Annotated in this window: 45 protein-coding genes and 6 pseudogenes (1 of these 51 running past the window's edge); 33 read left to right on the top strand and 18 right to left on the bottom strand. The window is 68.7% G+C overall.

Going from position 1 to position 57539, the window contains the following annotated elements:
• The first annotated feature begins 35 nt into the window (after positions 1-35).
• Complete coding sequence (locus OG607_RS09205; RefSeq protein WP_405721064.1) at positions 36-611, top strand: PadR family transcriptional regulator; 576 nt, start codon at positions 36-38, stop codon at positions 609-611.
• A gap of 90 nt (positions 612-701) precedes the next feature.
• Here OG607_RS09205 and OG607_RS09200 read toward each other — a convergent pair whose 3' ends face one another.
• Both OG607_RS09200 and OG607_RS09195 read right to left on the bottom strand, forming a co-directional pair.
• Positions 702-2000: a DUF3533 domain-containing protein gene (locus tag OG607_RS09200; RefSeq protein WP_405721062.1), complete on the bottom strand. Its 1299-nt coding sequence runs from the start codon at positions 1998-2000 to the stop codon at positions 702-704.
• A 68-nt stretch (positions 2001-2068) separates the two neighbouring features.
• Positions 2069-2875, bottom strand: coding sequence for an SGNH/GDSL hydrolase family protein (locus tag OG607_RS09195; protein ID WP_405721059.1), 807 nt, complete (start codon positions 2873-2875; stop codon positions 2069-2071).
• A gap of 1481 nt (positions 2876-4356) precedes the next feature.
• Between OG607_RS09195 and OG607_RS09190 the strand changes: the two genes are divergently transcribed.
• From OG607_RS09190 to OG607_RS09175, 4 genes are all read left to right on the top strand, one after another.
• Positions 4357-5457 carry an IS110 family transposase gene (locus OG607_RS09190; RefSeq protein ID WP_405721056.1) on the top strand — a complete coding sequence of 367 codons (1101 nt, stop codon included), beginning with the start codon at positions 4357-4359 and terminating at the stop codon, positions 5455-5457.
• Positions 5458-6601: 1144 nt separating this feature from the next.
• On the top strand, positions 6602-6880 hold the full coding sequence (locus OG607_RS09185; RefSeq protein ID WP_405721054.1) for a polyprenyl synthetase: 279 nt from the start codon (positions 6602-6604) through the stop codon (positions 6878-6880).
• A complete protein-coding gene (locus OG607_RS09180; RefSeq protein ID WP_405721052.1) occupies positions 6867-7925 on the top strand; it encodes a polyprenyl synthetase family protein in 1059 nt (352 codons plus the stop codon). The genes OG607_RS09185 and OG607_RS09180 overlap by 14 nt, the downstream gene beginning before the upstream one ends.
• A gap of 78 nt (positions 7926-8003) precedes the next feature.
• A complete protein-coding gene (locus OG607_RS09175; RefSeq protein ID WP_405721050.1) occupies positions 8004-9164 on the top strand; it encodes an oxygenase MpaB family protein in 1161 nt (386 codons plus the stop codon).
• A 463-nt stretch (positions 9165-9627) separates the two neighbouring features.
• Here the strand turns inward: OG607_RS09175 and OG607_RS09170 are convergent, their stop codons facing one another.
• Positions 9628-10707, bottom strand: a complete 1080-nt coding sequence (locus tag OG607_RS09170) for a Rieske 2Fe-2S domain-containing protein (protein ID WP_405721047.1) — start codon at positions 10705-10707, stop codon at positions 9628-9630.
• Positions 10704-12230: a flavin-containing monooxygenase gene (locus OG607_RS09165; protein WP_405721045.1), complete on the bottom strand. Its 1527-nt coding sequence runs from the start codon at positions 12228-12230 to the stop codon at positions 10704-10706. Before OG607_RS09165 ends, OG607_RS09170 begins: the two co-directional genes overlap by 4 nt.
• Before the next feature lie 481 nt (positions 12231-12711).
• Here OG607_RS09165 and OG607_RS09160 point away from each other — a divergent pair.
• From OG607_RS09160 to istA, 8 genes and pseudogenes are all read left to right on the top strand, one after another.
• Positions 12712-13008: pseudogene (locus OG607_RS09160) on the top strand (urease subunit gamma); the annotation flags it as partial.
• Positions 12985-13488, top strand: coding sequence for an urease subunit beta (locus OG607_RS09155; protein ID WP_405736639.1), 504 nt, complete (start codon positions 12985-12987; stop codon positions 13486-13488). The pseudogene OG607_RS09160 and the gene OG607_RS09155, both read left to right, overlap by 24 nt.
• Positions 13485-15482 (top strand): urease subunit alpha, encoded by a 1998-nt coding sequence (gene ureC, locus OG607_RS09150; RefSeq protein WP_405721042.1) that lies wholly within the window; start codon positions 13485-13487, stop codon positions 15480-15482. Before OG607_RS09155 ends, ureC begins: the two co-directional genes overlap by 4 nt.
• 116 nt (positions 15483-15598) lie before the next feature.
• On the top strand, positions 15599-16273 hold the full coding sequence (locus OG607_RS09145; RefSeq protein ID WP_405721039.1) for an urease accessory protein UreF: 675 nt from the start codon (positions 15599-15601) through the stop codon (positions 16271-16273).
• Between the two features lie 38 nt (positions 16274-16311).
• Positions 16312-17001 (top strand): urease accessory protein UreG, encoded by a 690-nt coding sequence (gene ureG, locus OG607_RS09140; RefSeq protein WP_405721036.1) that lies wholly within the window; start codon positions 16312-16314, stop codon positions 16999-17001.
• A complete protein-coding gene (locus OG607_RS09135; protein ID WP_405721034.1) occupies positions 16998-17852 on the top strand; it encodes an urease accessory protein UreD in 855 nt (284 codons plus the stop codon). The genes ureG and OG607_RS09135 overlap by 4 nt, the downstream gene beginning before the upstream one ends.
• A 304-nt stretch (positions 17853-18156) precedes the next feature.
• On the top strand, positions 18157-18315 hold the full coding sequence (locus OG607_RS09130) for a hypothetical protein (protein ID WP_405721031.1): 159 nt from the start codon (positions 18157-18159) through the stop codon (positions 18313-18315).
• 137 nt (positions 18316-18452) lie between these two features.
• Positions 18453-20092: pseudogene (istA, locus tag OG607_RS09125) on the top strand (IS21 family transposase).
• 126 nt (positions 20093-20218) lie between these two features.
• On the opposite strand, the gene OG607_RS09120 reads toward istA, so the two are convergent.
• Entirely contained in the window at positions 20219-21397 is a 1179-nt protein-coding gene (locus tag OG607_RS09120) for an ISAs1 family transposase (RefSeq protein WP_405721028.1), read from the bottom strand.
• A gap of 251 nt (positions 21398-21648) precedes the next feature.
• Between OG607_RS09120 and OG607_RS09115 the strand changes: the two genes are divergently transcribed.
• From OG607_RS09115 to istB, 4 genes are all read left to right on the top strand, one after another.
• The gene (locus OG607_RS09115) at positions 21649-25047 is read left to right on the top strand and encodes a trypsin-like peptidase domain-containing protein (protein ID WP_405721025.1); all 3399 of its coding nucleotides are present in this window, start codon (positions 21649-21651) and stop codon (positions 25045-25047) included.
• Positions 25048-25083: 36 nt separating this feature from the next.
• Positions 25084-25470 carry a CU044_2847 family protein gene (locus tag OG607_RS09110; protein WP_405721022.1) on the top strand — a complete coding sequence of 129 codons (387 nt, stop codon included), beginning with the start codon at positions 25084-25086 and terminating at the stop codon, positions 25468-25470.
• A gap of 235 nt (positions 25471-25705) precedes the next feature.
• Positions 25706-26401, top strand: coding sequence for an ISAs1 family transposase (locus tag OG607_RS09105; protein WP_405721020.1), 696 nt, complete (start codon positions 25706-25708; stop codon positions 26399-26401).
• A complete protein-coding gene (gene istB / locus OG607_RS09100) occupies positions 26395-27138 on the top strand; it encodes an IS21-like element helper ATPase IstB (protein ID WP_405736637.1) in 744 nt (247 codons plus the stop codon). Before OG607_RS09105 ends, istB begins: the two co-directional genes overlap by 7 nt.
• 282 nt (positions 27139-27420) lie before the next feature.
• Here istB and OG607_RS09095 read toward each other — a convergent pair whose 3' ends face one another.
• Complete coding sequence (locus OG607_RS09095) at positions 27421-28212, bottom strand: carbon-nitrogen hydrolase family protein (protein WP_405721017.1); 792 nt, start codon at positions 28210-28212, stop codon at positions 27421-27423.
• A 421-nt stretch (positions 28213-28633) separates the two neighbouring features.
• On the opposite strand from OG607_RS09095, the gene OG607_RS09090 reads away from it, so the two are divergent.
• Entirely contained in the window at positions 28634-29278 is a 645-nt protein-coding gene (locus tag OG607_RS09090) for a hypothetical protein (RefSeq protein WP_405721014.1), read from the top strand.
• A 27-nt stretch (positions 29279-29305) separates the two neighbouring features.
• Here OG607_RS09090 and OG607_RS09085 read toward each other — a convergent pair whose 3' ends face one another.
• Entirely contained in the window at positions 29306-30073 is a 768-nt protein-coding gene (locus OG607_RS09085; protein WP_405721011.1) for a transposase, read from the bottom strand.
• A 512-nt stretch (positions 30074-30585) separates the two neighbouring features.
• Here OG607_RS09085 and OG607_RS09080 point away from each other — a divergent pair.
• Positions 30586-32256, top strand: a complete 1671-nt coding sequence (locus tag OG607_RS09080) for an ISL3 family transposase (protein ID WP_405721008.1) — start codon at positions 30586-30588, stop codon at positions 32254-32256.
• Here OG607_RS09080 and OG607_RS09075 read toward each other — a convergent pair.
• Both OG607_RS09075 and OG607_RS09070 read right to left on the bottom strand, forming a co-directional pair.
• Entirely contained in the window at positions 32208-32705 is a 498-nt protein-coding gene (locus tag OG607_RS09075; RefSeq protein ID WP_405721005.1) for a hypothetical protein, read from the bottom strand. The genes OG607_RS09080 and OG607_RS09075 overlap by 49 nt on opposite strands.
• Positions 32706-32779: 74 nt before the next feature.
• Positions 32780-33514 (bottom strand): hypothetical protein, encoded by a 735-nt coding sequence (locus OG607_RS09070; RefSeq protein ID WP_405721002.1) that lies wholly within the window; start codon positions 33512-33514, stop codon positions 32780-32782.
• 474 nt (positions 33515-33988) lie between these two features.
• Between OG607_RS09070 and OG607_RS09065 the strand changes: the two genes are divergently transcribed.
• The 3 genes from OG607_RS09065 (at position 33989) to OG607_RS09055 (ending at position 37683) form a co-directional block, all read left to right on the top strand.
• Positions 33989-34582: an isochorismatase family protein gene (locus OG607_RS09065; RefSeq protein WP_405720999.1), complete on the top strand. Its 594-nt coding sequence runs from the start codon at positions 33989-33991 to the stop codon at positions 34580-34582.
• Between the two features lie 458 nt (positions 34583-35040).
• Positions 35041-35928 carry a terpene synthase family protein gene (locus OG607_RS09060; RefSeq protein ID WP_405720996.1) on the top strand — a complete coding sequence of 296 codons (888 nt, stop codon included), beginning with the start codon at positions 35041-35043 and terminating at the stop codon, positions 35926-35928.
• Between the two features lie 165 nt (positions 35929-36093).
• Positions 36094-37683, top strand: coding sequence for a prenyltransferase/squalene oxidase repeat-containing protein (locus OG607_RS09055; RefSeq protein WP_405720992.1), 1590 nt, complete (start codon positions 36094-36096; stop codon positions 37681-37683).
• Here OG607_RS09055 and OG607_RS09050 read toward each other — a convergent pair.
• Positions 37661-38032 carry a methyltransferase domain-containing protein gene (locus OG607_RS09050; RefSeq protein ID WP_405720989.1) on the bottom strand — a complete coding sequence of 124 codons (372 nt, stop codon included), beginning with the start codon at positions 38030-38032 and terminating at the stop codon, positions 37661-37663. The two genes, OG607_RS09055 and OG607_RS09050, sit on opposite strands and share 23 nt — an antisense overlap.
• A gap of 82 nt (positions 38033-38114) precedes the next feature.
• Here OG607_RS09050 and OG607_RS09045 point away from each other — a divergent pair, with 82 nt between their 5' ends.
• Positions 38115-39518 (top strand): cytochrome P450, encoded by a 1404-nt coding sequence (locus OG607_RS09045; RefSeq protein WP_405720986.1) that lies wholly within the window; start codon positions 38115-38117, stop codon positions 39516-39518.
• A 223-nt stretch (positions 39519-39741) separates the two neighbouring features.
• On the opposite strand, the pseudogene OG607_RS09040 reads toward OG607_RS09045, so the two are convergent.
• Positions 39742-40099, bottom strand: a pseudogene (locus tag OG607_RS09040) (IS110 family transposase); the annotation flags it as partial.
• A gap of 741 nt (positions 40100-40840) precedes the next feature.
• Entirely contained in the window at positions 40841-41299 is a 459-nt protein-coding gene (locus tag OG607_RS09035) for a hypothetical protein (protein ID WP_405720983.1), read from the bottom strand.
• A 348-nt stretch (positions 41300-41647) separates the two neighbouring features.
• Here OG607_RS09035 and OG607_RS09030 point away from each other — a divergent pair.
• The 4 genes and pseudogenes from OG607_RS09030 (at position 41648) to OG607_RS09015 (ending at position 47720) form a co-directional block, all read left to right on the top strand.
• Positions 41648-42460 (top strand): annotated as a pseudogene (locus OG607_RS09030) (IS5 family transposase).
• A 74-nt stretch (positions 42461-42534) separates the two neighbouring features.
• Positions 42535-43134: an SMI1/KNR4 family protein gene (locus OG607_RS09025; protein WP_405720980.1), complete on the top strand. Its 600-nt coding sequence runs from the start codon at positions 42535-42537 to the stop codon at positions 43132-43134.
• A gap of 696 nt (positions 43135-43830) precedes the next feature.
• Positions 43831-46617 carry a protein kinase domain-containing protein gene (locus tag OG607_RS09020; RefSeq protein ID WP_405720977.1) on the top strand — a complete coding sequence of 929 codons (2787 nt, stop codon included), beginning with the start codon at positions 43831-43833 and terminating at the stop codon, positions 46615-46617.
• A gap of 272 nt (positions 46618-46889) precedes the next feature.
• Entirely contained in the window at positions 46890-47720 is an 831-nt protein-coding gene (locus tag OG607_RS09015; protein WP_405720976.1) for an IS5 family transposase, read from the top strand.
• Here OG607_RS09015 and OG607_RS09010 read toward each other — a convergent pair.
• From OG607_RS09010 to OG607_RS09000, 3 genes and pseudogenes are all read right to left on the bottom strand, one after another.
• Positions 47638-48204, bottom strand: coding sequence for a hypothetical protein (locus tag OG607_RS09010; protein ID WP_246340783.1), 567 nt, complete (start codon positions 48202-48204; stop codon positions 47638-47640). The two genes, OG607_RS09015 and OG607_RS09010, sit on opposite strands and share 83 nt — an antisense overlap.
• Positions 48205-49094: 890 nt before the next feature.
• On the bottom strand, positions 49095-50114 hold the full coding sequence (locus OG607_RS09005) for a DNA-directed RNA polymerase subunit alpha (protein WP_405720973.1): 1020 nt from the start codon (positions 50112-50114) through the stop codon (positions 49095-49097).
• Positions 50115-50505: 391 nt separating this feature from the next.
• Positions 50506-50685: pseudogene (locus OG607_RS09000) on the bottom strand (arsenate reductase ArsC); the annotation flags it as partial.
• A gap of 403 nt (positions 50686-51088) precedes the next feature.
• Here OG607_RS09000 and OG607_RS08995 point away from each other — a divergent pair.
• Entirely contained in the window at positions 51089-51577 is a 489-nt protein-coding gene (locus tag OG607_RS08995) for a GNAT family N-acetyltransferase (RefSeq protein ID WP_405720970.1), read from the top strand.
• 234 nt (positions 51578-51811) lie between these two features.
• Here the strand turns inward: OG607_RS08995 and OG607_RS08990 are convergent, their stop codons facing one another.
• Both OG607_RS08990 and OG607_RS08985 read right to left on the bottom strand, forming a co-directional pair.
• Entirely contained in the window at positions 51812-52306 is a 495-nt protein-coding gene (locus OG607_RS08990) for a hypothetical protein (protein WP_405720967.1), read from the bottom strand.
• A gap of 30 nt (positions 52307-52336) precedes the next feature.
• A pseudogene (locus OG607_RS08985) lies at positions 52337-53249 on the bottom strand (metallophosphoesterase); the annotation flags it as partial.
• Positions 53250-53349: 100 nt separating this feature from the next.
• Between OG607_RS08985 and pcaC the strand changes: the two are divergent.
• The 3 genes from pcaC to OG607_RS08970 are packed head-to-tail and all read left to right on the top strand — an operon-like array spanning position 53350 to position 56108.
• A complete protein-coding gene (pcaC, locus tag OG607_RS08980) occupies positions 53350-54606 on the top strand; it encodes a 4-carboxymuconolactone decarboxylase (RefSeq protein WP_405720964.1) in 1257 nt (418 codons plus the stop codon).
• Positions 54607-54644: 38 nt separating this feature from the next.
• A complete protein-coding gene (locus OG607_RS08975; protein WP_405720961.1) occupies positions 54645-55292 on the top strand; it encodes an MBL fold metallo-hydrolase in 648 nt (215 codons plus the stop codon).
• Positions 55293-55328: 36 nt separating this feature from the next.
• Positions 55329-56108 carry an exodeoxyribonuclease III gene (locus tag OG607_RS08970; RefSeq protein ID WP_405720958.1) on the top strand — a complete coding sequence of 260 codons (780 nt, stop codon included), beginning with the start codon at positions 55329-55331 and terminating at the stop codon, positions 56106-56108.
• Here the strand turns inward: OG607_RS08970 and OG607_RS08965 are convergent.
• A complete protein-coding gene (locus tag OG607_RS08965; RefSeq protein WP_405720955.1) occupies positions 56075-56869 on the bottom strand; it encodes a hypothetical protein in 795 nt (264 codons plus the stop codon). The two genes, OG607_RS08970 and OG607_RS08965, sit on opposite strands and share 34 nt — an antisense overlap.
• A 112-nt stretch (positions 56870-56981) precedes the next feature.
• Here OG607_RS08965 and OG607_RS08960 point away from each other — a divergent pair, with 112 nt between their 5' ends.
• A complete protein-coding gene (locus tag OG607_RS08960; RefSeq protein ID WP_405720952.1) occupies positions 56982-57344 on the top strand; it encodes a cupin domain-containing protein in 363 nt (120 codons plus the stop codon).
• 19 nt (positions 57345-57363) lie between these two features.
• Positions 57364-57539 carry the 5' end (the start) of a DUF6278 family protein gene (locus tag OG607_RS08955; protein ID WP_405720949.1) on the top strand. 265 nt of this gene lie beyond the right edge of the window, so 176 of the gene's 441 nt are visible here — the first part of the coding sequence; the start codon lies at positions 57364-57366; its stop codon lies off the right edge, out of view.

The following is a 57539-nucleotide window of genomic DNA, read 5'->3' as shown; positions in this document are numbered from 1 at the left end:
AGTCACGTTGTTGATTAATCTGTTAGCGTTCATCCATGGCTTTGCGGAACGCGGTGATGGCCGCGCTGTTGAAGGGCGAGGCGTCCGGGTACGACCTCGCGAAGGCGTTCGACGCGACGGTAGCCAACTTCTGGATGTCGACGCCTCAGCAGCTCTACCGGGAGCTGGAGCGCATGGAGGCGGAAGGACTCGTCACGGCCCGCGTCGTCGAGCAGGAGCGCCGCCCCAACAAGCGGCTGTTCTCCTTGACGGAGGCCGGGCGGAAGGCCGTCCACGCCTACACCGCCGAACCCTTGGGCAAACCGGCGGTGGTCCGGGACGAGTTGCTTGTCAAGGTGCAGTGCCTGGACGCGGGCGACATGGAAGCGGTCCGGACTGCCATCGCGGAGCGCATGGAGTGGGCCACCGCCAAGCTGGCCCGCTACGAGCGGCTCCGGCAGCGCCTGCTCGACGGGCGCTCTGAGGAGGCGTACTTCGCCGAGGCCGAGCGCATCGGCCCGTATCTCACCCTGCTGCGTGGGATGTCGTTCGAGCGGGAGAACCTCCAGTGGGGGGACATGGCGCTGCGCAGGCTCGAACAGCGCACAGCCGCACTGCGGGCCGACGGCTGACCGCGACGACCTCGCCTACGCGATTGGTCAAAAAAGTGGCGGGTGGGACGGTCGTGCTCAGCCCCACCCACCACCTCACCGGGTGTCGGACTATGCCCGGGCGAGGATCGGCTGCGGTTCCTCGTCGGCGGGAATGCGATGGAGTCCCTTGCGGTCGTAGAACCGGGTCACGCCGAAGCCGAAGAGGCCGGCGACCGCGAGTCCCACGCCCAGCATCACCCAGCCCCGGGTCAGACCCGCGTCGGCCTGGGCGTCGTAGAAGAGGATGGAGCGGACGGCGCCCGTGATCTGGCGCAGGGGCTCGAACTCGCCGAGGACGCGGTAGAAACCGGGGAGGGCCTGGAGGGGGATCGTGGCGCCGGACGTCGGTACCGCCATGGCGATGTAGAAGACCGTGATGAACAGCATCCCCGGCGTGCCGAACACAGCGAGCAGGCCGAGCCCGCCGATGCCGACAACCGTGATCGTGCACACGGAGAAGAGCCACAGCAGGGGCAGGTGAGAGGCGTCCATGCCCATGATGCCCACCGCACCGGCCAGGACCAGGGTGCCCATGAGCAGGGACAGACCGATCATGAGCGTGCTACTGATGGCCAGGGTCTGGACGCGAGTCGCGCGCAGCAGCGGGTTGTGGACCCGCAGCGGGCCCATGTCGTTGTGGGTGTAGCCGAGGGCGTGGTCCACCTGGCCGCTGATGACGTTGGCGGCGAGCATGCCGCAGACGACGAGGACGAGGGAGTAGTAGAAGGCACTCAGGCCGAGGCCGCTGTGCGAGTCGAGCGGATGCCCGTCCTCGATCTGCACCACGGCCGGGTCGGCCAGCAGCAGGCGCGCGGCAGCGGGCAGCTGGGCCTGCGCGGCCTCGGCCTGAGCGGTCAGCTGTTCACCCACCTGCGCGGAGGCCGACTGCGCGGCCGTCGTCGTGGCCTGCCGCGCCATGCTCGACCCCACGCTGCCGGCGGACTGGTTGGTCAGCACGGTGAGTGTCGGGCGGACGGGCTTGCCGGCCACCCCGGGGCCGGTGAGGGCGGCGACAGTGGCGGTGAAGTCGCGGGGCACGACGAGCGCGCCGAACAGCTTGCCCTTGCCCAGTTCCTCCTTCATCTCCTCCTCGTCCATCAGCTTCCAGTCGATCCTGTCTCCGCCCTGGGACGACTTCTTGATCGACTGGGTGATCTGTGCACCGAGGTCGGTCTGCTTGCCACCGACCTTCGACCCCTCATCGGCGCTGACCAGGCCGACGGGCAGCTTGTGCAGGTGACCGGCAGGGTCGATGTTGGCGCCGACGTAGAACACCGTGAACAGCAGTGCCACGAAGCCCACGATGACGCCGTTGACGGTCCACAGACGCTTCGCGCGCAGGACGCGGAAGGGGTGGGCGTTACTCATTTCCAGCTCCGGTACGAGGAAGAGAGAAGTGCAGCAGGAGGGCCGCCGGCGTCGTCGCGGGCGGAGCCTCATACGGCTGAGGAGGTGTCCCCGGTGGACGCGGCCACCGGAAGCAGGGCCGGCCGCTTGGCCTGGCGGCCGTCGCCGGAGGAGCGGCCACGCAGGCGGCGGCCGACCCAGGGGCCGAGGAAGGTGCCGGCCCAGCGCAGTTCGGCACCCACGGTCCTCCAGCCGGAGATGCCTGTCCTCTCGGCCGGAAGGGGGAGGGTCCATGTGTCGTCGCTGTCCGGCAGACCGAGCGCATGGGCCACGGCAGCCGCGATGCGCGCGTGCCCCAGCGGGCCGGCGTGCAGCCGGTCAGCACTCCACAACCGCGGATCGGTCGCCGCCGCGTGCGCGGCCGTCTCCGCCACCACCACACCGTGGCGGTCGGCGGCCTCCCGGATGCGTGCGTTGAGTGCGAGAACACGGTGACCGATCGGGCGGGCCAACGGCGTGATACGCCCGACATCGGGAAACATGAGGGTCGCGACGGTGGCGCCCTGCGCGGTGAGGGCGGCGAACATCGCCTCGACATGGCCGGCCACCTCGTCGAGGTCGCAGCCCGGGCGCAACACGTCGTTGACCCCAGCCACCACGGTGGCGAGGTCGGGCCGCATCGCGAGAGCCGGAGCCAGTTGCTCGGCGCGCACCTGACCGGCCTTACGGCCGCGCACCGCGAGGTTGGCGTAGAGCAGGCCGGGGCTGTGGCGGGCGACCTGCTCGGCGAGCCGGTCCGCCCAGCCCCGAAGACCACGGACGTCGTCGCCGTCCCCGAGCCCCTCGGTGTGACTGTCGCCCAGGGCGACATAGCGCAGGTACCCACTGCTCGACACGGGCCGTCCGCCTCTCGTCAACGCTGCTGATGGAAGTGGCACACGGCCATCGCTAAACAACTAGGCACCTAGTCGCATTGTTGAGTATGAGCATAGCTGCGGCTCACCTTCCTGCAAAGTGACGCCGCTCAGGCAGGAGCTGAGGCCGTCGAGGGAGGTCCACCGCCGCAGTCCACCGCCTTGGTCCCGCGCCGACCTCACCGCCCATTCCCTCTTCGGACCTGAGCACCGACCAGTGCCGATGGCCCTCGGTCAGGAGTTCTCCGCATATGCCGTCATGATCGACGAGGACCGCAGCAGCCCTGAGGCGATTCCACGCCGTGCAGATGGCTGAGAGTCGGGCGGCCGGGGCACGGTACGAACCCAGCGGGTACGTCGCCGTGGACGAACTCGGCGGGGCGCTCAACGGACGGCAGCTGCGGGAACGGGCGTACAAGGTCATGCATGAGAACCCTCTGCGGCGAGTCCGCTTGTACGACGCTCGCGCGAGCTGTTTCACCTACCTCGCGAACAACGGCGTGCCGCCCCACCTCCTTGCTGGGTGGGCGGGGCACACCAAGGTGGAGACCACGCACCGCTGTTATGTGAAGCCCGATGTGGAGGATTTGCGCCCGGCGGCGGATGCGTGGGGAGGATTGGCCAGCGGTTCTGCCCCCGCTCACGACGAGAATGTGAGATATGGGAGCGTGAGCGGGTGAGCGAGACGACGGAAGAGACCCTGCCATACCGCTTTGACGGGCCGGAAGACGCACCGATCCTGGTCCTGGGCCCGGCTCTCGGCACCACATGGCACATGTCGTAGAAGCCGTCTTCAGGCGTCCACGTGGTCTACATCGATGCTGTTCATGCAGGTGGGGCCTTTGTGGTCCAGGCGCATCGATGGTGTTGGTGACAGCAACGTGACACGTGATGGGTCACTGAGGCCCCTGCCGGGCAGATGATGGCGGGGGCTTCAGCCTTCCTGAGCAGCGAGCGTCCGCTCCTCGATCCTGTTGCGGCGTCTGCGAACGCCTCCTTGAGGGCCGACAACGGGAGCCGCCGCGCGGCCACCCACTCGACCCGAACGCCAGCTCGTTGGTGCCCTGTCCTACAGCCGTCGAGAGGCGCCGCACTGGTGGTGAAGCAACCTGAACCAAGATGTCGGTCTCTGTGCCGCGGAATGATCGGCCGGTGTCAGATCCGGGGTGCTCCGGGAGCTGGCACTGAGCATGCTCTGTGTTTCTGGGGGAGGGGCTGTGACGGGCGGGAGAATGGGTGGGTGCTGTCCCGGGTCCGGGCCTGACTCCTGACATCTCTGACCATTGTGTCCCGGTTTCACAGTGTCGGCCGTTGGCTGGGGATGGTGCGTTGCGGTGCCGGGCCGGCGGGGCGTGTCCCGATAGGGGCCTGCCGTTCGTTGTGGCGTCCTCACGATTCTGACCGCCCGACGCGGCCCGGTACCGGCAACGCGACGCGCTATCGGACTGGAAAGGGGAACGGGCATGTCCAGTACGCCGCCTGCTCCGCAGACCCGTCGTCGTCGCCCTGTGGGGGAGGTGGTGTTGGGAGTGGACACGCACCGGGATGCTCATGTGGCTGCGGTGCTCTCCGTGACGGGGACGGTGCTGGGCACCGGCGAGTTCCCGGCCACTGCGGCGGGATACCGCGATCTGCTGAAGTGGGCCAGGAAGTTAGGAACCGTGAGGCGGGCCGGAGTGGAGGGGACCGGCTCCTACGGGGCGTCCCTGTCTCGCTCTCTGCTGGCCCAGGGCATAGACGTGTTTGACGTGAATCGGATGGACCGGGCGGATCGCCGTCAGCGCGGCAAATCAGATCCGCTCGATGCCCAGAACGCGGCGCGAGCCGTATTGAGCGGGCGGGCCCGCGCCAGGGCCAAAGCGGGTGACGGGCCGGTGCAGATCGCGAGAATGTACAAACTCACGAAGGCGTCGGCCGTCAAAGCCCGCACCCAGGCCATCAACCAGCTCAAGTCCGTTCTCATTACTGCCGACCCCGCCTTGCGGGAAGAACTGGCCCAACTGGGCAATGCCGAACTCTTCCGTACCTGCGCGCGGTTCACCGACGGGAGCAGCCAGGAAGAGGGCGGTGAAGCGGGGGTGCTGCAGGCCACTCGGATCACGCTGGGTCTGCTGGCTCACCGGATCGGCCAGCTCTCCGAGCAGATCCGGGATGTGGACGCTCGTCTGGCCCGCCTCGTGAAATGTCATGCCCCGCAGCTGCTTGATGTGGTGGGGATCGGTCCGGATACGGCCGTCGCCTTGCTGATCACGGTGGGGGACAACCCGGAGCGCCTGGACAGTGAGGCGTCCTTCGCCGCTTTGTGCGGGGTCAGTCCTGTCGAGCGTTCCTCGGGACGCCGGCAGTACCGGCGCCTCAACCGCGGCGGCGACCGGCAGGCCAACGCCGCGCTCCATCGCATCGTGTTCACCCGCCTGCGGGTCGACCCGCGCACCCAGGACTACTACGAGCGCCGCACCAGGGAGGGCAAGACCCGGCGCGAAATCGTCCGTTGCCTCAAGCGCTATGCGGCCCGGGAGGTCTTCCACCTGGTCAAACAGCTACAGCCAGGACCCCGCTCATAGGGACTGTGTGTGATAGCGCGTGAGACGACGAGGCCCCGCCGGGATGCTCCGGCGGGGCCTCTGCGCGCTGCGGGGCTACGACGGCGTGCAGCGTCCGGCGCGGGCACCGTTGTACTCCGGCTCTCCGCCTTCGAGCACGCGGAGCAAGGAGGTGGGTGACGACACGTGTGCTACGGCCGCCGCGCAGCACACGGCATGGAAACTCTGCACGACGAACCAGGTCGTAGCCCTTCGCCCGCGAGAATCCGAGCGCCCTGGAAGAGTCCTCCACGGCGCCGCCGCGTTGGAGTGTCGATCGATTCGGGCGGAGGATCACCGCTCTGCATCGTGCCGCGTCGGTGGTGGTGAACATGCGGCGTACACCGCCGGGTGGTGCAATGGACATGGTGGCGGGGGAGTTCTTGCGTGGAACTGCACCGCAGCGAGTCCGGCCTCGTCGCAGCCGTACCCGGGCGCGGCTGTCGGCAGACCGCACCGCTGCCAAGGTGCTTCCCGTGGGGTGGCGAACGAGGCGGACGCCTGAATCGCGGGCCACAGGACAGGCCCGGATACCGGGCTCGTTCGCCGTTGACCCGCTCTGCTCGGACAACGGTTGGGATCGCCACCGGACGCGGTGCCACGCACAGTCGTCGATTCCTGCGTGTGCTGGTACAGCGCCAATGAGGGCCGCGCCAACGGCGAGAACTGCAGTAGTGAGGATGTTCATCTTCTTCATGATCTGATCAACGGCCGTCACTGTCGAAGGTCACCGCGTGGCCGTGATGGGAAGCGGGCTTCGGCCGTACAGGTGACCCCGGCCGTCCAGGAGCAAGTGGAAGCGGTGCGCCACTTGCCGGGTCGCAATGAGCCATGTGGAGTGCTCATTTCGGGACGCAGGAGGGCTTCGGTTTCTTCTTCCGCCACCCACGGCTCGTGCGCCCGCAGCAGGCAGTAGTCCGTGCTCACTTGCACTTCGCGGTTATGAGAAAAGAGGGGACCAGACGTCCGCCGTCCGGAGAAACGGCCCCCTGTCACAGATACGCGCACATGCGTGCGGTGTGATCACTCGTTGGTGAGTTCCCCCTTTTTCCGGCCGGGTGCGGCGCGAGCCTGTGAAGGGTGGAGGGCGACCTGAGCCGTCCGGAGGTCCTGTGGGGGAGATGGCATGGCAGGAGAAGGCGGGCGCCGCGGGGGCCCGCACGAGCAGGCTGTGTTACTGGCGGCAGGGTTTGCCGATCTGGCGGTGAGCACGGTGGGGTCGGCCGTGGGGACGATGCGGGGGCTGCTGCGCCGCTCGGACGCGGCGCAGCTGGCGGCGGATGCGGAGCAGGAGCTGATGGCGCGCGGACGCTTGGTGCTGGACCGGTACGCGGCCGTGCCGCCGGCCTATCTTGAAGTTCTCGCCCGGCACGTGGTGGCGCGGCAGGCCCGTGGCGGTGCCTGACCCGTACGAGCCGGCCGCGTTCAAAGCGCGTATCGACGAGGTGGTGCGCGGCTTCGTGACGCAGGAGGCCGAGCAGCTCGTCGCGGTGGATGCGGATCTGGGGCCGGTGGCTGATCAGGTCGAGGTGGCGGTAGCCGGGGGCAAGCGGCTGCGGGCGGCGTTCTGCTACTGGGGCTGGCGGGCGGTCGGGCAACCGGACAGTGACGCCATGGTGCGCGCTGCGGCATCCATGGAGCTGGTGCACGCCGCGGCGGTGGTGCATGACGATCTCATCGATGACAGCCCGCTGCGGCACGGCCGTCCCACCGCGCACGTCGCCCTGCGTAGCGCTGTGCGTCGCCGCCCGCGGGCCGCGACCGCCGCCCGGTCCCTGGCGATGCTGGTCGGGGATCTACTGATGGCGATGGCCGGGCAGCTGTTCGCCGCCAGTGGTCTGCCGGCCGCCTACTTGGCACGGGCCCGCCCCTTGTGGACGGCACTGGCCAGGGAACTGATCGCGGGTGAGTGCCTGGAGATCCTGCGCACCGGGGCTGCCCCCGACACCTCCGCGTCCTTGCAGGTGATCCGGTACAAGACCGCCAAGTACACCGTCGAGCAGCCCCTGCTGATCGGCGGTGCCCTGGCCGGCGCCAGCGAACGGCTGCGCGAGGGCTACTCCCGCTACGGGCTGGCGCTGGGCGAGGCATTCCAGCTACGGGATGACCTGCTGGGCCTCTTCGGTGACCCGGACCGTACAGGCAAGGCCAACCTGGACGACCTGCGCGCACACCGGCCCACCGCCCTGCTGGCCGAGACCTGGCGGATGGCCGGTGACACCGACCGGAAACACCTGCGCGCCCTCCTGGGGCGGCGCGACCTGGACACGGACGGCCTGGAGGCGGTGCGCGAGGTGATGCGCCGGCTGAAGGCTCCCGACCGGATCGAAGAAATGATCACAGTGCGGGTCAGGGATGCTCTCGACGCGCTCGACGATCTGGGCCTGCCCGCAGCTGCTGCCGCGGCCCTGACTGACCTCGCACACTCCGCAGCGGCCCGGCGTCACTGACGCCTCGGAGAGCACCTCAGCACAGTGCCTCGTCCCTGCCCCCTCCCGCTTGCCGCGAAAGGATTAGGAGCCCCGCACATGACCTACACCGAGGTGTCGATGGACGGGCTGCGGCAGGTGGGTGACGAACTCGCCGATGCCACCGTGGCCACCCTGTTCGAGCGCGGGGAGGTGGGGAAGTTCAACGCCCTGATGCGGTATGTCTCCACCGCCGGTGCGCCGCTGCCGGACGGGCTGCCGGAGGTGGCGCGGGAGTACCTGGAGGCGACGAGCGTGCCGCCGTCGTGGGTCGACTGGGGGGAGATGGAGAAGGCGAGGTTGTTCTTCATCGACAACAACGTGCACATCTCCACCGCGCTGTCCTTCGCCTCGATGCCCGCCTGCTACGTCGTCCCGCACGTCGCCAGACTCCTGTCGGCGACCCACTCGCTGAAGTACCCCTCCAAACGCATGGCGGAGACGGGGCAGTTCACCGTCTATCTCATGCAGCCCGGCGCCTTCGAAGCGGGTAGCCGCTTCATCCCCGCCGCGCAGAAGGTCCGCCTCCTGCATGCCTCCATTCGCCACCATATGGGCCGTGAGGGCCGCTGGGACTGCGAGGCGCTGGGGGTGCCGATCTGCCAGGAGGACATGATCGGCGGGCAGATGTTCTTCTCCCTGCTCGTCCTGGACTCCCTGCACCGCCTGGGCATCCACATGAGTACCGAAGGCGCCCAGGCGTATTTCTACGCCTGGCGGGTCGTCGGCGCGATGCTGGGCGTCGATCAGGACGCCGTCCCCCAGGACCTCCAGCAGGCCCGTCAGTTCCTGGACCTGTACATGATCCGGCACATGGGGCCCTCCGAGGAGGGCGCACACCTGATGCGGCAGCTGATCGACCTGTACGAGGAGGTCGTGCCCGGCACGTTCTTCGACCCGATCGTCTCCGCCCTCATCCGCTACCTCATCGGCGACACCAGCGCCGACTGGCTCCAGGTCCCCCACACCCCCTGGGACACCGTCGTCAAGGCCGTCCCGCACCTCCTCGGCGTCCTGGAGACCGTCGAGGACGGCTCTCCACTCGGTGCGTGGGCCCTGGACCGCCTCGGCCACCTCACCACCGTCTTCGAGCTGTCCTCCCTCACCCGCGGCCGCGTCATGCACTACGCCATCCCCGAACAACTCAAGAAGGACTACGGCGTCTCCCGAACGGTGTCCCGAAAGCACCGCTGGATCCCGCCCGCCCCCACCACCCTCTGACGCGGCATCGCACGGATCTCGCCTGCAGCCGCGACCAACGTCGACACCTGCCCCGAGGCCGCGAAAGGGTGCGCCATCAGGTCCACTCCGGTCATGGTGGTCTTCAACCGGGGGGCGACAAGGCCGGGCGGGCGTGGTGCCCACCCGGCCGCAGCCGGACTCTGGGACAAGGCCCTTGGACAGGGCTCTGGGACAGGCCATCAGGCGATGGTGACACCGCCCGGCCCATTGGCGTCGGTCCGTACGGCGGGACCAGGACTGACTCGAGGGCGAAGTGACAGTGCGAGCCTGTCTGGACCGGACGGTCCGAGGGGCGTTCACGAGCAGGTCCACAGGCTCCTGGCCCTCGTTGAACTCCACGTCCTCCGGTGAAGCTCCAGTTGCCCGGATGCGCTCGCGAGAGAAGTAGCGGGGCGGGGGCCAGGCGGTGGGTCCTGGCTGATGTTCGTGGGCTGCCCAGCCGTCAGGTGTTTCCGGAGGTGAGTTCCTCCGTGGATCCCTCTGTGGCCGGGGGAAGATTGCGCCGGTAGAAACGCCGGTAAGCGCGGAGAGTGGGCCCGTCCGCGACCGACCACAGGTCCTTGGCCACTGGGCGCATCCAGCGCAGGATCTCGAAGTCGGCATGATGATTCCGTCTGACCAGGCGCCACAGGAAGGCCGCCCAGAGACGGTTGGCCGGCCAGAGCAGCCAGTCCGGGCCGAGTTTGCGGACGATCAGGCTCCACGTCGCGATCGTGACACCGGGCCGCACGGGACTCACAGCGGCGACGAAGGCCATCCGGGGCGGCTTGCTGTCCGGCTGCGGGCCCGGCTGAGGAGTGGCCACCGCGGTTGTCGGGCTCGCCATCTCGACCAGGACGTACGGGCGGAAGTGGTGGATACGGGTGCCGTCCTCCTCGGCGGGCTGGATCCGGAAGGAGAAGCGACGTCCTTCGTCCCGCAGTTGGACGGAGGTCATCGTTCGCCCCGGACTGTGTGTGTAGGGCCAGTGCGAAACGTCGGTCACGTGTTCACCGATCGGGAGGAGATCCGCGTGACAGACGAGCACCTCACCGGCCAGGCAGAGGTGGCGACGGCGGTCCTCGGCGAAGCTCAGCTCGCTCATGGGCTCCGGGGTCGGTGACCCGTGCCAGAACCAGATGATGCCTCCCTGCTCGGTCACGGGGACGCTGTGCTGCACGGCCAGGGAGGGGATGCGGTCCGCGCCGGGGATCTTCCGGCACGCTCCGTCCGTATCGAACTCCCAGGCGTGGAAGCCGCAGACCAGCCTCTCCTCGCGCACCCGGCCGCACCGGCTGAGGTCGGCGCCCATGTGGCAGCACTGGCTGTCGATCATCCCAACCTGCCCGCCGTGTGTGCGGAACAGCGCGTACCGCCGGGCCATGTAGGTGACGGGGACCACCTGGCCGGGGCGAAGATGCCGGCTGAACCGGGCGAAGTACCAGCCGGTGGGACATGGGTCCTGCCGTCCGTCGCCCCCGAAGAGGAGCAGATGGTCAAGTTCCCGGTCGTACGGCTGTGGCCTGGGGCGCCGCCTGGTCATGCGGTGATTCCTTCCTCATCCGCGGGGAAGCTGCCTTCCGCCGCTGCCCGGGGTGCGGGCACGGGGGCAGGGGTGGAGGGTGCGCGGCAGGTGTAGGCAGCGGCATCGAAGCGGTTCAGCGAGCGGGTGAGCCGGCCGTTGGACCAGGGCCAGCAGAAGGTGTTCCGACCGCTGGAGTGGAAGTAGTAGCTGGAGCACCCGCCCGCGTTGTACACGGTGGTCCGCAGTGCTTCCTGTACCGCGGTGTTGTAGGTGGCCTGGACAGCTGGTCTGACGTCCATGGAGGCGTGGCCTTCGCGGCGCAGGTGCCTGAGTGCGGCACCCAGGTAGGCGAGTTGGGCTTCGAGGACGCTGATGGCGGAGGTGGAGCCGGAAAGGAGGTTGGGGCCCAGGAGGAGAAAGAGGTTGGGGAACCCGCTGACGCTGGTGCCGAGGTATGCCTGAGGACCATCCCCGGCCCAGGTTTCGTGCAGCGTCCGGCCTGCCGCGCCGTGCACGTTGCGGGCCAGCGGCAGCTCGCCGACGCGGAAGCCGGTGGCGGTGATCACCGCGTCGGCCTCGAACGCGGTGCCGTCGGCACCGATGAGGTGCCGGCCCCGTACACAGGACAGAGCGGTGGGGTGGAGGTGGACATGGGGCTGGACCAGGGCCGGGTAGAACGTGCTCGACGTCAGCAGACGCTTGCAGCCCAGACGGTAGTCGGGCGTCAGCGCCCGGCGCAGCTCCGGGTCACGGACCGTAATACGCAGATGAGCCCGGGCCGCGGCCTGGAGAGGGCCTGCCAGGCGTGGGTGGCGGAGAACGTAGCCGATGCCCTCTTGCACGCCGTACTGGCCGGCCCGCAGGGTGCGCCGCACGCCCGGAATGCGGTCCAAAGACCAGTTGAGGGCCGGGGGAACCGGCAGGTCGGGCTTGGGCAGCAGCCACTGTGCGGTGCGCTGGAAGAGGTGTACGGCCGCCGCCCGGTCCTGGATGGCCGGGACGACCTGGACAGCGGAGGCGCCACTGCCGACGACGGCCACACGTCGGCCCGTGAGATCTACGGAGCGGTCCCACTCAGCGGTGTGGAACACCGGCCCGGGGAACTCGTCCAAACCCGGCACATCGAGCCGCCGTGGCTCATGCCACGGTCCGGTGGCCAGGACCAGAACCCTGGCGCGGTACTCACCGTCGGTGGTCTGCACAAGCCAGCGCCCCGTGTCCTGGTCCCACCGGGCCTTAACGACACGGACACCGCACCGCAGCACCTCACCGACCCCGTGCCGGTCCGCGGTCGTCCGCAGGTAGTCGTGGATCTCCCGCTGCCCGGCGAAGACCCTGCTCCACCGCGGGTTGGGGGTGAAGGAGTAGGAGTACAGCGAGGACGGGACATCGCAGGCGCTCCCCGGGTAGGTGTTCTCCCGCCAGGTTCCCCCGAGCTGCGACGCCTTCTCCAGCACCACAAGGTCACGCCAGCCTTCCTGGCGCAGCCGGATCGCGGCACCGATGCCGGAGAACCCGGTGCCGACCACCACCGCCTGCACATCCCCGCCCTCTCGCGGCCGGGCTTCACGTGCGGGCTCAGGCAGAAACGACACAGTTCCCCCAAGGTGTCGAGAACCGCGAGGCCCTCCCCGGGACCTTGCGGCAGGCCCAGTGTGGGGGAAACCGGAAGGATGCCGTCAGGGCGTGAAACCGGCGCACGAGCGAAGTGGTGAGCGCCCCGGAGGGCGCGCGGAAAGGAAACGCTCCGGCCCAGGACACGCTCAGAATGCCAGTCCCAGGTAGCCGCCCAACGCACAGAATTCGTCCGCGATTTCGAGACCGGGCTTCTCCTGTCCGGCGGGGTGAAAACGGAGTACTCCGCGGATTCACCAGATGGTGTAGATCAACCGCCGTTCGGTCGTCTCGCTGTTCTTCCCCGCGGATGCTCGTAGAGCGGCCGTCGCCTTCCGGGGGCAACGGTGTCCGCGCCGTTGGCATGCCCGGCCGCACGCACCATCCGACCAACAGAGACGAGTCATCGTGCATTTGACTCCGCATGAGCAGGAGCGCTTGCTGATCCACGTGGCGGCCGACGTGGCACGAAGGCGCCATGACCGGGGGCTGCTTCTCAACTATCCCGAGACGATGGCCCTGCTGACCGTTCACGTCTTCGAGGGGGCGCGCGACGGTAAGACGGTCAGCGACATCATGGACTCGGGGCGACGGGTGCTCACCCGTGACGACGTGATGGACGGCGTCCCGGAGATGATCAAGAACGTCCAGGTGGAGGCGACCTTCCCGGACGGCACCAAGCTGGTCACCATTCACGACCCCATCCCGGAGGCCACGGAGGAACCCGAGGTCTACCCGGGCAAGGTCGAGCACCCTCAGCCGGCGGGCAGGCCGCAGTGCCCGGTCGACTGCGACGACGCCGACTCATCCGCCTGTTGCGATGCGGGCGAGGACGCCGCGTCCTGGCACGAGGCGATCGCGTTCAACAAGCACCTGCAGGGCGACAAAAAGACGATCAAGGTCAGGAACGCCTCCGACCGCCCTATCCAGGTCGGCTCCCACTACCACTTCGCCGAGGTCAACCCCGGCCTCAAAGTGGTCGAGAGCCCCGTCGGCACGCCCGTGAGCGATGACCAGCTCATGGACTGCGCCGAGGCGAAAGGGCGACGGCTCAACATCGCCGCGGGCACATCCGTACGGTTCGAACCAGGAGATGTGTGTTGCGTCGAGCTGGTGAAGATCGAGGGCGACGCCAAGAGCGACACCAGCAAGATCCAGGGACTGCGCGAGGGGATCGTCCGATGAGCAGCCAGCCGGGGCAGACGGGCCAGCAGAGGCCGAGCAACGTGCTGAAGCGGGCGGACTACACCGCTCTGTACGGGCCCACCACCAAGGACCGCGTCCGCCTCGCAGACACCGATCTCACCATCGAGATCGAAGCCGACTGGAGCGGCGGACCGCAGCACAGCGGCAACGAAATGATCTTCGGTGGAGGGAAGGTGATCCGGGAGTCGATGGGCATGTCCCACATCCCGAGGGACGGGGGCGGCGACGAGCTCCGCCTCCCTGTGGACACCGTCATCACGGGGGCGCTGATCCTCGACTGGTGGGGTGTGGTCAAGGCCGACGTCGGCATCAGGGACGGCAAAGTTCATGCCATCGGCAAGGCGTACAACCCCGAGACGATGGACAAGATCTCGAGCTTCGAGATGCCGGATCGTGGGCCCACGAAGGAAGCCCCGCCGGTGACGCCAACCAACTTCGTGATCGGGCCGAGCACCGAGGTGATCTCCGGCAACGGCCGGATCCTCACCGCGGGCGGTGTGGACACCCACGTTCACTTCATCTGCCCCGAGGAGATCCACGAGGCCCTGGCTTCGGGCGTGACCACTCTCATCGGCGGCGGCACCGGCCCTGCCGAGGGCAGCACGGCGACCACCGTGACCCCGGGCGCGTGGCACATCACCCGGGTCTTCGAGGCGCTGGATGAGTTCCCGGTCAACATCGGCCTGCTCGGCAAGGGCAGCACGATGAACAAGCACGAGCTCAACGCGCAGGTGGACGCCGGTGTCTGTGGCTTCAAGATTCACGAGGACTGGGGCGCCACACCCGCGGTGATCGACCGGGCTCTGGACATCTGTGAAGAGCGTGGTGTCCAGCTTGCCCTGCACGCCGACTCACTGAACGAGTCGGGGTTCCTGGAGAGCACACGGGCAGCCTTCACAGGCGACGGCAGGGACGCAGAGGGGAAGTTCACGAAGAACAAGGCACGCTCCATCCACATCTTCCATGTCGAGGGTGCCGGCGGCGGTCACGCGCCGGACATGATCGAGCTGGTCAAGGAACCGAACGTCCTCCCGGCCTCGACCAACCCGACGCGTCCACTGACGGTCAACACCGTCAAGGAGCACGTCGACATGATGATCGTGTGCCATCACCTCAACCCGGAGATTCCGGCAGACATGGCCTTCGCCGACTCCCGGATCCGGCCGTCCACGATGGCCGCGGAGGACCTCCTCCACGACATGGGCGCCATCTCGATGATGTCCTCCGACGCCCAGGCGATGGGCCGCATCGGCGAGATGATCATGCGCACCTGGCAGACCGCGCACGTCATGAAGTGCCGCTACGGGGCACTGAAGGAGGACCTCGAAGCCGCGAAGGTCCGCACGATCACCAACGACACAGACCACTCCTTCAACGACCAGCAGGTGCAGCCGAACGACAACTTCCGCGCGCGCCGATACGTCGCCAAGTACACGGTCAACCCGGCGATCACACACGGCATCGACACATACGTCGGTTCCGTGGAGACGAAGAAGCTGGCAGACCTGGTGCTGTGGGAGCCGAAGTTCTTCGGCGTCAAACCGCACATGCTCCTCAAGGGCGGCCAGCTCGCCTACGCCCAGGTCGGCGACGCCAACGCGTCGATCACAACGCCGCAGCCCTACCTGCCGCGCCCGGTTTGGGGCTCCACCGGCCGCTCCCCGGGACGCAACTCGGTCAACTTCGTGGCTCCAGGCGTGGCCGGCAAACTGAACGGAGACGGCACCAGCAGCAATCCGGGTCTCGGTCTCGACAAGGACTTCGTGGACATCACAAGCACCCGGCACGTCACCAAGGCCGACATGAAGCTGAACGACACGGTGCCTGAAAGCCTCGAAGTCGACCACAACAGCTTCGAGGTCACCATCGGCGGTGCGACGACCAGCGACGCCCGCACCGAACTCAATGGTGCGACCGTGCCCCGCTCCTATGTCAACGAAGTACCCCTGGCACAGCGGTACTTCCTCTTCTGAACCGCCACTGCCCGACCGCCGGAGCAACAGCACCGCGGCCGGGCCCCCGGGCGGGTACGCCATGCCCGCCCGCGCTCGGCACAACTTCCGACCCTGCGAAAGGCAGCCGCTCACCCATGAGCCGCGCAGCCCTGCTCCTGCTGGCCGACGGCCGTTTCCCCGCCGGCGGGCACGCCCACTCCGGCGGCGTCGAGGCCGCCGTCGCCCACGGAGCCGTACACGACACCGACAGCCTGGAGGCGTTCTGCCGCGGGCGCCTGCACACCAACGGTCTGACGACGGCCGGGCTGGCCGCCGCAGCCGCCGGCGGATACAACCCGCTGTTGCTCGATGACGCCGCCGACGCGCGCACCCCCGCCCCCGCACTGCGTGCCGTCGCCCGCAGGCTCGGCCGGCAGATGATGCGCGCCGCCCGGGCCACCTTTCCGTCCCCAGAACTCGAACACCTGGCCGCCGCGCGCCCCCAGGGCGCCCACCAACCCATCGTTCTGGGCCTCGCCGCCCGCGCCGCCGGGCTCGCCCCGGTGGACGCCGCCTATGCCGTCGCGTACGAGAACATCGGCGGCCCGGCTACCGCAGCGGTGCGCCTGCTGAGCCTCGACCCGCTCGACGCCTCGGGGCTGCTGGCCCGCCTCGCCCCCGAAACCGACGACGTCGCACAAGCCGCGGCCGACGCCGCGACCCGTGCCATGACCGAGGGCCTCGATGCCCTGCCGTCGGCCTCCTCACCCCTGCTGGACATCACCGGGGAGCAGCACGCCGCCTGGACTGTCCGGCTCTTCGCCTCCTGACCGTCTTCTGAACACCCGGATTTCCAAACGGAGTTGCCATGCACCTCGACCACTCGCTGCCTCACCAGCACGCCTCCAGCGCTTCGGCGACCCGGCCCGACGGCAGCCGCCGCGCCCTGCGCCTCGGCCTGGGCGGCCCCGTCGGCTCCGGCAAGACCGCGACCGTCGCCGCGCTCTGCCGCACCCTGCGCGACCGCTGGTGCATCGCCGCTGTCACCAACGACATCTACACCCGCGAGGACGCCGAGTACCTGCTGCGCGAAGCCGTCCTGCCGCCCGAGCGCATCACCGCCGTCGAGACCGGCGCCTGCCCGCACACCGCGATCCGCGACGACATCTCCGCAAATCTGGAAGCCGTCGAACACCTGGAAGCAACCCTCCACCCCCTCGACCTCGTGCTCGTCGAGTCCGGTGGCGACAACCTGACCGCCACCTTCTCCAAGGGCCTCGTCGACGTGCAGATCTTCGTCATCGACGTCGCCAGCGGCGACGACATCCCCCGCAAGGGCGGCCCTGGCATCACCACCGCCGACCTCCTGATCGTCAACAAGACCGACCTCGCCCCGCACGTCGGCGCCGACCTGGACACCATGGCCAGCGACGCGAAACGACAGCGCGGCGACCTTCCCGTCATCTTCACCAGCCTCACCTCCGACGACGGCATCCGCGAAGTCGCCGACTGGGTCACCGGCCACCTCACCCAGTGGCGCGCCGAGGCAACCGTATGAGCCCCTTCTCCCAACTCGCCGCCGCCCGCGCCACGTCCGACCTCGACGCTCCTCCAGCCGGCGACCAGGAGCCCGCCGGACACCCGGACGGCGTGCGAGCCACTGCCCGCATCCGCGCCGCGCACAACGGACGCGTCACCACCCTCCCGCAACTGCGCAGCGACGGCCCTTTCCACCTGCGGCGCATGCGCACCCACGGCAAGGCCGCCACGGTGGGGATCATCGGCGCGATGAGCGCCCCGCTCGGTGGCGACCGGCTCACCCTCGACATCACCGCCGAGGACCGGGCCGAGCTGGAAGTCACCACAGCCGCCGCCACACTCGCCCTACGCGGCCCCACCACCGACGCGGCCACCTACGACGTGCGGCTCACCGTCGGGGAGCACGCCAGCCTGCGCTGGCTGCCACAGCCCCTGATCAGCGCCGCCGGGAGCAACCTGCGCCAGACCTACACCGTCGAACTCGCCGCCACCGCACGGCTCGTACTGCGAGAAGAGCAGCTCCTGGGCCGGGCCGACGAGGAACCAGGCCACCTCGTCACCCGGATCCTGGTCCACCGCAGCGGGCGCACGCTGCTCGACCAGCACACGGCGTACGGGGCGCCAGAACCAGGCTGGGACGGCCCGGCTGTCCTGAACGGGCACCGGGCCGTCGGCCAGCTCCTCATCGTTGACCCGCGCATCGACGTCCGACGAGAGGCTGTACTGCTCGGCGAAGGGGTCAAAGACGGGTATGCCGTCCTCGCGCCGCTGGCAGGCGGCCCGGCGCTACTCGCCACCGCAATCGCACCCAGCACCTCACAACTGCGGAAAATGCTCGACGAGGCACACGCACACGCCCTCGGCCGCTAATGCGGATGGGCCTCCGCCGGGAGTGTGACCAGCAACTTCAGGATGAACACGTCACAGTGGCGGGCTACCGCCTTCGACATCGCAATGCGGACCGTGCAGCAACTAGCCTCCCTGTTTCGGTTGGGTCGGCGAGCTGGGTTGACTGTGGAGGGTCATGGCTGTCGGCGGGTGGGCATGGCTGGAGGCCCGGCGCTCGCGTCGGGTGCTCAGGGTTCCTCTGGTCGTGGGTGGGCAGAGGCAGCGCCGTTGGTCAGGTGGCTGGCCTCGGCAGGGCCGCGAGGCAGGCGAAAGCGTTCGCCAGTTCATGTCGCCATGGCCAGCTGGCGGCGATCCGCAGGTGGAGGCGGCGGCCTCCACGTGGGACGGCAGCACGTGGAAGTGGGCCGACCACGGCACCGCGACCGGACGCGTCCTCGAACGCCCCGGCGAGGTACTCACTGTGCAGGACAGCATGGCTTTGTAGGTCAGTTTTGAGGCCAGTGGTGGGTGGGTTCTGACTCCAGTGGTGTCGGCGGACAGTTGATGTCGGTGAGTTCTGACTCCACTGGGGGCCTTGCGGTGGGAGTATCGAAGTGCATCAGCTAGCCCTGGGTGGCTCAAGTGCCCCTTTCGAAGGTCGAGTTGTACGCGGCGATTCGCCATGACGCTCGGGTCGAAGGGCTGTCCAGCAGGGCTTTGTCGGCCAAGTACGGGGTGGGCCGCAGGACGGTTGCGATGGCGCTGGAGTCGGTGTGGCCGGCGCCGCGCAAGCAGCTTCCGCCGCGGGTCTCGCGCCTGGATCCGTTCAAGGCGACGATCGACGAGATCCTGCGGGAGGACCTGGACGCGCCGCGCAAGCAGCGGCACACCGTCAAGCGGGTCTTCGACCGCCTGATTGATGAGCACGACGCGCAGGGCGTGACGTATTCGATGGTCCGCGCCTATATCTTCCAGCGGCGCCCGGAGATCCGGGTGGAGGAGGGCCGCGGCCCTCCGCAGGCGTTCGTGCCGCAGACCCACCGCCCCGGTGACGAGGCGGAGGTCGACTTCGGGGACGTGTGGATCCACCTGGACGGCGTGTCCACCAAGGTGTTCCTGTTCTCGCTGCGGCTGTCGTTCAGCGGGAAGGCCGTGCACAAGATCTTCGCTTCGTGTGGGCAGGAAGCGTTCCTGGAAGGCCATGTCCACGCGCTTCAAGTGCTGGGCGGCGTGCCGCGCAGAAAGGTCCGCTACGACAACTTGCGCGCCGCGGTCAGCCAGGTGCTGGGCCGCACCCGGGGCCGGGTGGAAAGCGACCGCTGGACGGCGTTCCGGTCTCACTTCTCGATCAACAGTTCTACTGCAATCCCGGCATCGAGGGCGCCCATGAGAAGGGCGGCGTCGAGGGGCAGATCGGCTGGTTCCGCAGGAACCACCTGGTCCCCGTCCCGAAGGTCGCCTCGCTGGCGGAGCTGAATGCGATGGTGGAGCGCTGGGATGAGGAGGACGACGCCCGCCGGATCATGCAGCGGGCGCTGACCATCGGTGAGATGTTCGCCGTCGAGCGCCCGCTGCTGGTGGCGCTGCCGCAGGAGGAGTTCGAGACCGGGCTGGTGTCCTCGCTGCGGGTGAACCGCTACAGCCAGGTCGGCGTGCGCACCAACCACTACCCGGTGCCGGCGCGGCTGATCGGCCGGATGGTGCGGGTCGTGCTGCACGCCTCCGAGCTCGTTGTCTACGACGCGCACAAGGAAGTCGCCCGCCACGAGCGGCTGATTGCCAAGGGCGGCTCCCGCCTGGAGCTGGACCACTACCTGGAAGCGCTGGTCCGCAAGCCCGGCGCGCTGCCCGGGGCGACCGCGCTGGGCCAGGCCCGCTCGGCGGGCAAGTTCACCCCGGTCCACGACGCCTGGTGGCAGGCGGCCTGCACCGCCCACGGCGACGCGGAGGGCACCCGGGCGCTCATCTCCGTCCTGCTGCTGCACCGGCACATGGTCCACGAGCACGTGGTGGCCGGGATCGCGACCGCGCTGCGGGCCGGCGCGCTGACCGCCGACGCGGTCGCCCTGGAGGCCCGCAAGTGGGGCGAGGCCGACCAGGGCGCCGAACAGCCGGCCGACCAGGACGCCCCGCGCCGCCGGGTGGACGGCGGGGCGACGGTGACCTCGCTGACCGAGCGGCGCTTGGCCGCGCTGCCGCCCGATCCCAGGCCGCTGCCGTCGGTGGCCGCCTACGACCAGTTGCTGCAATTCCGTCGGCGTCCGGCCGACGGCCAGGCATAGCAGGAAGAGGCACCGTGACCGCCAAGCGCAACCGCGGACTGACCGAACAGGCCGCCGACACCGCCGTGGACCAGGCGTGCCGGATGCTCCGGCTGCCCACCATCCGCCCCCAGGGCTGATGCGTTCTCAGCAGGTGATCTTGAGGAGTGCGGTGGCGTAGTCGGGGCGTGACCGGTAGTGGTCGGCTGCGGCGGCGATGTTGGTCCAGCCGGCCTGGCGCATCAGGCCGATGGCGAGGTTGCGCAGGGTTGCCATGGTGCGGGGCGCGCTGCCGGTGCGGATCTTGGAGGCGTCCTCGGTGAATGTCACGTCTCTCACGTGGTGCAGGGCCTCCACGGACCAGTGGCCCTGGATGAGTTCGGCCAGGCGGGCGGGGCCGGCCTGGCCGGGGGTGAGGCTGGTGACGGCGTAGACCGTCTTCGTCTGGACCTTGCCGGTCTTGGTGTTGACCCGGCGTCGCTTGATCTCGATGGCCTGGACGGCGTGCGGGAACAGCAGCGCGGCTTCGACGGTGCACACCTTCAGCCGCCGGACCTCGCGACGTCCGTGCCCGGCGGTGCGGGTGCGGTCCAGCAACGGCATCTGCCGCCAGGGCAGGAGGCGCAGTTGCCGGCGCAGCTTCTTCTGGTTGCCCTTGACGACCAGGAGGTAGTGCCCGCCGGCGGCGACGATCTTCTTCGCGGTCTTTCGCTGGGTGTGCATGGCGTCGGCGGTGACGACCACGCCGCGCAGGTCGAACCGGGCCAGCAGTGGGGCCATGGCCGGGATCTCGTTGCTCTTGGCCGCCACCTGGCGCTGGGCGATGACGGTCTGGCTGCCGTGCAGGGCGGCGGCCAGCAGGTGTATCGCTGTCTTGCTGTCGGTGCGCGAGCCGCGCACCGTTTTGCCGTCCACCGCCAGTCCGACCAGGGCTTCGTCCTCCTCGACGGGATCGGCGGCGTGGCGGGCGAGCCAGGTTCCGACGGCGTCGTCCAGGGCGTCGCCGTCGATGCGGGCCAGCAGTCGGCCGAGTGTGGAAGCGTTGGGCGTGGCGCGGGCGAGGCCGAGTCCGGCGCGGACCTGCGGGTCGGCGTCGGCGGCGTACCGGGCGATCTGCGCGAGGGAGCGGGCTCCGCTGAGCACCGCCGTCAGGCACAGGGCCAGCAGCACGCCGATGCGGTAGCGGCGCCCGCGCACCCGGCGGGGATCGGGCACGGCGGCCAGCACCTCGGACAGCGAGGCCAGCTCGTGCGGTTCGATGGACGGGCAGGGCTCGTTGCCGTCCTCGCAGTGGCGCGCGAGGATGTTGATCAGGGAGGATGGCACGCGGACGCGACTCCAGGACGGTCTTCGGTCTCAGAAGCCTTGATCATCTGGCGTCGCGTCTCTTGCTTCCACTCCGGCAAACCGCCCACCAGGCCCCAGAGTCAACGAACCGGCCTATCCCGCCAGCTGAGAACGCATCAACTCTGCTGGGTCGTGGCTGACTTCTGTCATTTGATCGCTTGAGCGGACAGTGAAAGGGATTATGACTTGTGCGGCCGGAGATGTTGCACAAGCACGCGGGGGAGACAGCGATGGAGCGAGGCACCACTGCGCTGAGCGACGAAGCGGTGGTCCGCATCGTTGATCAGGCGGGCCGCCCGGCCGGGGCCGGGTTCCTCACCGTGGACCGATCGGTGCTCACGTGTGCTCATGTGGTGGCCGCGGCATTGGGACTGCCTGAGGACTCAGCCGAGTTGCCGTCCAGCCGTATATGGCTGGACTTTCCGCTTGCTCAGCCAGGGCAGTGGCTGGAGGCCCGTGTCGTAGCCTGGGTACCCACCAGGGAGGACGAGTCAGGTGACGTAGCCGTTCTCCAACTGCTGTCCGAGCCGCCAGCCATGGCTGCGCAGGCCCGGCTCGTGGAGCACGGCGCGGCTCCAGGACTCGCGGTACGCACCTTCGGTTTTCCGCTGGGCAACGACAGGGGTGTCTGGAGTTCCGGGGTGCTACGCGGCAGGCAGGCCACCGGATGGCTGCAGTACGACGCTGACCCGGCCAGCCAGTATGAGGTGCAGCGAGGCTTCTCGGGAGCGCCTGTTTGGGATGTGGAACATGGTGGCGTGGTCGGTATGGTGGTCACCGCGGATGCGCGTGCCGATCGGCGCACGGCTTACCTGATCCCGACCGAGACCCTGCGCGACAGCTGGCCAGCTCTGCATCGGGCGGCTCTGGAGCGGTCGCCCTTCCGTGGCCTACGGCCCTTTCAGGAAGGTGACGCCGACTTCTTCCACGGCCGCGAGGAGCACGCGCGCCGGATCGTCGACCGGCTCGGTGACAGCTCGGGTGTCACGCTGGTCGGGGTCTCCGGGTGTGGCAAGTCCTCGCTGCTCTATGCCGGTGTACTGCCCCTGGTACGGCAGGAAGAGGGGCTGGAGATCGTCGTCTTCCAGACCGGATCATCGCCGCTGGAGTCTCTGGTTCAGGCGCTCGTTGCGCTATTCGAGCCTGAGGAGACCGGAATCTCCCGATTTCCGGCCGAGATGTGGTTGACGCAGATGCTGCGCGAGCACCGGATGCCGTACGTGGTTGAACGACTGCTGGTCCGGCGGGGGAAGCGCCGACTGCTATTGATTGCCGATCAGTTTGAGCAGACGCTCGTCCACGTGGCGCACGAAGACCTCGACGCATTCGCCGCAGCGCTGAACTACTGCCGACAGCCGGATTCCCCGTTGCAAGTCGCGCTGGCTCTGCGCGCCGATTTTCTGTCTGCCGCCCTCAGCCATGTAGGGCTCGCACCCTTGCTCGACGACAGCAGGCTCTTCACCGTGGGTCCGATGTCCCAGGATGAGGTGCGGGCCGCGATCGAACGTCCCCTCGCTGCGGTTGGCGTGCGCTACGAAGGGGGGTTGGTTGATCGTCTGCTGGCTGCCTCTGGACCTGACGCCGGCCGCCTGCCGCTGCTGGAGTTCACACTGGGCAAGCTCTGGGAGCTTCAGCAGGACGGGATCATCAGCCACGCCCATTACGACTCCCTCGGCCAGCTTGGCGAAGCGCTGGCCAAACACGCTGAGCAGATCTGGGACAAGCTGCGCGAGCCAGAGCGCCATATTGCCCGCACCCTGCTCGTTCAGCTGGCTGACCCCCGTCAGCTCGGGGAGTTGCCGACCCGGCGCAGCGTACCTCGCACGGAGCTGACCGATGATCAGTGGCGACTCGCACAGCGGTTGATGACCACCCGCTTGCTCGTGCCGGGCCTGGACCGGCGAGGTGCGGGCGGAATCGTCGAAAGCGTGGAGCTCGCCCACGAGACGCTGCTCACTCACTGGGCACGACTGCGCGACTTCGTCCGTAGCGCCGAGGGATTCCGCCGCTGGCAGGAAGATCTGCGCCGGTCCGTCGCCCGCTGGGAGGGAGCTGCCCGTTCCGGAGGCTGGCTGCTGCGTGGATCGGACCTGCGCGCCGCTCTGGGCTGGCGGACCGCCAGAGCGGAGGAGATCAGCTCCGTCGAGCGCGAATTCATCGACACCAGCCGCTCGGCAGCCAAACGGCGACGCTTGTCCGTCCTCGCGATGGCGGTCGTGCTGATGTTGTTCGCTGCAGGCGCCACCTGGACCTGGAGGCAGGAGGCTGAGGTGACGGCCCACTCGAACGCTGTGGCGAACGTCTTGGTGCAACAGGCGCGGGATGCCAACGCTGGGACGATGCAGGGCGACCCTTACACGGGTCTGCTGCTCGCCATGCGCGCCTACCGGACCGGGGAAACGACCCAGAGCAGGGCCCTACTGGCCGAGGAGTACGCAGCCTACGGCTCCGCCCACGCGATCGTGCCGGACTACCCGCGCATTGCCAGCCTGGGAGTACCCATCAGTAACATGCTCTACGGCATCAACGCGCCGGCGGTCAGCGCGAACGGCCAGGTCACCATCACGCAGAACGCCAAAGGCGATCTGATGGTCTGGAATCTCGGCGGCCGGAGCCCCGTCGGCACATCCATCGATCGCGACCAGCAGATTACCGCAATCACGTCGGACGGGTCACTGGTAGCCATGACCGAGCGGACGTACTCTCACTCTCTGCCCGTCCTGCTGTACGACACTCACAGCCGCACCACCCGGCAGTTGCAAACACCCAAGCAAAATGGCCCCTACGCGACCACCTACGAAGCACTGGCCATCGATGCTGAAGGCAAGCATGTCGCGGCGCTGACCAACCCCAGCTACGACAGGCGCCTGATCGTTTGGGACGTGGAGAGCGGCCAGATCGAGAAGGTCGCGGCCATGGATCCCGACGCCGATAGCGACGCGTCATTCTTCTTCACCCCAGACGGGAAGAGTCTGATGACCGTCGGCTCGGGTTACACCAGCGGATCGAGGATCCTCGTGGAATCCTGGGATCTGAGCCAATCGTCCCCCCGTCCCAGGCGGGTCCTCAGTGTGCCAACGGGGGATGTGCAGGCAACGCAGGAGGGCATCAGCCCGGACGGCAGTACCCTGGCCATCGGCAGGCTCCCCGGCCTGACGAACAGCACCACGGTCTCCATGTACGCCCTGCCGAGTGGCAAATTGGTCCGTCAAGAGCACCTGTCCGGCACCATGTTCCTGACCGGTGTCGCTCTCGCGAATGGGGGAAAGCGAGACATCCCATACGTTGTGCCAACGTCACTCGCGGGCCTAAACCTCGAATACGGAGCTGGATCCGCCCTCAAACTCGCCACGCTTTGGCGGAGCGTCATACTACTTGGCGGCTCCGCCGCCCCCACCGTGCTTCTGGCTAACTTGGGAGTCCACGCCTTCTTCACCACAGCCAGTTACAGCGATGCGGTATCCGCGATACCCAGACGCGACGCCACGGCGAGCTCCTCACCCAACCCGGGTGGGACGCCTGCACAGTGGATGACGCACCTGTGCCAGATCCTGGCCGACCAGAACCTCCCGCCTGCGGCCGAGCAGAGACTGCCTCCAGGGTCTTACCAGGGCCCGTTGTGCAGCTGACCTGTCCTGAACGAACAGAAATAGAAAGCGATGTCCATGTCCGCCGAGACCAGGCTCATAATCACCCCGATCTACCCGCCGCCCTCCGGCCCCACGGAGGAGGGTATGGCTCCGAGGGCTCACGTGGCGGTGGAGGTGGACTCCGCCGACGTCGGTATCGTCCGCGCCGCGCGGCCAGGGGAGATCGCGGCCACGGCCATGCGCTCGCTCTCAGAAAGCTTCGACCAGGTCCGGGCCGCAGCCGAGGTCGCGCTTGACCGCCTCACGACGCTGTCCGTCCGGCCGAGCACCATCGAGTTGGAGCTTGGAGTGAAGATCAATGCTGAAGCGGGGGCAGTGATCGCCAAAACTGCCGGAGAGGGAAACTTCATCCTCAGACTCGTCTGGGAAACCAAGCGCCCGACAACCGTGCCGGTAGAGTAAGTAGCTGTTGTTGTGCCGATTTTGGGGTTTGCCGATCGAACGGAAGTCCCGATCAGGCGGTCGCGGGCTGCTTGGCGCATATGAGCAGGCAGGGTTGATGCGTTCTCAGCTGGCGGGGTAGGCCAGTTCGTTGGCTCTGGGGCCTGGTGGGCGGTTTGCCGGAGTGGAAGCAAGAGACGCGACGCCAGATGATCAAGGCTTCTGAGAGCGAAGACCGTCCTGGAGTCGCGTCCGCGTGCCATCCTCCCTGATCAACATCCTCGCGCGCCACTGCGAGGACGGCAACGAGATCCCGGCCATGGCCCCACTGCTGGCCCGGTTCGACCTGCGCGGCGTGGTCGTCACCGCCGACGCCATGCACACCCAGCGAAAGACCGCGAAGAAGATCGTCGCCGCCGGCGGGCACTACCTCCTGGTCGTCAAGGGCAACCAGAAGAAGCTGCGCCGGCAACTGCGCCTCCTGCCCTGGCGGCAGATGCCGTTGCTGGACCGCACCCGCACCGCCGGGCACGGACGTCGCGAGGTCCGGCGGCTGAAGGTGTGCACCGTCGAAGCCGCGCTGCTGTTCCCGCACGCCGTCCAGGCCATCGAGATCAAGCGACGCCGGGTCAACACCAAGACCGGCAAGGTCCAGACGAAGACGGTCTACGCCGTCACCAGCCTCACCCCCGGCCAGGCCGGCCCCGCCCGCCTGGCCGAACTCATCCAGGGCCACTGGTCCGTGGAGGCCCTGCACCACGTGAGAGACGTGACATTCACCGAGGACGCCTCCAAGATCCGCACCGGCAGCGCGCCCCGCACCATGGCAACCCTGCGCAACCTCGCCATCGGCCTGATGCGCCAGGCCGGCTGGACCAACATCGCCGCCGCAGCCGACCACTACCGGTCACGCCCCGACTACGCCACCGCACTCCTCAAGATCACCTGCTGAGAACGCATCAGCCCTGCATCCGCCCCCAGTACCCCGAGCCGGCAGAAGCCGCCGGCCGCGACCAGATGACCTACCGCGGGTTCCTGGCCGAACTGCTGCTGTCCGAATGCGACGACCGGGCACGGCGCCGCTCGGAACGCCGGATCAAGGCGGCCGGCTTTCCGCGCGAGAAATCGATCCGGCAGTTCGACTTCGACGCCAACCCCGTCATCGACCCGGCCGCCATCCACACCCTCGCCAAGTGCGACTGGGTCAAGAAGGGCCTCCCGCTGTGCCTGATCGGCGACAGCGGCACCGGCAAGTCCCATCTGCTCATCGCGCTGGGCACCGAGGCGGCGATGCACGAGTACCGGGTCAAGTACGTGCTGGCCACCAAGCTCGTCAACGAGCTGGTGGAGGCGGCCGACGAGAAGCTGCTGGCCAAGACCATCGCCCGCTACGGCCGCGTCGATCTTTTGTGCATTGATGAACTCGGCTATATGGAGCTTGATCGTCGCGGGGCGGAGCTGCTGTTCCAGGTATTGACGGAGCGTGAGGAAAAGAATTCTGTGGCGATCGCCTCCAACGAATCCTTTGGCGGCTGGACCAAGACGTTCACAGATCCCAGGCTCTGCGCGGCGATCGTGGACCGATTGACGTTCGGCGGCAACATCATCGAAACCGGCACCGACTCCTACCGGCTGGCCGCCACCCGCGCCCGCGCCGAACAGCAGGCCGCCCGGGCCGCCGCGGGCTGACGAAGACGGCGCCGTCCCCTACGGGGCCGGGCACGTCGGCGCCCTTTTGCCCGGCCGGCGAGGCGTTGACGCGCACGCCCGGGTGTTCACGAGTGCCTCTGATCAGGGACGTCTCGGCGCTTTGTAGGTCGTTTCCCGTGAGGTGTGTGATCGTTCCCCGTCAGGCTGGGTCAGCTGCCTCGGAGGCCCCCTTCTTCGAGGTGTCCGTATCTGTGGGCCGTGCGGCACTGACCCCAGTCAAACGGCAGGGTCGAACGATTCAACCGAACCCTGCTCGACAACTCAAGAAGAAGTTTTCAGGCGTTGCGCGAGCAGTGGCGTGGCTTCGGCGGGATCGATGTCGCAGACCAACAGCCCGGGCTTTCCGTAAGGCTGATGGCTAAGCAGCATGCCGTCCGGCCGCACTACGGCGGATGTCGTGGGCGATCCCGGGCTCGCGCAGTTGACGGCGGCGACGTAGCAATTGTTCTCGGCTGCGCGACATAGAAATGCCTTCTCGTGGAAGGAGTTTCTCGGGTCGGCGAATTCAGTTGGCTGAAACGCGCCGGGCTCTGCTTCGTTATAGTGCGGGTGGAACACCAACTGGGCGCCGTTGCAAACGGCCCAGCGTACCGTCTCCGGATAGCGAAAGCCCTCGTGGCAAATCACGATGCCGAAGCGGACGCCGTCGACGTCGAATATCCGGCGGTCGCTGCCCGCCTCGTATGTGGAATCTTCTGCTGGGTCGAGCTGCACCTTGTCCTGATAACCCGCTCGATCGCCGTCGGGTCGAAGTACGAGCGTGGTCAGACGTGGCTTGTCGGAAACGTACCGCTCCGTACCGAGCACCACGTAGATGTGGCTCTCCCGCGCGGCCCGGGCGATGCGCTCGTGCGCAGCTTCCAAGAAGTCGGCGCTCACGGCCTTACGCGATTGCGGCGGCCATGGGAAGCCCGGCACGTACGCTTCCGGGAAGCACACGATACGCGCGTCGGCAGCAGCAGCGGCTCTGACCGCGCGCTCAGCTCGCACCACGGAGTCTTCTGGATTCTCGGGAATTTCGAGGTTGGCGAGCGCGATGCGAAGTCTTGTCATGCGACTCATTGTGCTGCACAGCCCGGACACCCGAGGGGCGATCCGGCTGCACTGCCCAGCGGCCGGGCCGTCGCCTTCGGTGAATTGTTCACGCCGCGACCGGCTCCGCCCCACCACACCACGCCGCTCCGGACAACCGCCCGCTGTGATCAACCTCGCCGACAGCCGCACACGCGCCCCGTACCTCAGCCGACCCCGCTGGTTTCGTCCCATGGCTTGTCCAACGCATCGCCTGCGGACGGGATGCGCTCGCGAGTCCCAGAGTTCAGAAACAGGCTCTGCCCCGGCACGGGCCCAATCCGTCGCAGCGGGCCCGCAGGTGGAGTCATTTCTCACCTACAAAATCGGGTCCCCTAAGCTGTCCCGCAACGTTGAGGCGTGCGGTTGAGAGACCGAGAGGTTCGCCGCCTATCCTCCTGTTGTGCAGCTGCCTCGGGATCCGTCGAACGTCGCCCACGCCCTGGTGGCAGCATTTCCGACCCGTCTTGCCAGTGACGTGCAGAGCGTCCTGGCGGTCATGCCGGAGGCCAGGCTCGCGCCGATGATGCCCTTCGAGGTCGAGGTGCAGGGCGAGACCGTCGTCATCCCCTCGCGCATCTACAACGAGGAGCCGGGCGCCGACTTGAAGCGGCCCCTGGCCGGAACCCAGCAGGTGATTTTGCACTGCCTGTACTCCCGGCACAGTGATGGCCGGGTCCGCCAACGGCACCTTGAGCAGATTGTGGCGTCGGGCGAGCCGTGGGTGGTCCCGTTCGTGGTGCAGTTGGCCGGCGAATACGTGTTGGAGATCCTTGAGGCGATCGGCCGGGGGCTTCCCGAGCTCGCGGTCCCGGGCTCGGCCCAGCGCCGACTCTACGGGGAGTTCATCGCTCGGAATCCGGCCTTCTTTGCGCGCACGGAGCGGCGAGTGGTGAGCTACTGGTCGTGCTACTACCGCTGGAAGTACGGAGCGTTTGGGACGTATCCCGGATGCGTCCTTTTGGAAGCGTTCCGGGCCGCTGTTGTGGAACAGGTGGGCGCGCAGTGGCCGCGGCACACGCCGCGCCCCGCTGGCGGACGCGGGTGAGAGACCTGCCTGAGTTCGGCCATGGTCCTATCCAGCAAGGTTGAGATTGTGCAGGCGGGCGATGCCGCGCATGGCGTGGTGGACGCCGTCGCCCTTGAGCCGGCAGTCGCGGAGGATCTTCCAGGTCTTCATCCGGGCAAAGACGTGCTCCACTCGTGCACGCACCTGCTTGTGTGACCGGTTGTGCTCCCGCTTCCAGTCGGGCAGTTCCTCGCCCCGGGTGCGGCGGTGCGGCATGATCAATCCGGTCCCTGGATAGCCGCCATCAGCTATCACGGTCGTCCGGCCGACCGCTGTCTTGGCCCCCGATTCCTCCCACGCTTTGCAGTCGTTCCGGTTGCCCGGCAGCGGCCGTCCGACCACAACGACCAGGCGGGTGTCGGCATCGATGACGACCTGGTGATTGGTGGAGTACCGATAGTTCTTCGACTGCTTGGCCACCGCGTGATCGCGGGTGGGCACCAACGTCCCGTCAACGATCAGCACAGTGCCCCTCGCGAACCGGCGTCGGGCTGGCAAGGCCAGCAGAGGGCCGATGTGGTCGATGATCCGGTCGGCCGCCGACTTCGAAATCCCGAACAATAGGGCCAATTGGCGCATGGTCAGGTTGGTGCGCCAGTAGGCCGCGACCAAGAGAATACGGTCCTCAAGCGGAGGGCCCCACGGACGCCCCGTCCGTGGTTCGGCTGCACTCTCGCGCTGCACCGCGGTCACCAACTTGCCGAAGCAACGCGGGCTCAGCCCGGTGAACGGACGTATCCAAGACGGCTCTGACGCCGTGATCACACCAGCCACACCAAGATCATCTCACCCGTGACCAGCAGTTGCGGGACACCCCTTAGGCACCGGGTGGAGTCAGAACTGACCTACAGGTGGCGTCAACCGTCACCTACGAAGCCAACAGCGCCAACGCCGCGCAACGCCCCTACGCATTCCTCATCACCGATGACTCCGAACTGTGGGTCAACTGGTGGTCCCTGCCCTGAGCAAGGTGAGGAGGCGGGCCGGGGCAAGTTCCACGGCCCGCCACGTCCACTCTCCCCGGAGGGGCGGGGACGAGGCCGAAGCGCGGGGCGCGGTACATCGCGGTGCCTGTCAGCAAACGGGGTTGACAGCGAGCTTCTTCTTGATCTGCAGCGGTACGTTGACCGCGTAGCTGGAGCAGGGGATCTCCTGCCCGACCTGGGGGAGTACGCCACCGAGGGTGGTCATGGGGAATGCCTCCGAATATGGCTCTGACCGGATCAGCGTGAATCCCTAGATCAGGTGGCGAATGCAGGAACGTTCGCTCGGGGCAGTTCTCGGTCGTGGGGGTCTGCTCGATCGAAGATGTGCTGTTTCCCGGGATCGATGTGCGCCTGGAGGGTGTGAGCGTCACCGCCGCGGTGCTGTTCGTCGACGCCGCGGCGAGCGGACAGCCACCGTCTTGCCCGGGCTGCCGATGGCGAGGGCGGAGGGTGCACTCGACCTATCGCCGTCGGCTATCCGAACGGCCGCTGGGTGGGCAGAGGTTGGTGGTGCGGTTGCGGGTCCGGCGGTTCTTCTGCGACCGGAAGTCGTGTGGCCGTCGGACTTCCGTCGAGCAGGTGGACCGGCTGACGGAGCCTCATCGCCGGGCCAGCCTGGGGTTGAAGGAGTGGCTGACGACAGTGTCCGCCGAGCTCGGCGGACGGGCCGGCGAGCGGCTGTGTCGCAAGCTTCACCTGTCGGCCGGGCGGACCCGTCTGCTGGAACTGTTGGAGGAACCACCGGTGCCGGAGCGGGCTCCGCGCGTCCTCGGGGTGGATGAGTTCGCGTTCCGCCGCGGCCGCCGGTACGGCACCATCCTGGTCGACGTCGAGACTGGTCGAGTCGTGGACGTCCTGCCCGACCGCACGTCCGAGACCTTCGCGGCCTGGCTGACCGCCCACCCGGGGGCGGAGATCATCTGCCGCGACCGCGCCAGCGCCTACACCAAGGCCGTCAAGCAGGCCGCACCCGACGCCCTGGAGGTCGCAGACCGCTGGCACCTGCTGCAGAACCTGTCGGCGGCGCTAGAGAAGACCTGCCACCAGCACTGCTCCTGCCTGCGCAAACGCCTCGACGACGAAGCGCCGACCGAGGCCGAGGACCCGCCGGAGCCCATCCTGGTCGACCTGCCGCCGCCCGCGCTGCCGAAGACGGCGATGGTCGAGCGCACCCGCCACCGGCACACCGATGTGCACCGGCTGCTGGACCAGGGCTGGACGATCAGCGCGATCGCCCGCCACCTGGGCCTGGACCGTAAGACCGTGCGCAGGTTCAAGGACACCGACCTGGACCTCCTGCTCGCCTCCGCCCGCGACCGCCGCCCCGACGGCGTGCTGGAGCCGCTCAAGCCCTACCTCAACTCCCGCTTCGCCGCTGGGTGCACGAGCGGAACTCGGCTGTTCCGCGAGATCGCCGAACGCGGCTACCGAGGCAGCGTCCAGGTCGTCCGCAAGCACCTCGCCGCGCTGCGAGCCGGCACCACCGAACCGGCCCGCGCCGCCGCACCGAGCCCGCGCAAGGTCACCTCCTGGATCATGCGCGACCGCGACCGGCTCAGCGCCGACGAGGTCGAGCAACTCGACCAGGTCCGACTCGCCTGCCCGGACATTGCCAGGGCCTGCGACCTCGCCCGCGTCTTCCGCGACCTGGTCCGCAACCGCCGCGGCCAACTTCTGCTCGACTGGATCCGCCAGGCCGAGCAGGACGGCCCCGGCCCGATCCGCCGCTTCGCCGGGTTCCTCCGCCAGGACCTCGACGCGGTGACCGCCGGCCTGACCCTCGTCTGGAGCTCTGGCATCGTCGAGGGTCACGTCAACAGGGTGAAGACGATTAAGAGAGCCATGTACGGCCGGGCCTCGTTCCGGCTCCTGAGGATCCGGATTCTCACCCGGCTTGAGCCGACTCGCCCTTCGAACAGCAGTCAGAGCTGGCCGCTGATCTGCCGGGAGAGCCCTTCGAAGAACTCCTGAAGACCGGCCGCAGCGAGGTCGAACTGATCGAGCCACGAGGCGGTGGTCGATCTCCAGACCCGCCCGGATCCTGCCAGTGCGAACAGATGACCGCCGCCGTCGCTGGCGAAGACCAGGGCAAGCTCTTGCCCGTCGATCTGGACGGCCCCGTACTCACGGAAGTGGTCCGCGACCAGCGAGGCAGGATGGACGAAGTAGGCGTTCTCCACATCGGGCAGGGAGACCTCGTCGATCACCCAGTACATCGTGGTCAGGTCCGAGGGAATCGGCGTCAGCTCCACGAGCGCGTCGGCGGCCTGGTGGCTCTTCTCCGTAGCGAGCACGACCACGTTGCTACCCGCCTCGAAGCCGTTCCGTAGTTGGAACGACTGCATCAGCTCCGCGAGCGCCGCATCCGCCTGCTCACACCAGCTGCGGAGCCACTCGGCATCAAGCCGCTCACCAGCCACGATCGCCCCCCTTAGGCTCCCGGGAAGTTCACCCTCTCCGAGTCCGGAAGAACATACAGGAGCGTCCACGCAGATCACGGAATCCAGCCGGCCACCACCCGCTCGGCCACCGAGAGGTCGGTCCCGCAGCCCGGGCAGGCGGCTCGCCCGAACAGGTAACGGACGCCATGAGCCAGCCCCTCCTGGCCGTCCGCCATTGCCCGCGTGAACAGCCTCTGCGGCAGCTCCACCAGCTCCTGCACTCGCGCCGGTTGGAGGGGTGACTTCTGCACTTCTTGCAGCGTGACGTCGTCGGTGCAACAGAAGGAGTCGTCCTGCCCGATCACCACGAACATGTTGACACCGCAGTAGGAGCAGTCGACCTCATACTCCCCAGTCTGCAGGCCGTCCAGGGAGCGGTCCCAGATCTCGACGCCCTCGAAGGAGAGCAGGGCCTGCAGCAGGTTCACGTATTCCTCGGCCTCAGCCGTCCGGCTCAGGCGGCGATCGGTGAGCTCGTGCAGAACCGCAATCGGAGCCGAAAAGACCGTCAGGGGGCTGTCGGGCTCGGACAGCCCGGGCGAACAGGAAGCGATTGCCCCTGCCGCGAGCAGCACCCAGCCCAGGGTCTCCGGGCTGCCCGCGGTTGCGATCTCGGCCAAGCGCGGAAGCGCTGCGAAGCTGGCGGTGAAGGCAGTATCCAGTTGCGGACACAGGTGGTCCATCAGCTCGGACCACACACCGCTCGGATCGGCCTCGAACCGGTCCAAGAGACCATGCACGTGATCCGCGGGGCCGCAGGCGTCGGTGAGTGCCGACCAATCCGTCATACGGTCATCCAACCAGGCGGCTCCGGACGGATCGCACCGGGCCGAGCGACTTCAAGATCCTTCACGGAATCGCGGTCAGAACCCCGAATGGGCAGTCCGCGCCGGGCGGCGCGGACACGCTGTCCGAGCAGCGATGCGCCGCACGCTACCGATTGGAACGTGACGCACCGTTTTGCCGTGCCGGACGGCCACGTAAGGGTGAATCCGACGCCGCTCGCCGGGTTCTGCGCCGCATCGGGCGCTTGTCCCGGATCGATCAGCGACGTCCCCGGCGGTGCCTCCTCAGTCGGGCGCGTGCAGAACGTCCTGGCTCCCCGGGCATCGACGGACACGCGAATCGATCCTGCGGTGAATCTGTTCGTCCGGGCGGGTGACGGCAGGCCGCGTTTCGCCCGTGGGGCAGTCAGTGGCCTGTAGTTCAGATGTCCGAAGCGGTTTCTTTGCTGCGTTCCACAGCTCTGGAAGGGGTTCGTGATGAGTCGAGGTTTGATCGTCGTGGATGTGCAGAACGACTTCTGCGAAGGAGGCAGCGTTCCCGTCGCTGGAGGTGCGCGGGTCGCCTCGGCGATCGCGGAACTGGTTGAGCGGAGTGTGGGGCGTGACTACCAGTACGTGGTGGCCACCCGGGATCATCACATCGATCCGGGCAGCCACTTCTCCGAGAACCCGGACTTCCAGGACAGCTTCCCCGTCCACTGCGTGGCAGGAGGCGAAGGATCTGAATTCCATCCTCATTTCGCTCCTGTCGTCGCGGACGGCAAGGTGCACGCCGTGTTCTTCAAGGGCGCCCACAGTGCCTCCAAGAGCGGCTTCGAAGGCGCGGACGCGGAGGGAACCTCTCTGGCGGAGTGGCTGCACGTCCGTGGGGTCAAGAAGGTCGATGTGGTGGGCATCGCGACGGATCACTGTGTGCGTGCGACCGCCCTGGACGCCGTCGCGGCGGGCTTTCGCGCACGCGTACGCCTGGACTACTCGGTCGGGGTCGCCCCGCACACAACCGCTGACGCGCTGAACGACTTCCGCAAGGCCGGCGTCGCGGTATCCGGCTCGGCACCGGTACCGGAATAGTCCCGGCACCGGTCGGCCTCCGTCCAGGATCACCAGCCATCGGCAGGCCCGCTGCCCTGCCGTGGGCTGCGACCACGCCGGGAAGCCTGCCTGCCAGGCAAGGGGGCCAACCCGGCGCGGCCACACGGCCGGTGGCCGCAGACGATCACGCCGCTCCTTGCCCGTGGCAGGGCCGTAGAGCGCACGATGACGGAGATCGCTCACGTCACGCCCGTCGAAGCCCGCCCCTGCGGTGCGCCCCAGGCAGGTGCAGCGCTTGGGTGCCGCCCTTTCTGCTGCCGCCTCCCGCTGTGAGAGACGGGGCAAAGGTGGTGATCACCTATACGGGCTAATTCAGGTGTCTGGCCCTGCCGGCCGGGGAGCGGTTCGGTCACCGTGGGGGCATGGACGACCGGAAGTCAGTCTGGGTGGGCTCCGGGTCCGGGGCGATGGTGCGGTGGGCTCGGACCGTGGGTCTGGTGGTGGATGAGGGGGAGGAGCGGCGGCTTGCCGCGATGAGGCTGGAGGTGCTCGCTGAAGCCGCCCTGCCGCAGGCCCGTGCGCAGGACGTGGCGCTGACGGCCCAATGGGCGGTGTTCATCTGCCTTGTGGACGACCTGATCGACCGGTGGGGCCTGGGGCTGCTCCCCGGCGAGGTGGAGGAGTTCACAGCTCCGTTGCGCGCGGTCCTGGCCGCCGACGGTGGGCTACTGCCCACGCCGACCTCCACGCATGCCGTCGTACTGAGGGGGCTGTGGGAGCGCACGGCCGAGGGGATGTCCGCCCGGTGGAAGGAGCGTTTCACTGCGGATTACACCGACTTCCTGGACGCGACCGAGGAGGAGGCGGCCCTGCGCCGTCACGGTGTCCATCTGTCGTTCGAGCCGTATGTGCGGTTGCGTTGCCGAACGATCACCCTGCTGCCTCTTCTCGACGTGCTGGAACGCACCGGCAGTGCCCCGTGGGTGGAATGCGCACAGCTCAGTGCCCGACTGGGCGAGCTGCGGCGGACGTTGGCCGATGTCGCGGGATGGGCGAACGACCTGGCTTCGGTGGCCGACGACGCGGTCACCGGTCAGGACAACCTGGTGACCGTCCTCGCCCGGCAGGACGGCTGCTCCCTGATCGTGGCCCGTGCACGGGCGGCTGCCATGACCGCCGAGCGCCGCAGGGACTTCCGTGCCATGGCCACCGCTCTGCGCGCGGGCCAGGGTGTGCCCCCTGAGTGGCAGGAGGACGTGTGCCGCTACGTGGATCTGACGCAGACGTTCATGGCCGCCACGCTGCACTGGCTGGCCGGCACCGGGCGCTTCACCCCCGATCCCGGGACGCCCTCGCTGCCGTGGGTGTCAGAACCGCCGCCCTGACGTGCAAGAACCTCTCAGACCGGCGCACCAGCGATACGACGATGCAAGGGAACGGACCCGATGAGAATCGCTGCCCCTACCACGGGCCTGCCCCGCTGGCCCCGATCCGCGCTTCCTGGCCGCCTGGCACAGGCCACCGCACGTTTGCATTCCCACCTCATAGAAATGATCCGGCCGGACGGAACACTGCACAGTCAGTGCCACAGCCGCGTCCTGGAATCCGCACTGCTGCTGGCCCTGCTGGAGCGAACCCGCCTGGAGCCCGCCGCCCGCAGCCGTCTGGCCGCCTACCTGACCCCGCACTGCGACTCTCCCGAACCGCTGGACCGGCTCCTGGCCCGGGCCGCCCTGCACCACAGGCCCGATCCGGCCGACCTGCTGGATGTGGATCGGTTCCTCGCCCGGGCCCCGGACTTCAGCGGCCCCCGCAAACGCGCCTTGTTGCACGCCGTCCTGATGCTCCTGGGCGTCGCCCCGGCCGACGAGACCCCCGCCCCCGAGGCGTTCAGTTCGCACGGTCTGCACACCTGGGCACGCGTCCAGATCACCGCCGTCAAAACGATCCTCGCCCACGCCCACGGACACCGCATGGTCGACCCACGCGACCTGAAACTGATGTGCTCCACGCAGCGCCCCGGGACGGTCTGGGAGGCCAACCTCCTCATCCACCTGTCGGTCCTGCACGCGCTGCTACCCCTCCCCGGTCAGTACCGGCTGGTCGTCGAGGGGGTGCGGACCGTACTGCAGCATCAGCGGCCCGACGGCGGGGTGCCGTTCATCTGTGACGAGGACACCTGGGTGACCGCCACCGCCGGGGTCGCCCTGCACGCAGCCGGAGCCGGCGCACCTGTCGTGGACCTCATCGCCCGGCGTCTGGTGGCCCTCCAGCATCCCGCGGGCGGCTGGTCCTATACCGAGGGCGTCCAACTCCCGGACGTGGACTGCACCTCGGTGGCCGTCGAAGTCCTCCACCTGGCCGGCCCCGGCGCCTACGGCGTACCGCTGCGCCGCGCACTGGGCGCGCTGCACGCCCTTCGCGGCGCGGACGGCGGCTTCCCGACCTACCTGCCCGGCGCGCCATCGGAAGCCTGCATGACCGCCGCCGCAGCCAACGCCCTCAGCACCCAGGGCCCGGCATACCGCCATGAGTTCGAAACAGCCCTGGCCTACCTCGCCTCCCATCAGCGCCCCGACGGCTCCTTTCCGCCGGACTGGAGCAGCAGCCGTCTGCACACCGTCTCCCGCGCCGTCCTCGCGGCCTCCCGCCGCCCCCGCATCAGCCCCGACAGCCCCGCGCAGCACATCATCGGAAAGGCCGTGAACCTGTTGGCAGATTCCCAGAACGCGGACGGTGGGTGGGGCCAGCAGGACGGCGACGCGAGCGACGCGCTGAGCACCGCCTACGCCCTGACGGCCCTCAGCACCCAGAACACCCCCGGCCCCGCCATCCGGGGCGCCGCCTACCTGCTCACCCAGCAACGCCCCGACGGATCGATCGCCAGCATTCCGGACTCGATCGGACCCCGCCCGTTCGGCTTCACCGTCCCCGCGCTCGCCGATGTCTTCGCCTTGCTCGCCCTTGGCCACCTCACCCGCCGCCTGGACCCCGCACCACGCCGAATACCTTCGGTGACCAGCGGCGACAGGGGCGAGCGCGGCATCCGTGAATCTCCCGCCCGCCACCGGGCTCCGCGCAGCCGAGATTGGACAGTGCTGATCCTTGAGGCGGTACTCACAGGGGGACGGTCTGCGTGACGCGCCGCAGCCGCCGGGGGAGGCCGCCTTCCTCGAACGCGGCGACCTGGTCCGAAGTCCAGCTCTTGGCCAGGTCGTCGACCAGGGAGCGGGGGAAGAAATGGACGGCGAAGCCGCCGTGTTCCCAGATGTCGTCTCCGTGCCCGGTCCCGGCCCGGTAGTGGGCATCTCCGGTGTGGCGGACGGTGTAGACGAAGGAGCCGCCCGGCGGCAGTACCCGTCGCACTTCGGCGACCAGGGCATGGATCTCCTGGGTGGACAGCGCCATGCAGAGCAGCATGTGCGCGAACACGGCGTCCACCGAAGCGTCCGCGAGCGGCAGAGGCTCGCGAACGCTGAGCGGGCTCATGGCCAGACTTCACCTGAGGGTGAGAGTTGCAGCACTGCTTCTCTGCCGCGGAACCGTTCACGATGCTGTTCGTTGGCCCGGAGTGCCCACTGTTCCGTTCCATCCCCTTGCCGGCCCCCGCGGACTGCCGCTGCTGGGCAGCCTTCCCGCTTTCGGCAGCGACCCGTTGGCGTTCCTGGAGCGTCTGCGCGACGACTTCGGGGACGTTGTGACCTGGTCGCTCGGCCCGATGCGGATCATGTCCCTCGCCCACCCCGAGCACATCGCGCAGCTGCTGGGAAGCGACGAAGGACACTTCGAGATTTTCGAGGCCGGCTGGGCGTTCAAACGACTGGTCGGCAACGGCGTCATGCGCAGCAAGGGGGCTGACTGGCGCCGCAAGCGATCCCTCGTCCAGCCCACTGTCCGCCCCTCCCAGGTACGCCGATACGCGACGACGATGGTCGACTGCGCCGTGGCACTTGCCGACCGCTGGCAGGAAGGCAGCCAGATCGATGTGCTGCGGGAGATGCAGCAACTCTCCCAGCGGGTCGTGGTTCGCACCCTCTTCGGCAACGATGTCGGCGACCAGGCCCAGGAACTGGCGGACGCGATGGCCGTTGCCGAGCGAGAGATCGGCGACGAGCTACGGAGCATCGGGCTCTTCCTGCCACCCTGGGTGCGCACCCCCGCTCGCCGACGCCTGATCGAAGCCGTCGCGACCGTCGATACCGAGATCGATCGGTTCATCCACGCCCGACAGGTCTCAGAAGACGGAGGCCACGACGGCGGGGACCTGCTCAGCAGGCTGCTTGCAGCCCGGGACGAGGAAGGGCGCCCGCTCACGACCACGGAGGTGCGGGACGAAGCGGTGACGCTCTGGGTCGCCGGACACGCGGCCACGGCAACCACGTTGACCTGGACGTGGTACCTCCTGTCTACCTCCCCGGACGCCCGGAGTCAGCTTGCCGCGGAGCTTGACCGCGTACTCGACGGGCGTCCCCCTGCCCATGACGACTACGAGCAGCTGAGCTGGACCCAGCAAGTCGTCAAGGAAGCCCTGCGGCTCTACCCGCCGGCGTGGATGATCCCGCCGAGGGTGGCACGGGACGGGGCCACCCTCGGCGGGACCCTGATCCCGGCCGGGACCACGGTCTGGTGCAGCCCATGGGCGACGCACAGGGACGCCCGCTGGTTCCCCGACCCCACAGCCTTCCGCCCCGAACGCTGGGACGACAACGCCCACCAGAGCGTGCCACCGCATGCCTGGTTTCCGTTCGGAGGGGGCCGGCGCGGCTGTCTCGGCGCACGGTTCGCCCTGGTAGAGGCGACATTGGTCGTCGCGACACTAGCCCAGCGCTTTCATGTGGACGTCGCCCCAGAAGAGCCGGCCCTCACGGTCGGTCTACAGCTCCATCCCTCCGCACCACTGCGCGCCACACTGCGCGCCCGCCCTTCCGGGCCGTCCCGTCTCGCTGGCCCTGTTCCGCCCGGAGGGTCGAGTTAGCGGCCTCCGGCTGCCGGACTCATCGGTCCGCGCGGCCGGCGCGTCCACGTTGTCGGTGGTCCAGTTCGCGCCGTCACGGTCGGGGCGACCATGAGCCCGACCGGCTCTCGAGCCAGAAGCAAAGCCAGCCGCCTTCAACGAAGCCAGAGCTCAGCTTCTGAACCGGCGTGGGGTGGCCTGGCGGTCTCCTTACACCTCTCGGGCACACGGGTCCGCGCCCCGTCGGCATCGCGCGGGCGGCGTCCGCGATGATGAACGCGTCCCTCGCATCGGTCTTGGCCTCGCCGGGGTAGAGGTCGGCGATCCGCCGCATCGTCAGGCCAGGCAGGTAGGCGACGGGGCAGCCCATGTCGCGGGCCACTGCCAGAGGTAATGCCTCGATCGAGGCCCGGCTGGTCGACGACCACGAGGACGGTTCCGTGCTTGGCCTGGAGTTTCGCGAACAGCTCGCGGAGCTTGGGTTCGGTGTTGGGCAGGCGCTTGTCGAACGACTTCTTCCCGGTCGGGGTGACGGCGGTGGCGTGGTGTTCGCCCTTGCCGACGTCCAGGCCGAGGAAGACGTCGATGTCGCCGGTGTCGATCACGTGCAGGCCCCTCCATCACGCTTTCGTCCGACCTTGCCTCGGCACCGAGCTGCCACATCCACGTTACGGAGAGCTCCTCCGGCCTGGGTGAAGCCGGTGCTCAAGCCCCTCATCAGCGGTCCGTCGATGCCTCCGGACCCGGTGACACCACCCCCCGGATCATGAACAACAAGGGGGGGAAGTCATGCCGGGCCTGAAGGCCGGAGGCCCCATTGCGGAACCATGAAAAAGGTAACGGGGGGGCCAGTCGTCGGCGATCTGATCTATCGACTCGGCTTCGGGTGGAAACCGCATGATGAAGACGTCCCAGCTCATGGGGTCAACGTAGCCGCTGTCGCTGACACGCCCCAGCGTCCACCTCGCCGCCACCCTCTGCTGACCGGCGGGCTCGACCTGACGTAACTTCGGCAGGCGTCTGGTGGCGGTCGGGCCGCGAGGGCGCCGACGTGGCTGTGACGTCATTCAGCGACCCCGGTACGACGGCTTGGGTTCTAGAGGTGGTCGCAACACCTGACCCTGAGATGACCCTGAGGGGTGTTGCAATGACCAAGGCACTTCGGAGACGGCGGATTCGCTGGGGCCAGACGACTCGTTCGAGACCAGACGCCGGTGGTGGAAGGGCCTTCTGGATGCGGGGCGTGGATGTTGCGGTCCGTACCGGATCCGGAAGGCCCTCACCCGTTCAGCACCGTCGGGCCGCAGTGTCCGCCGCGGACCTGCGGGGCGGGGGGAGCTGCGTTAGCTCAGTCCGAGTTTGGCCAGGGCGGTGGTCCAGTTGGTGGCGATTGCTTTGCGGGCGGCGGACAGGGTCACGGTGTCGTTGCACACGGCCTTTTTGAGTTTGTTCTCGACGGCGTCCTTGTTGCCGGCCGTCTTGGTTCCGTAGCGCGGTTCCGGCCACAGGTTGGCTGCGGCCTTGGGTGACCCGCCGAGTTCGAGGGGCACCTGGTGGTCTTCCTCGTAGTCGGCCGTGGAGGTGTCGGAGTAGCTGTATTGGGCTATCTGCTTGATTTTCAGTGCGTTGGTGTAGGACGTGGACGGGCGCACGGTGGCCGTCCAGCCGGATACGCAGATGGTGGAGTCGATCGTGGACTGGGTCACGTCCGGGTTGTAGGCACCGGGGGTGCAGGAGGGATCCGGCAGCGGCAGGTAGGCCTGCGAGCAGGTGGCGCTCTGCGCCGCGTACCCGGTGCCCATCACCAGCCCTCCCACCGACAACGACAACGCGGTACCGGCGACGACGAGACGAAGAGGTGTAAGCCGCATACAGACTCCCGAAAGTCCAGGCCCCGCACAGCACACGGGGATCACAGGCATCACGGCCCGCGGTGATGCACCCGGCCTACTTCCTGTCCGCCGCACTCTGTCCGGCGTTGCTAACGCCCCGCCGACGCGCCGCTAATCTGTGCGATTCCTGTGAGGCGGTGCCGGGATCATCAACCGGGCCGCCGCTGCGCCGATGCGCGGCCAAAGAGGGAGAAGGTGCGGCGAGGTCAAGAGGTCGTCTCAACTGGCTTGGTCTCTAGGCAGGCGGTAGTGATGGCGATGGTGGAGCGACTGGTGCCGGACGGGTTGTGGGAGTTGTTCCAACGAGTGGTACCGGCCGCTCCGGTACGGCCCCAGGGTGGGGGCCGACGCAGATATGGGGACCGGCAGGTACTGGCGGCCATCTTGTTCGTGGCCACGACGGGCTGTACGTGGCGCCAACTACCGTCGGGCTTCGGGCCGTCCGGTCCGACCGCGCACCGGCGGTTCACCGAGTGGAGCCGGGCTCGGGTCTGGGGCAAGCTCCACCGCCTGGTGCTGGACGAACTTGGTGCGCGAGGAGAGTTGGATTGGTCGCGCTGCGCGATCGACTCGGTAAACATGCGGGCGGTGAAAGGGGGGATCTGACGGGTCCGAATCCCGTAGATCGCCGCAAAGAAGGGCTCGAAGATCCACTTGATCACCGAGCGGACCGGTCTGCCCCTGTCGATAGGCATCTCCGCTGCGAACACCCATGACAACCAAGGGCTGGAACCCCTGGTGCGGGGCATCCCGCCAATCCGCTCCTACCGCGGACCACGCCGGCGACGGCCCGACAAGCTCCACGCCGACAAGGGCTACGACTACGACCACCTGCGTGGATGGCTCCGCACCCGGAACATCATCCCGCGCATTGCCCGCAAGGGCACCGAGTCCTCACAGCGGTTGGGCCGCTACCGTTGGACCGTGGAACGCACGGTCGCGTGGCTCGCTGGGTGCCGCCGCTTGCACCGTCGCCATGAACGCAAGGCAGAACACTTCCTCGCCGTCGCCGGAATCGCCGCCGCCCTGATCTGCTACCGCAGACTGGCGAAGGCCATCACCGCGACGTGATCCGTAGAGTGCGGCCCATTACGACGCCGGTCTGCCGCGGAGGACCGAGCCGGGCACACACCATCGAGGACTGCATGACCGACTACCTGCCCGCCGTCATGGCGATGCTCGGCCCGGCCCAGAACCGCTTTGCGGACCCTGCTGCTTGGGACCGTCTCCACGCAGATCTCGGCATACAACTGCCGCCCGACTACCGCGTCCTGGTCGACGCCTACGCCCCGATCCAGCTCAATGGCCATCTGTACCTCAATCATCCGGCGACCGAGGAATGGAACCTGGGCCAGGAGATTCGAAGCGGCATCCAAGCATGGTCCGAGGTGCCCTGGGACGAGCTCGATCTCGACGCGGACGAGGACCCGCGCCAGCTCTTCGGACTCGCCGAGTTGAGCTTCGGCACCCGCAACGGGCTGTGGCCAATCGCGAGCACCGACCGCGGAGAGACAATCTTCCTCATCGCTGCCACCAGTGCCCCCAGGCTCCTGGTGAGCTACGACGAAACGTGGGCAGAGCACCACATGAGCTTCGCCGAATGGCTCTACCGCTATCTCATCGGCGAAGACATGACCGGTCCCAACAGCGCAGCCTTCTATCCAGGCCCTGTGCAAATGCAGCACCTGCCGATGTCCGCCGACGAACGCCCCGAGCCTTGGTACGGCCCAGACCGCGGCATGTGAGAGGCCAACCGCGCTGGCAGGAACGGCGGCCCAAACGAGATGACCTCTAAGTGCGTTGTGGCAAACCGGATTTCGTTCGAGCTGTGCGGTGCGGGTGATCATCTGGACAGAGGTGCGGGCGCGGCGGTGGGCATGGAAGAACGGGCCCCTTGGTAGTGACGCGGCTACGACACCCAGCACGACCAAGGAAGCCCGTTGCCTGATCAGTTGAGCAGTACCACTGTGCCTGCGTCCACCGCGCTCACCCCTGGGCGTGACTGCTACGTGCCCGTGTCGGCGAACGCGCCGGAACCCTTCGCGACTCGACCGCGGCGCACAGCGGCGCGCGGCTCTCCCAAGCTGCCGCCCCCTTCCCCACGAGGGTGGTGGCGTGAACGCATTCGACCAGGTCACGGTGGCGGTAGAAGAAGGGAGTCATCGTGTGGGGCATCGGACCGCACCTCGAGACCCCGGGCGTAAGGGAAACCGCCCGCCCCGGACCACCACTGGGAGTGGTGTCGCCGCCTCGCCGCCGTGGACGCGAACGCGGCAACCCAGCCCGCCCAACACCGTTCGAGGCAGGCGCAGTGAACAGGAATGGATCTACGACCCACTCCCGCTCACTATGTGGGAACGGTACTTTGCCGTGTACGGGCTCTTCATCCGGTCTGCCTGCAGGGCGGGATGTCGGCCGATCGACAGCTCCGGGGGGTCTGTATGCGTTGGATCGGCAAGCGACGGAACGGCACTCCGGAGTCCGGTGAGTCGGCGGCCGAGGTGGTCGCGCGGTTGCGGGAGGGCAGTGCCTCGGCCGAGCAGGACGGTCGGCAGGGCAGGCCCGGCAAGGCGGTGAAGCGGTACCGCGAACTGGTCGTTCGTGCGACGGCTGCGCCCGGGCCCGACGACCCCGACACCCTGGCCCTGCGGCACCAACTCGCCCACTGGACAGGGGAGTCGGGCGACCCGGAGGGCGCGGTGCAGCTGTTCGCGCAGCTCCTCTCCGACCGTGAGCGGCTCCAGGGGCCCCGGCATCAGGACACCGGCCTGGCCCGCCACCAGCTCGCCCACTGGCATGGCCGGGCAGGGCGGGCCGAGGAAGCCGTACGGCGTTACGATGAGATGCACCGCTCGGCCGAGCAGGAGGACCGTACCGAGGCCGCGCTCAACCTGCTCTGCGACATGGGCCACTGGCAGCAGCAGGCCGGCGACAACGCGGCCGCGCTGTGCACCTTCACCCGGATGCTGAAGACCGCCGAGGGCGAGCTCGGTTCGCAGCACCGGCTCACCGGTATCGCCCGACAGCGTTATGCCGAACTCGCCGGCGGGCTGCCCTTCGGTCATGAGCGGGGGCACGACAGCCTGGAGGGGCTCGTCGCGGCGGCCGCGGAGATCGAGCGGAGCGGTGACCTGCGGAGGGCCGCCCGCATGTACGGTCAAATAGCGGAGAAATGTGAGGAGTTGTACGGCGCGGGCAGTGACCGGACGCTCGGCGCGCTGGTGTCGCAGGCGAAGGTGGCCATGCAGACGGATGACCCAGAAGGCCTGGCCGAAGCCGTTGTCTGTTTCGGGAAAGTGCTCGCGTGCATGGAGCTACGGGGAGAGGGCCCGGGTTCTCCCGAGTACGACACGCTGTCCCAGCAACGCGATGGACTCGCTCGGGCAGCCGGGACGACGGAATTGCACATCGGCGACACGGCGGGAACCCTGCTCGCCAGGCAGGTGGAGGCGGCACCCGCCACGGCCTTCGGGTTGCTGGCACGCGAAGCCCGCGCCCGGCATATCGCCCGGGTCTTCCCGGTCAGCGGTGATACCGATGACACGCGACCGCACCGAGTCAGCGTCGCGCAGTGGCGCACCGTGATCCAGCACGTGGCCGACCAGGGGTGCGAGGCCCGCGCCTTCTACTTCGCCCGTGCGGACCGCCGGCCGATACCCGAGGAGATCGCTCTGTGCGAGCGGCTGGGGCTGCTCGGCGTCTACGTCTCCAGTGAGGGCGCCGGCAATGTCAACGTGGAGGCTTACTCCTTCCGGGACGGCACGGCCCATTCGGTGTCGCTCGTCGTGGTGGACGACGAGCCGGCGGAGCCGGAACCCGCCCCCGCGCGTGCCCAGGGTGGTCCCACGGACGTCCATGCCGAAGCCGAGGCCCTGGGGGAGTGGCGGCAGGTGGCGCGGGCCACGTCCGCGCGGACGATGGAGGATCCGGCAGCCTTCGGTCCCTACGAGGTCCTGGAGCGCGTCGGGGAGGGCGGGTTCGGTCGCGTCTACCTCTGCCAGGATCCGGACGGCGTCATGGTGGCGGTCAAGACCCTGCACGCGGAGTACGCGGCCGACTCCTCGATCCGAGTTGGGTTCACGCACGAGGTGCAGGCGGCCCGGCGGGTCAGCGGCCGGTTCACCGTTCCCGTGATCGCCGCCGACACCAGCGGCGAGACCCCCTGGATGGCCGTGCCGTTCGTGGCCGCGCCCTCGCTGCAGGAGGTGGCCGAGCGGTGCGGCGCCCTGGATACCGCCACCGTCCGCGGCATCGGTGCGGGCATTGCCTCCGCGCTCAGCGCCATTCACGCCGAGGGCATCGTGCATCTCGACCTCAAACCCGCGAACGTGCTGCTGACCGAGGACGGCCCCCGCGTCATCGACTTTGGTATCGCGCAGATCGAGCGGCTGACCGAGCCCCGGAGCGGGTTCGCCGGTACGTACGCCTACGCCTCGCCGGAACAGATCCGGGAGCACCAGCAGTTCACCCCGGCCAGTGACGTGTTCTCCCTCGGCACGCTCCTCGCCCGCCTCGCCCTGGGGCGCCTTCCCTGGGGCAGGAAGGTTCTCGCCGTGATGAGCAACATCTGCGACGGCACGCCCGACCTGGGGGGTCTGCCCGCCGAACTGGAGCAGGTGGTGCGGTCGTGTCTGCAGGCCGATCCGGCCCGGCGGCCGACCCCCGCCGAGGTCGCCGCGGCCCTCGCGGTCGGACCTGCGGGCGCACCCCTCGGACCGGAGGCGGAACGCTGCGCCCCGCCGCCCCTGCCCGCCGAGGTAACGACCCTCATCCGCGAGCACGGCGCTCTCCCGGCCACCCGCCGCTTCGAGACGCTCGTCCACACTCGGCTCGAGGGGCCGGACGACACCACGGTCGCCGCACGGCCGGCGACTGGCGGCGACACCAGTGACACACCACCCGAGGCCCGCACCCCCGACACCGCGGCCCGGGACCTCGAAGCCCAAGTCCTCGCCTGGGAACGCGAAGGCGGCTCGAAGTCGACCGACCAGGTACGCCGGGAATGCGGCGCCTTCGCCGCGGAGGCGCGCTCCCGGCTCGGCGAGGACCACCCCCTGGCCCTGCGCCTCAAGGTCTCCCACGCCATGCTCGGCTACGACGGGACAAGCGGAACGGCTTACGCCGAACGCGTCGTGGACGAGGTCGCCGTACGTCTCGGTGACGGCCATCCCACGGTCCGGGACGCTCGTTCGCTGCTGGCGGCGCTGAGGTCCGCCCAGCCGGGCTGAGTGCGTTGTGGCAAACCGGATTTCGTTCGAGGTGTGCGGTGCGGGTGATCATCTGGACAGAGGTGCGGGCGCGGCGGTGGGCATGGAAGAACGGGCCCCTTGGTAGTGACGCGGTTACGACACCCAGCACGACCAAGGAAGCCCGTTGCCTGATCAGTTGAGCAGTACCACTGTGCCTGCGTCCACCGCGCTCACCCCCTGGGTGTGACTGCTACGTGCACCGGTTCGGTTCGATCGCTCCGGGGCTGCGGGCAGGCTGCTATCCGAGTGACATGACGGATGCGGAGTGGGCCGAGGTCCGCTCCGCGATGCCGGTGCCGGCCTGGCTCCTCAAGCGGGGCGGGCGTCCGGAGGCGTACTGCCACCGCGAGATGCTCGACGCTGTGCGTTACCTGGTCGACAACGGCGTGAAGTGGATGGCCATGCCGGTCGACTTCCCGCACTGGCGGGCGGTCTACGACTTCTTCCGCCGCTGGCGGGCCTGCGACTACGTGCGTGAACTGCACGAACGCCTGCGCCGCACGGCGAGGGAACGCTCAGGCCGCAATGCCGAGCCCAGCGCGGGAATCATCGACAGTCAGTCGGTGGACGCCTCCGAGAGCGTCGGCGAGGACAGTCGCGGATACGACGGCGGCAAGTCACGTGACGGGCGCAAGCGCCACATCCTGACCGATACCGAGGGCCTGCTCCTGGAGGTGACCGTGACCACGGCCGATGTGCACGACTCCAAGGCCGCCCCCGCGCTGCTGGAGACATTCATGGACCAGCCGGGCCGGCTGTTGAAGCTGGTGTGGGCCGACAGTGCCTACCAGGGGCCGGCGCTGGCGAAGGCGTTCGCCCGTCACGGAGTCCGGATCGAGGTCGTGCGCCGATCCGACGGGCAACGTGAATTTGTCGTCCTGGCCCGCAGGTGGGTGGTGGAGCGCACGCTGAGCTGGCTCTCCCGCTCACGCCGCCTCAACCGCGACCACGATCGCCGCCTCGACCACCACGCCCAGATGGTGTGGTGGGCCGCCGTGATCAGGCTGTCCCGGCGCCTGGCCGCAGACGCTCCGCGCTGGCCGGAGAAGCGCCCCGGCCGACTGTTCCGGGCGCGGGCGTGAACCGTCCGTCCTTCGCCCGCAGCAGCCAGCCCCGCTTCTCCAGCACGTAGGCACGGTGACGGATCTTCTCCACCTCGTTCTTGATCTCCGCTTCCCGGCCCACCGCCCGCGTCAGCTCGACCCCGTTCACCGGCCCCGAAGCAGCCACCGCAGCGGCGAACACCTCCCGATAGAGGCCGCTGAGCACCTCCTCGCCCGTGCCCGACCGCCACGCCGGCGGCCTCTCGCCATGCCCCGCGCCCAAGCCGCTCGATCCAGCGGCGGCAGCCATCTCACCACCAGAAGGCACGGAAACCGGCGTATTCACCGGGATCTCCTCTGCCAGCACCGACACGAGCTCCTCACGCCCCACCCGGGCCCGCTCGACTCGCTCCCGCGCGGCATCCACCTCCGCCTGAGCCTGCTCCAGAACCTCCGTCCAGGACTCCAGATCCTGCCTCGCCTGCGCCTCACGCCGTTCCATCAACCCCAGCACCGACGGCATCGCACCCTCCTCGATCAACAACAAGCCGTCCGCTGCCTGCCCCTACCCCTCCGCGATCACGCCCCGCACACGAAGAAGCCCCCTGCTCGTCGAACAGGGACTCCCTTTGCCACGACGCACTAAGAAGTCCCTGGCTCCGAGGCTGACCGGCTTTGGGCCGGTCGAGGTGCCGCCCGCCGCCCCGTACGGTGCACCGACGAAACCCTGTGCATTAGACCGACGTAACTCGATATCGTCCGAAGTCTTGGAAGGAGCGCCTGGTGGACGGCCCAAAGCTGCAGTACCCCCTGCTTGTGGCTCTGCCCGGCGGCCGAGTGCAGCACTCAGCTCGCCTCATGGGAGATGGTCTGGGCGTGGTCACACTCCGCCGCAAGCGCGGAGAGCCGACCGGTGACGGGAACGGCCTTGCGTACTGCAGGGGTTGTCTGGGACGCCCCAACTCGCAGGATCAGCGGAGCTACGGATCAGGAAACAGCCCCGCTTAGCGCGGGCAGCGGCAATCGCCATGGCTGCGAACCTGCTGGTCGCGTAGTTCCGTCGGTGCCCCCGTACCTGTCCTGGAAGAGAAATCGGTCTCTTCGCCGCGATGGTCGTGCCTGTCTGTGTCGCCCTGCCCGTCGTGCTGACCGCTTCCGAGCGCCACCGGCTGAAGACGATGGCCTACGGCCGCAAGACCCCGCATCAGGCGCGGCAGCGGGCAACCATCGTGCTTCTGGCAGCCCGAGGGTGTTCCAACGCCCGGATAGCCGTGCAGACGCGAATGCATGTGGACACGGTGCGCATTTGGCGGGGCCGATGCCCAGTTCCTGCCGCCCATTCTCAGCGACGGTCCCGCCCCGTCACCATCCTCGGAAGCTGGCCAGGACTGATCGACCGGCGCGGCGCACCGTTCAGTATTGCTCGGTCTCGACGAACCTCGTGTCCGCGTCGTTGATGGCGAAGCTGTCGACCGCGGCCATGGGGTGGAATCCGGGCGGGCTGTCCTTGAGGCCCAGGCCCAGTCCGGCCAGCTTCGTCTTGACCTCTTCGATCGACTTCGTACCGAAGTTGCGGATGTCCATCAGGTCCGCCTCGGAACGTGCCAGAAGCTCACCCACCGAGTGGACGCCCTCGCGCTTGAGGCAGTTGTACGACCGAACGGTGAGCTCGAGCTCCTCGATCGGCAGGGCGAGATCAGCGGCAAGGGCGGAATCCGTCGGGGACGGACCCATATCGATGCCCTCGGCGTCGATGTTCAGCTCGCGAGCGAGACCGAACAGCTCGACCAGGGTCTTACCGGCGGACGCCATGGCGTCACGGGGACGCATGGCCTGCTTGGTCTCGACGTCGACGATCAGCTTGTCGAAGTCGGTGCGCTGCTCGACACGGGTCGCCTCGACCTTGTACGTGACTTTCAGCACCGGTGAGTAGATCGAGTCGACCGGGATGCGCCCGATCTCCTGACCGACCTGCTTGTTCTGGATAGCGGAGACGTAGCCGCGACCGCGCTCGACGATCAGCTCCATCTCCAGTTTGCCCTTGCCGTTGAGCGTGGCGAGGACGAGGTCGGGGTTGTGCACCTCGACACCGGCCGGGGGCGCGATGTCGGCGGCGGTGACCACACCCGGGCCCTGCTTGCGCAGGTACATCACGACCGGCTCGTCCTGCTCGCTGCTCACCACCAGCTGCTTGATGTTGAGGATGAGGTCGGTGACGTCCTCCTTGACGCCCGGCACGGTGGAGAACTCGTGCAAGACGCCGTCGATACGGATGCTGGTGACAGCAGCGCCGGGGATCGAGGAGAGGAGCGTGCGACGCAGGGAGTTGCCGAGGGTGTAGCCGAAGCCCGGCTCCAGGGGCTCGATCACGAACCGGGAGCGGAACTCGTCGACGACCTCTTCGGTCAGGGACGGACGCTGAGCAATCAGCACGTGGTGTTGCCTCCACTGGTTTGGCGCCCGTTATGTGACGCCGTAGACACCACGAAGGGTACGGGCGTACTGGCCTCCGAAGAGGCCGAACCGCCCGACTCCAACCCAGTGAGGAGGCTTCAGGTCTCCCTTGCGCCTGCCGCCCCACGGCCGTTTCTCCTGTGGCCGCGTCCAGCTCTCGGGCATGCAGGACGGCCAGGCAGGCATGCGCGGCCATGGCCGGGTGATGTCGTGATCACTGCGTTGGCCGGGACAGTCGGCAGGAGCGGTGTGCACCGCTCACGGCGCTGTGTTCAGCCGATACGTCCCGGCAAGGAACCCGGTCGCCTCAGTCGCTGTGCACGCCGCCGAAGGGCGAGTCGCCGGCCGGCCGTCGTAGCAATGTCTGCGGTCAGTGCTTTGCCGGGACGCCGAGGTCGTCGAGGTGGCCGCGGACGCGGCGCTCGATGTCGTCGCGGATGGGGCGGACGTTGTCGACGGTCTCGCCTGCGGGGCCGTCCAGGGTCCATTCGAGGTAGCGCTTGCCGGGGAAGACCGGGCAGGCGTCGCCGCAGCCCATGCTGACGACCACGTACCGGCAGGGACCGGTTGACACCTCCGGAAGCGGAGCCACCTGTCACGTGATGCGTGAGCGGGTTACTGCCGTGGATCGGTTCCACACGATCTCCCTGCGTCGAGGTCGGCATCGGGCCGTGAAGTGGTTGAGGTGCGTAAGAAGCTGTTGTCTTTCCGGACGTGATCGCCGCGTTTCCGCTGGTCGGACATAGGGGCGGTGAGGCCCGCCAGAAACCGTTCCGACGGGGACCTCCGTGCGGAGCCGTGAGACGCCGAAGCCGCACAGAAGCGCTCCGGCGCGGCTTCGGCGTGAGATCGGTTGCGCTCGCACGAGTGGTTCCCGGGAGCGGTGCAGGAACGCCTGCCTGAGCAGCCGACCCGCCGCAGGAAGGCACTTCCCGGTGCGAAATACTCTCCCGATGAGTTCACGCACTTCCCCGATCAGCCAGTCGATCACGATACGGAGGGCCGTCGCGCGGGATGCCAAACGGCTCACGCGGCTCGTGCGTGGCTCAGGCGCCTACGAGGGTAAGTACGCGGCCGCAGTGGAGGGCTACCGGGTCGGTCCTGATTACATCGAGGCCCACCGCGCTTTTGTGGCCGTCGGCGCCGACGAGCATGGAGGCCGGGTCCTCGGGTTCTACTCGCTCGTCCTCGCTCCACCGGAGCTCGACCTGCTGTTCGTTGCCGACGAAGCGCAAGGACGGGGTATTGGACGGCTGCTCGTGGCGCACATGCAGTCCGAGGCCCGTGCCGCCGGGCTCGACCGTCTCAAGGTCGTGTCGCATCTTCCCGCCGAGGACTTCTACCACCGTGTGGGTGCGGTGCGGACCGGGACCGCGTTTGCGAACCCGCCCGCCGTGCCGTGGGACCGTCCCGAATTCGAGTTTCGCATTCCTTCGGAATGACGCGGTGTGCCGGTTCGCAGGGCACCGGCTTCGCCTGCACGGTGGCCGGCATGCACGAGCCGCTGGACGCCGCGCGCTGCGTGTGTGCCGTCGTTTCTGCCCTGGCGGGGAATCGCCTGCGCCGGCGGCCTCTCCCGGCGACTCCCTCGCCTCCGGCACTCCACGGGCCATCGAAAGCGCGTACATCTCGGCTCGCTCCACACACGATCGAGGTCGGCCGCGTAAATACGTAGTTCACACAACCCTGATCTGCGAGACGAAGTGGCCATAGTCCACCGTCAGCGCTGTAGGGGGTGATGCCTTGCCAGTGCGGCCATCAGCGCAAGTGGAAGTAGTCACAGCCCTTGCCCCGTGGAGCTTGGCCGACCGGCGTCGGTGCGGCCGCGGTGGAGCGGATCGGCGGGAGGCTCCGGACAGGGGCATCAGAGCCTGACTGTCGTGGGTGTTGGCCAGGTCCGACTCGGCGTTCGGGTCGTCGTAGGCGTCGACGACGGCGATGGTTCTGCCGGAGCAGCTGGCGGAGGCGGCGGAGGTCAGGCCGTGGGCCGACTGCAGGTCGCTGGGGTCGTAGCCGGTGGGGGAGTCCGCGGCGGCGTTCGGCCGGACGGTCCGGGGTGCGATGCCCTTCTTCGCCGCCTGCTCTTCCTGGAAGGCGGTGGTGCCGCTGGTGACGCGCAGGGCGTTGCAGGATGCGTAGCCCTTCTTCGGGGTGCCGGCGCACTGCAGCATCTCCAGGCGGAACCGCCGGCCCGCCCAGCGCTACGGCGTGGGGGGCGGGTGCGGGGAGCGGAGTACGAGCAGGGTGATCTCGCTGGGGGCGAAGACACGGAACGGCGGGCCCCAGAAGCCGGTGCCGCGGCTGGTGTAGAGGAGGGTGCGGGGGCCGTGGTGGCTGAGGCCGGCGAGGGCGGGCTGGTCGATGCGGACCAGGTGGTGGAAGGGCCAGATCTGGCCGCCGTGGGTGTGGCCGGAGAGCTGGAGGTCGACGCCGGCGGCTGCTGCCCGGTCGACGAACTTGGGCTGGTGGGCCAGGAGCAGCACGGGGTGGTCGGGGTCGGCGCCGTGCAGGGCTCCGGCGAGGTGGGCGCCGTGGCCGGCGAGGCCGGAGGACTCGGCCGTGACGTCATCCACGCCGGCGACCACGAGGGTGTCGCCACCGCGTTCGAGCAGCAGATGGCGGTTGCGCAGCGGTTCCCAGCCCAGCTCGTCCATCAGGTCGACCCAGCCCTGGGCCTCGCTGTAGTACTCGTGGTTGCCGGTGACGTAGACCCGGGCCAGGGTGGCTCGCACGGTGCCGAGTGGGGCGGCCTGGGCGTGGCGGCGTTCGGCTGTGCCGTCCGTGATGTCTCCGGTGTGGCAGACCAGATCGGCCTTCAGCGTGTTGACCGTCTCGCAGACCCGTGCCGACCAGCAGGCGCGGTCGAGAGGGCCGTAGCGGGTGTCGGTGATGAGGACGACGCGCATGCCGTCCAACCCGGCCCCCATGCACGGGAGTTGTACGTCGAGCTGGCGCACCCGTGGCACCCGGCAGGCCTCGGCGTACCCCCAGGCGAGCAGCACGGCGGCTGCGCCGAGGACCGCCCAAGTGACGATCCGGGCCCGGTTCTGACCGTCGCCTACGCCGGCCACGGGTGAGGGCGAGGCGCAGCAGGACGCCGAGCAGGACGGACCAGTGAGGGGCGGGAGGATGGGCGAGGTCTTCTACCTGGTCAAACAGCTACAGCCGGGCCCCGCTCATAGGGGCTGTTGTGACAGATGAGAGGCTCGGGCGGGTGAGCGAGACGACGGAAGAGACCCTGCCATACCGCTTTGACGGGCCAGAAGACGCACCGATCCTGGTTCTGGGCCCAGCTCTCGGTACCACATGGCACATGTGGGACCGCCAGGTGCCGGACCTGGCGCGCCAATGGCGTGTCCTGCGCTACGACCTCCCCGGTCACGGCGCGGCCCCCGCCCGGCCGGCGTCCTCCATCACCGAACTCACCGAACGGCTGCTCGCGACCCTCGACGGGCTCGGCGTGGACACCTTCGGCTACGCGGGCTGCTCCATCGGCGGCGCCATCGGCACCCAGCTCGCGCTGCGCGCGCCGCACCGGCTGGCATCCCTCGCGCTGATCTCGTCCTCGGCCCGCTACGGCACCCCGGACGAGTGGCGCCAGCGCGGCGTGATCGTACGGGCCAACGGGCTGGAGCAGATCGCGCAGAGCACGCCCGAGCGCTGGTTCGCCCCCGTTTTCCGTACTGCGCAAGGCGCCATTGTCGAGTGGGCGGTGCAGATGGTACGCACCACCGACCCCGGCTGCTACATCGCCGCCTGCGAGGCCCTGGCCGCCCACGACCTGAGGGAACAGCTGGGCGGATTCGCCGTCCCGACCCTCGTCCTCGGCGGCGCGGAGGACCCGGTCACCCCGCCGGCCGACGCCCGCGTGCTCGTCGCCGGGATACCCGACGCCCGGCTCGCGATCGTGCCGGGCGCCTCGCACCTCGTCCCGGTGGAGCAGCCCGCCGCCGTCACCGATCTGCTCGTACGCCAGTTCGGCGCCGACTGGACGGAGACGGCCGCCCCCGCCGCGCCCGCCGCCGGGGCGGTCCCCGCCCCGGCACCCGCCCCCGTCGCGGCCGTGCCGCCCGCGCGGGCCGCGGGCACCCGCCCGGACCCGTACGACGCGGGAATGAAGGTGCGCCGTGAGGTGCTGGGCGACGCGCATGTCGACCGGGCCGCCGAGCGCGCCGACGAGTTCACCGAGGACTTCCAGGAGTTCATCACCCGCTACGCCTGGGGCGAGGTCTGGACCCGCGAGGGACTGGACCGCCGCACGCGCAGCGTCATCACCCTCACCGCCCTCGCCGCGCGGGGCCACTACGACGAACTGGCCTTCCATACGCGGGCCGCCCTGCGCAACGGGCTCAGCCCGGCCGAGATCAAGGAGGTGCTGCTGCACACCGCCGTCTACTGCGGGGTGCCGACGGCGAACTCCGCGTTCGCGGTGGCGCAGCGCGTCATCCAGGAAGAAACAGCACCACGCTGACGATCACCACGGCGGCCCCGGTCGGCCATCATGGACGCATGAAGCTGACCAAAAAAGGCCACGCCTGCGTCCGCCTGGAGAAGGACGGGCGCACGCTCGTCATCGACCCCGGGACCTTCAGCGAGGAGGACGCGGCGGTCGGCGCCGAGGCGATCCTCGTCACGCACGAGCACCTGGACCACTTCAACGAGGACCGGCTGCGCGCCGCTCTCGAAGCGAACCCCGGGGCGCAGATCTGGACGCTGCGCAGCGTCGCGGACCTGGTCTCGGCGGCCTTCCCGGGACGGGTGCACACGGTGGGGGAGGGCGACACCTTCTCCGCCGCCGGGTTCGACATCCAGGTCCACGGCCAACTGCACGCCGTGATCCACCCGGACCTCCCGCGCATCACCAATGTGGGTTACCTGGTCGACGGCAGCGTCTTCCACCCCGGCGACGCGCTGACCGTGCCGGACAGTCCGGTCGACACTCTGCTGCTGCCGGTGCACGCCCCGTGGAGCAAGATCAGCGAGGTGATCGACTACGTACGCGAGATCAAGCCGCAGCGGGCGATCGACGTGCACGACGGGCTGCTGACGGACATCGGCCACATGGTCTACAACAACGGCCTGGGACCCAACGGGGCCGGCATCGGCGGCGCCGAGCACGGCAGCCTGGCCCCCGGGGAGAGCCTCGACCTCGCCTGAGCCCGGCTGTCAGAGGCGGGCGGTACATTCGAGGGCATGCGCATCGCCACATGGAACGTCAACTCGATCACCGCCCGCCTGCCCCGGCTGCTGGCCTGGCTGGAGAGCAGCAACACCGACGTGCTGTGCGTCCAGGAGACCAAGTGCTCCGAGGAGCAGTTCCCCTTCGACGAGTTGCGCGCCCTCGGCTACGAGGCGGCCGTCAACGCCACCGGCCGCTGGAACGGCGTGGCGCTGCTGTCCCGCGTCGGCCTGGCGGACGTGGTGAAGGGTCTGCCCGGCGGCCCCCTGTACGAGGACACGGACGAGCCGCGGGCCGTGTCCGCCACCTGCGGCCCGGTGCGGGTCTGGTCGGTCTACGTGCCCAACGGCCGTGAGGTCGAGCACGACCACTACGCGTACAAGCTGCGCTGGTTCGAGGCGCTGAAGGCGGCCGTGGCCGAGGACGCCGCCGGGGAGCGCCCGTTCGCGATCCTGGGCGACTACAACGTGGCGCCGGCGGACGAGGACGTCTACGACCCTGCGGTCTTCGAGGGCCTGACCCATGTCACCCCGGCCGAGCGGGCCGCGCTGGCGGCGCTGCGCGAGGCGGGGCTCAGCGATGTGGTGCCGCGCCCGCTGAAGTACGACCGCCCGTACACCTACTGGGACTACCGCCAGCTCGCCTTCCCCAAGAACCGGGGCATGCGCATCGACCTCGTCTACGCGAACGAGCCCTTCACCAAGGCCGTGGGTGACGCCTACGTCGACCGTGAGGAGCGCAAGGGCAAGGGCGCGTCAGATCACGCCCCGGTCGTGGTGGACCTGGACGTCTGAGCCCCGAGCGGCGTGCGCGGATAGCCGATCGCGAAGCGCCCGCCCGCCCGGCGCTGGAATTCCACGTGCCCGCCCCGCAGCGCGGGCGGGCACGGCAGGTGCAGGGTGACCGGGGCGGGGACGTCGCGCAGGTCGACGACGAGGGCGTCGTCCGGAAGCGCGGCCAGCACGGAGGCCAGTTCGGGGTCGGCGCCCGCGCCGGCGCGGGCCTGCGGGACCGGCGTGCCGTGCAGGTCGGGGCGGTAGGAGACGACGCGCGAGGCCTCGGCGAGGCGCTCCAGCAGGGCTTCGTCGTCGTCATTGGCCCGTACGGCGGCCAGCCCCGCGCGGGCCAGCCCGGTCACCCACGCGACCAGGGAGGGGGCGGCATAGGCCCAGGTCTCGTGGAAGACCCCGGTGGCCGCGAACACCGGCCCCCAGGCGCGGCTCGTACCGTCCACGTCCACGAACAGCAGGTCACCGCCCGCCTCGTGCACCACGTGCGCCGACCCCGGCGGTCCCGTCGCCCAGCCGCCCGAGGCCAGCCCCCGCTCGGGCGCGAGGCTGTACCACTCGCCGTCCCGGGCCGCCCCGATCCGGAACGCCCGCACGGCCCGCACCAGGCGGCGTACGCCGTCGGGCAACGGCACGCCCCACCCGTCGATCTCCGCGTCCGTGGCCCCGGGCCCCAGACGCACCACCCGGGGCGCCCGGCCCGCCAGTTCGGCCAGCAGCGCCACCGCCCGGTCCGCGGCCGCTCGCTCGTGGTGCACATGGCTCATGCGCATGCCCCTTCATCTGCCGGGCACCTTTACGTAACGTATTGTGCGGCAACAGAACGTATACAACGTGTCGTTCGATTTCCGGCGGCTCCGTCCCCTACGCTCGGCGTCCATGAGCGCCATCGATCAGCTGTCCCCTTCCTTCGCGGTCCGCGTACCCGACGCCGAACTGGAGTCCGAGCCGCTGGACCTCTCGCAGGTCGTCTCCGGGCAGCCCGAAGTCACCGGAAAGGTGCTGTGGGAGTCGGCGGACGGCACCCGTCTGCGGGGCATCTGGCAGATCACACCGGGCGTCGTGACGGATGTCGAGGCCGACGAGATGTTCGTCGTCGTCAGCGGCCGTGCCACGGTCGAGGTCGAGGACGGGCCGACCCTGGAACTGGCGCCGGGGGTCGTGGGCGTGCTCCGCGAGGGCGACCGGACGACATGGACGGTGCACGAGACGCTGCGCAAGGCGTACGAGATCCACACGTAGGCTGCGTAGGCTGGACGGCATGGACTTCCCGTTCCTGGACAGCTGGCTCAGACGGCACCGCACCCCGCGCGGCATCGCCGTGTACAGCACTGGCGCGGACGACCAGGAGCGGGTGGCGGAGCTGCTGTCGGAGTGCGGCCTGTTGCGGGAGCGGGCCGCCGCTGCCGGGGTCGAACTCGATGACACGGCGGAGTC

Source organism: Streptomyces sp. NBC_01537 (assembly GCF_045040445.1).
Classification (GTDB): domain Bacteria; phylum Actinomycetota; class Actinomycetes; order Streptomycetales; family Streptomycetaceae; genus Actinacidiphila.
The sequence above is the reverse complement of the archived record's forward strand: the minus strand, read 5'-3'. Positions and strand labels throughout refer to the sequence as shown.

Excerpts from the sequence above, each read along its gene's own strand:
- OG607_RS08970 (WP_405720958.1), top strand. The coding sequence starts at position 55,329 with ATGCGCATCGCCACATGGAACGTCAACTCGATCACCGCCCGCCTGCCC.
- OG607_RS09070 (WP_405721002.1), bottom strand. The coding sequence starts at position 33,514 with ATGACGGATTGGTCGGCACTCACCGACGCCTGCGGCCCCGCGGATCAC.
- OG607_RS08995 (WP_405720970.1), top strand. The coding sequence starts at position 51,089 with ATGAGTTCACGCACTTCCCCGATCAGCCAGTCGATCACGATACGGAGG.
- OG607_RS09010 (WP_246340783.1), bottom strand. The coding sequence starts at position 48,204 with ATGCCGTCGGTGCTGGGGTTGATGGAACGGCGTGAGGCGCAGGCGAGG.
- ureC (WP_405721042.1), top strand. The coding sequence starts at position 13,485 with ATGAGCAGCCAGCCGGGGCAGACGGGCCAGCAGAGGCCGAGCAACGTG.
- OG607_RS09055 (WP_405720992.1), top strand. The coding sequence starts at position 36,094 with ATGATCCGGCCGGACGGAACACTGCACAGTCAGTGCCACAGCCGCGTC.
- ureG (WP_405721036.1), top strand. The coding sequence starts at position 16,312 with ATGCACCTCGACCACTCGCTGCCTCACCAGCACGCCTCCAGCGCTTCG.
- OG607_RS09175 (WP_405721050.1), top strand. The coding sequence starts at position 8,004 with ATGACCTACACCGAGGTGTCGATGGACGGGCTGCGGCAGGTGGGTGAC.
- OG607_RS08975 (WP_405720961.1), top strand. The coding sequence starts at position 54,645 with ATGAAGCTGACCAAAAAAGGCCACGCCTGCGTCCGCCTGGAGAAGGAC.
- OG607_RS09065 (WP_405720999.1), top strand. The coding sequence starts at position 33,989 with ATGAGTCGAGGTTTGATCGTCGTGGATGTGCAGAACGACTTCTGCGAA.
- OG607_RS09200 (WP_405721062.1), bottom strand. The coding sequence starts at position 2,000 with ATGAGTAACGCCCACCCCTTCCGCGTCCTGCGCGCGAAGCGTCTGTGG.
- OG607_RS09135 (WP_405721034.1), top strand. The coding sequence starts at position 16,998 with ATGAGCCCCTTCTCCCAACTCGCCGCCGCCCGCGCCACGTCCGACCTC.
- OG607_RS09035 (WP_405720983.1), bottom strand. The coding sequence starts at position 41,299 with ATGGGCACCGGGTACGCGGCGCAGAGCGCCACCTGCTCGCAGGCCTAC.
- OG607_RS09190 (WP_405721056.1), top strand. The coding sequence starts at position 4,357 with ATGTCCAGTACGCCGCCTGCTCCGCAGACCCGTCGTCGTCGCCCTGTG.
- OG607_RS09020 (WP_405720977.1), top strand. The coding sequence starts at position 43,831 with ATGCGTTGGATCGGCAAGCGACGGAACGGCACTCCGGAGTCCGGTGAG.
- OG607_RS09130 (WP_405721031.1), top strand. The coding sequence starts at position 18,157 with ATGTCGCCATGGCCAGCTGGCGGCGATCCGCAGGTGGAGGCGGCGGCC.
- OG607_RS09205 (WP_405721064.1), top strand. The coding sequence starts at position 36 with ATGGCTTTGCGGAACGCGGTGATGGCCGCGCTGTTGAAGGGCGAGGCG.
- OG607_RS09095 (WP_405721017.1), bottom strand. The coding sequence starts at position 28,212 with ATGACAAGACTTCGCATCGCGCTCGCCAACCTCGAAATTCCCGAGAAT.
- OG607_RS08990 (WP_405720967.1), bottom strand. The coding sequence starts at position 52,306 with ATGCTGCAGTGCGCCGGCACCCCGAAGAAGGGCTACGCATCCTGCAAC.
- OG607_RS09015 (WP_405720976.1), top strand. The coding sequence starts at position 46,890 with ATGACGGATGCGGAGTGGGCCGAGGTCCGCTCCGCGATGCCGGTGCCG.
- OG607_RS08965 (WP_405720955.1), bottom strand. The coding sequence starts at position 56,869 with ATGAGCCATGTGCACCACGAGCGAGCGGCCGCGGACCGGGCGGTGGCG.
- OG607_RS09170 (WP_405721047.1), bottom strand. The coding sequence starts at position 10,707 with ATGACCAGGCGGCGCCCCAGGCCACAGCCGTACGACCGGGAACTTGAC.
- OG607_RS09050 (WP_405720989.1), bottom strand. The coding sequence starts at position 38,032 with ATGAGCCCGCTCAGCGTTCGCGAGCCTCTGCCGCTCGCGGACGCTTCG.
- OG607_RS09025 (WP_405720980.1), top strand. The coding sequence starts at position 42,535 with ATGACCGACTACCTGCCCGCCGTCATGGCGATGCTCGGCCCGGCCCAG.
- OG607_RS09145 (WP_405721039.1), top strand. The coding sequence starts at position 15,599 with ATGAGCCGCGCAGCCCTGCTCCTGCTGGCCGACGGCCGTTTCCCCGCC.
- OG607_RS08960 (WP_405720952.1), top strand. The coding sequence starts at position 56,982 with ATGAGCGCCATCGATCAGCTGTCCCCTTCCTTCGCGGTCCGCGTACCC.
- OG607_RS09185 (WP_405721054.1), top strand. The coding sequence starts at position 6,602 with ATGGCAGGAGAAGGCGGGCGCCGCGGGGGCCCGCACGAGCAGGCTGTG.
- OG607_RS09110 (WP_405721022.1), top strand. The coding sequence starts at position 25,084 with ATGTCCGCCGAGACCAGGCTCATAATCACCCCGATCTACCCGCCGCCC.
- OG607_RS09115 (WP_405721025.1), top strand. The coding sequence starts at position 21,649 with ATGGAGCGAGGCACCACTGCGCTGAGCGACGAAGCGGTGGTCCGCATC.